Below are 57671 nucleotides of genomic sequence, written 5' to 3'. Positions count from 1 at the left end.
GCGACCGCGCCGTTGGGAATGAACGGGGTCTGAGCGTTGCGGGTAAAAACGGAACCGTTAGCGACCAGAAGCATGAATGCTCCCTTCAACATCAGGGGCGGGGTTTGACACCTCTGACATGGCGGAGTGCGAAGCGCCGGCCTACACCGGAAACGGGCCCTCTCCCGTCAACGCTTCACCAAAGGGACAAACCCTTTGAAGTGCGGCTTGGCGCCGCATGACGTCGGCGGACGAGGCGATGCGCCCGCCGACGAATAGCACCGAATTGGTTACTTCTTACTCTCGGGCAAGACCAGATCCACGGCAGCGTCCTTGGCAGCATCGATGTGCTGAGCCACGACCGGCGTCTGCGGAAGGATCAGGTTAAGGACAATGGCCATAATGGCGGTGGGGGTTACGGCATTGGAGCCGATGACGGTGGATACCCAGGCGGGCATACCCTCGCCGGCAAGGCAACCGCTGGCCATCCAGATACCCAGGCCAAAGACGACGGAGGTACCGACGATGGTGGTAGTGCGCTGCGTGAGGCCCTCGCGGGTGAACATGCGCACGCCGTTCATGGTGATGGTGCCAAAGACGCCGACGGTCGCGCCGCCGATGACGGGCTGCGGGATAGCGGAAAGGACGGCAGAGAGCTGCGGGAACAGACCGGCGATGGCAAAGACGGCCGCGATGATCACAAAGACCCACTTGTTGACGACCTTGTTGGAGCAGATGATGCCCACGTTCTGGCCAAGGGCGCTGGTGGGAAGACCGCCCAGCAGGCCGCCGACCATAGAGGTGAGGCCCTGGGACACGATAGCGCCGGAGAGCTCGCGCTCGGTGGGCATACGGTCGATGGAGCCCAGGCAGGCGGCGGAGACGTCGCCGATAACCTGGATGGCAACCATGGGGAACACGACGGCGAGGGTAATGCAGACCTCGGGATCAAACTCAAGCGCGTAGGGCATGAGCTTGGGAAGGGCGAAGACCTGAGCGGTGGCGACGCTGGAGAAGTCGATCATGCCAAAGGGGATCGAAACGATCATGCCAACGATCATGCCAAAGAACACGGATCCCAGCTTGAGCGTGCCCTTGCCAAAGTTGGCGAGCACAAAGACCACGGCGAAGGTGATAAGAGCGACGCACCAGGCCTGCGGAGTGCCCCACAGCGGCGTACCCATACCGCCGGCCATATACTTGACGGCCGTGGGATACAGCGAAACGCCGATGGAGAAGATGACCGTACCGGTCACGACGGGCGGGAACAGCCACTTGATCTTGCTGTAGGCCAGACCAAAGAGGACCGCGACGGCGCCGCCGACGATCTCGCCGCCCAGCAGCGCACCAAAGCTAAAGCCCGAGGCACCCATGGCCTGCAGAGCCGGCAGGAACGCGAACGAAACGCCCATGACGATGGGCAGGCCGCCGCCGATGCGACGGAAGGGAGCGAAGGCCTGAAGGGCCGTATCGATCGCCGAAAGAATGAGCGCGACCTGGATGATGTCGGTGCTCTGCTGGCTATTAAAGCCGTAGACGCCGGCCATGATGACCGCCGGGGTAATGATGCCGGCAAACGATGCCAGTACGTGCTGAAGGGCACACGGGATCATTTCCTTAACGGGAGGCATGCCTTCGCGAGTGAACAGGGCTTCAGTGCCGTTCGTAACCGTCTCCTGGGTCATTTGACCACCAATCCTCGAAGTAGTTGTTTTCGCATCTAACGCTCTATTGTGACGCAGCGCGGGGTTGAGGTTGTGCCTTCGTTGCATATCGTATTAAAGATGATTCTCATTCTCAATAATAATTTTTTGTTATCAGACTATTCTTCGGCTGAAATAACTCGTTTCCGCAGGTCAGGAATGTGTCTGGTCTAAATAACATCTTACTTTTCTTTTGGTCGACCGTTTACCGCCAAAATCATACCGTTCGTCTGCATTACGCAATGTACCTGCGGATATACGAGATGATGAGCAGCGTGTTACCATGAGAAAAAATTGTTATGAACATTTCCGATTTCACCCAAAGGAGTTGCCCGTGAACGAGACCGTACGCCGCTTTTTGCCGATGGTCGATTTCCTGGAGCAGATACTCGGCAAGAACAGCGAAATCGTGCTGCACGATTTCTCGGATCCCGACCACGCCATCGTCGATATTCGCAACGGCATTGTGAGCGGCCGTAAGGTCGGCGGTCCCGCCACCGATCTGGCACTCAAGATCATGCACGACGCCAAGTATCGCGACCTGCCGTTTATTACGGGCTACGAGGGGCGCGGTGCCGGCGGCAAGACGTTGGAGTCAGCGACGTACTTTATCCGCGAGAATGACGAGATCGTCGGTATGCTCTGCGTCAACACCGATCTCTCGACCGTGCGCTCCATCAACGCCATGGCGCAGCAGCTCATGGCATGCTTCGACGCGGCGCCGACGCGCACGGAGCCCGCCCCTATCGAGGTCGAAAGCCTTTCGGAGTCCACACAGGAGCTCATCGACCGCAGCATTGCCGAGTTGCTGAGCGCGCGCGGGCTGGATGTAGCGTCGCTTGGTCAGAGCGACCGCGTGGACGTCATTCGCCACCTCAACGGCAACGGGGTGTTCATGCTCAAGGGCGCCGTGGCCTGCGCCGCCACCTCGCTGGGCATCTCGGAGCCCAGCGTCTACCGCTACCTGCAAAAAGTCCGCAAGGAGGGCTAAACGTGATCCCTTGGGGACGAAGGGAAACGGATCATTTTTGTCGCATCGCTTGACAAAAGACCCTGCAGCTCGCACGCGCTGCAGGGTCTTTTTGCATGTCATGTTTAGTTGTTACCAACACCTTAGAGAGCGGCGACAACCTCGATCTCGACCAGACCGCCAGCCGGAAGGGCGGCAACCTGGAAAGCGCTGCGCGCGGGGAACGGAGCCTCGAACTTGGAGGCGTAAATCTCGTTCACGGCGGCAAAGTCGGCGATGTCGGCCAGGTAGACCGTGGTCTTGACGACATCGGCAAACGTGGCGCCGGCAGCGGTCAGCAGAGCCTCGACGTTGGCGAGGGACTGCTTGGCCTGGGCCTCGACACCCTCGGGCAGCTTGCCGGTCGCGGGATCGATGCCCAGCTGGCCGGACAGAAACACCATGTTGCCAGTCTGGATACCGGGGGAATACGGGCCGATGGCTGCGGGTGCGTTATCGGAAGACACGACGGTCTTGCTCATGTTTTTCTCCTTACAAGTAAAAGGGAACGGGAGCGCGGCGTTCACACCGGGAGGCACAGTTCGGTCTGAACACCGCGCTTGATTGGGATAGTACTCAAGGTTTCCGCGCGATGCAAGATTATTATCACGTTGCGAGAATATTTTATCGCCCAACGGTTTCCCCGGACCGCTGAACGGTTCTCATGTGAAGCAGCTAGTCCAAGCTGCTGAAGACTTTATCCCGCTTAGAGCACGGGCATCGCCTGCCGCGACGGCACCACTATACTTTTGAGTATCTGAGCATTTTGAAAGGCAGGATATGACCGCAACCGCCAGTCGAACCACCAACCGCAGACCCGAACTCTTGGCCCCCGCCGGAGGCCCGGAGCCCTTTGCCGCCGCGCTCGCCGCCGGGGCAGACGCCATCTACTGCGGCATGGGCAGCTTCAACGCACGCCGCAAGGCCACCAACTTTACCGACGAGGCCTTTGAGCAGGCCTGCCGCGCCGCGCATCTGGCCGGCTCGCGCGTCTACGTCACGGTCAACATCGTCATCAAGGAATCCGAGATGAGCGATGCGCTGCAGCTCATCCATCGCTGCTCCACGCTGGGCGCCGACGCCTTCATCATCCAGGACTGGGGCCTGTTCTTTGAGGTCAAGCGCACGATGCCCGGCATCGAGACGCATATCTCGACCCAGGCGAACATCCACGACGACCGCGGAACCCTTTGGTGCCGCGAGCAGGGCGCCGACCGCGTGACCCTCTCGCGCGAGCTTTCCATCGACGAGATTGCCGCCATTCACGATGCCGCGCCCGATGTGGACCTTGAGGTCTTTAGCCATGGCGCCATCTGCTTTTGCTACTCTGGCCTGTGTCTGCTTTCGAGCTTTGCCATGGCGGGCCGCTCGGCCAACCGCGGCATGTGCGCTCAACCCTGTCGCCTGCCTTACGAGCTGATCGACGAGAACGGCCGCTCGCTCTCCCCTGCCGGTCGCGAGCGCGCGCTGTGCCCGCGCGACACCAACACTTCGCAGCTTGTTCGCCGTCTGTATGACGCCGGCGCCGCATCGCTCAAGCTCGAGGGCCGCATGAAGGCTCCCGATTACGTGTATTCCATCGTCGACGTGTATCGTCATCAGATTGACGATATGCTGGCCGATGTTTCGACCTCTAAGGACGAGGAAGCCGCCCGTCAGCGCCAGCTCAAGCGCTGCTTTAACCGCGACTTTACGCACGCCTATCAGGACGGCACCTCGGGCGACGAGATGATGAGCTATGAGCGTTCCAACAACCGCGGACAGATCGTGGGCACGGTGCTGGGCAGCCGCCCGGCCAACCGCGATGTGCGCGGCCTCAAGCCCGACGACCGCCGTCGCCGCGCCGCCATCGCCCTCATTGAGCTGTTTGAGCCCGTGGGCAAGGGCGACCTGCTGGAGCTTCGCCACGATAACGAGTTTGACCAGTTCCTGACCACCATTGCCGCCGATGATGCCGCTGCCGGCGATGTTATCGAGTGTCGCGTGCCCCGTAGCATGCCCGAGGGCTGCCGCGTCCGCGTGATTCGCAGCCAGCGTGCCATCGACGCCGCCGGCGCCGCGCTCAAGCGCGATGTGCTGCGCCGCCGCGCTGTTGATGTGTCCGTCGTGGCGCGCCTGGGCAAGCCGTTTACTGTCACACTCACCTGCTGTGACGACCCCGCGCTCACCGCCACCGCCACGGGCTTCACCGTCGAGACCGCCAAGACCCGCGCCGTCGAGGCATCCGATCTGGTTGAGCACGTCGGGCGCATGGGCTCCTCTCCCTTTGAGGCCGCGAGCTTTGACGTGGCCCTCGACGAGAGTTGCGGCATGGGCTTTTCCGCCGTGCACAAGGTGCGCGCCGCCGCCTGTAAAGCATTGGAGGAGGCCATTCTTGCGGCGTACGAGGAGCGCGCGAAAACGCTCGAGCTGCCGGCGATTGTCACCAGTGATTCCCGCCCCGCGCCCGAGCACTACCGCGACGAGCCGCAGATCTGCGCCACCGTCACCTCGCTCGAGGCCGCCGAGACAGCGCGGGCGGAGGGTGCAACGCGCATCTACATGACCACCGACGCGCTCGATGCGGCCAAGCTCTCCCCCGCCGATACGTTTGAGCAGGGCATCGTACCCGTGCTCGATGAGGTCTGCCGCGCCGTTGACCACGTCCGCGTTGACCCATGGGTTGTTGCTGGCGCCACGGTCGCTATTGGCAACATCTCTGAGCTTGCCCTGGCCGCCCAGGTTGGCGCCACGGCCGAGATTCGCTCTTGCCTGCCGGTGCACAACACGCCCTGCATGGAGGCGCTCGCCGAACGCGGAGCCGGCGCGTTTTGGCTCTCGCCCGAGATCACGCTCGACGAGATTGTCTCGCTTGACGCCGCCGCGCCCGCGGCTCTGGGCATCACCGTCTTTGGCCGCCCGCGCGTCATGACAAGCGAGCATTGCATTCTGCAGGTTGCCAACGGCTGCATCCACGATTGCGCCAACTGCCGCCTGCGTGCCCGCAAGCTCTCGCTCAAGAATATCGACGGAAAGGTCATGCCGGTGCGTACCGACATCCACGGCCGCTCACGCTTGTACGACGCCTACCCCATCGACCTCACGCCGCAAGTTCCGCAGCTGCTCGATGCCGGCGTGCGCCGTCTTATGGTCGACGGAACCTTGCTCGAGGCCGATGAGATTGGCCGTGCCGTCGCTCGCGTCCGTCGCGCTGTCGAGGCGGCTCAAGCCGGCCGCAAGCCGGCCGCCCGCCTGCGCGGCGCCACCTCGGGCTGCATGTTTGTGGGAATTAGCTAACCGAAAGGCTTACACGTGAACGAAGAACCTCAAGTCCTCTATTGCGACGCCTGGCTCATGGCCATCGACAAGCCCGCCGGCATGATCGTCCACGGCGACGGCACCGGCGAGCGCACGCTCACCGACTACGCCAGCGACCTGCTGCTGGCGATGGGCGACGGCTTTGCCGCGACCGACATGCAGCCGCTCAACCGCTTGGACCGTGACACCACCGGCGTGGTGCTGTTCTCACTCGACAAGCAGACGCAGCCCGCCTTTGACCAGATGATCATCGACCACGCGTTCGAAAAGCACTACCTGGCGCTCGCCGAGGGCAAGATCGACTGGAACGAAAAGCTCATCGACAAGCCCATCGCCCGCGACCGCCACGATAGCCGCAAGATGCGCGTCGGCGCCAGCGGCAAGCCGTCTCAAACGCGCGTGAAGGTGCTCAAGCGTCTTAAGAGCCGTCGTGGCCTGCCCACGCGCTCGTATATCGATGTCGAGTTGCTCACCGGCCGCAAGCACCAGATCCGCGTACATCTGGCCAGCGAGCGCCATCCCCTGGTGGGCGATGACCTGTACGGAACGCCGCGTCCCTGCGGCCTCATGCTCCATGCCCACAGCGTGTCCTTTACGCATCCCGTAACCGGCGAGCACATCCACATCGAAGCCCCCTGCCCCTGGGGGCCCTAAACCACCACAAAGGGCACCTTTATGGTGGTTTTGCCGCGATGGCTCTGCCGGATTCCCAAACATCTCGATCTGTAACAGCTAAAGCCCATTTTGCGGTCTATCTGTTACAGATCGAGACATTCGAATCCCCTCAAGGGAATAATCTCAATCTGTAACAGTAACTCGGCAAAATCAGTCCCAGATGCTACAGATTGAGACAAAGGGACGGCGCGGTTCGTAAGTATCTCGATCTGTAACACCTAGCCCACTTTTAACGGTCCAGTTGTTACAGACTTAGACAGAACCAGTAGACAACGAAAGCGGCAACGTCCGTGATGGACGTTGCCGCTTTTCTATTGAGAAAACTACTCGGTTTTCGTTACTAACCACCACAATGGGGACAGGCACCTTTGTGGTGGTTTTGGCCTTAGCCCGTCCCCTGCTGTTAGACCGTGATGACGTTGTCCATTGCCCGGTACTTGGCGGGCACCTCGCCCGCGGTGATGATCGTTGCATCGCGAAAGTCCGCGAACTTGACGGGCGCCACCATGCCAAATTTGCTGGCGTCCGAGATTACGAAGCGTTTGGCCGTATGACGCATCGAGATGCGCTTTACTTGGGCCTCCTCGATATCGGGCGCCGTGAAGCCCTGCTCGGCGGCGATGCCATTAGAGCCCCAAAAGCCACAGTTGAAGTTGTAGCGATCTAAGGTTGCCAAGGCATCGGGGCCAACGAGCGCCTCGGTCTCGGGTTTGAGCTCGCCGCCCAGCACCACGGTACGCATACCCCGCAAAGCAAGGCGCTGAGCATGGAGCACGGAATCGGTCACGTAGGTGACATCTTCAAGGTGGGGAAGATGCTCGATGAGCCTGAGCGTCGTCGAGCCCGAGTCGATGTATACAAAGCTCTCAGGCTCCACAAGCGCCGCCGCACGGGCGCAGATACGCTCCTTGTCATCGTTATGGAGGTCGCTGCGCTCATTAAGCGTTAGGTCGCGCGTCACGTGCGCGCGCTCAAGACTCGTCGCCCCACCGTGGACCTTGGCGATGCGATGCGCTCGGTCGAGCGTCTGCAGATCGCGCCGAATGGTAGACGCCGTCACGCCCAGGGCCTCAGCAAGCTCCGGAACGGTAACCGAGCCGGCCTGCTGCACCATCGATACAATCGCGTTGAGCCTATCTTCCGCAAGCATCGCTTACTCCTCCTCGGGGTACACGACTCCCCAGTCGGCGCGAAGCTTGGTCATAAGCTCCATAACATCAGAAGCATAATCCAGCAGCTCGCGCTTGGAGTCGTCGCCGGCAACGGCCTTCTCAAGATCGGCCATCTCGTAGCACAGTGCGTAGGCCTCGGTGCCAGCGTGGACCTCCTCGCGGTGGCCGTCGGCAGTCCACACGATGGTCGCGTGATCGGCACGCGGATACTCGTTGACCTCGATATAACACTTGTCGAAGCTAATGATCGAGCGCTTGGGCTGCTTGGAGTGGAGCGTAAGGCTCACCACGCCCAGCTGCTGTTCGGCATTACGGCAGACGATGCCGCCCGCAACATCGACGCCAGTCTCGCAGGTGTTGCCTAGAGACACGACCTCGGCGGGCTGGCTGGCCATAAAGAGACGCATGACGGACAGGGCATACACGCCAATATCGAGCATGGCACCGCCAGCAAGGTTGCGGTTGTAGAAGCGATTGGTCAGATCGCCGTACTCCTTGTAGCTGCCAAAGTTGAGCTGAGCGAGATTCATGCGGCCGAACTCACCGACATCCATGCGACGACGCAGCTCCTGATACAAAGGCATGTGGAGCACCGTGGTGGCGTCCATAAGGACCACGTTGTGCTCGGCGGCAATGGCACGGGCCTCATCGAGTTCAGCGGAATTGAGGGTAATGGCCTTCTCGCAGAGCACGTGCTTACCAGCTGCCAGCGCAGCGCGCAGATAGGTGATATGAGTGTTGTGCGGGGTGGTGATGTAGACGGCGTCGATGTTCTGATCGGTGTAGAGGTCCTCGACCGTTTCATAGACCTTCTCAATGCCATACTGCTCTGCAAAAGCCTGAGCCTTGGACAGTGTGCGGTTGGCAACGCCCGCAAGCTTGCGGCCGGCAAGAGCGAGAGACTGGGCCATCTGGTTGGCGATAACACCGCAACCGATCACTGCCCAGCGGAGCTCGGGGGCAGTAAAAATATCGTTGGGGAATGGCTTGTCCTGGACCGAGGCAAATGCCACCTTAGCGGCTGCTTCGGCGTCGAGCGGAGCCTGTTTGGAATCTGCCATGATGTGCCTCCTAAGTCATCGGAAGTCCTTCATTTCAAACAACCCTATATTCGCACAATCGCGCGCGTATTTGCTCGTGTTTGCGTGTCTATTTGCTTATCGGTCATTATTTAGCCATAGTTGGCAGATATTTGCGCGGCTATGCGCATTATCGCGCAAATCTATGCGCGATAATGCGCATGCGACAATCCTTGCGAAACATAAAGGAACGGAACACCATAGCCATAAAAGACAGAGTAGGCTGTATTACTCCACCCCTCTGGGGGGCGCAGCCATCAAAGGACTGTCCCAAACTGCCGGCATATAGGGACTTCCCTAACTGCCGGCACAAAGGGAACGTCCCCAGCTACCAGCGTTTCAACGGCACTCATTTAAGTCTATCCCCAATGAGTAGGGATAGAAAAAGGCCCGGGTGCCGTGGCATCCGGGCCTTTGCTAGCAACTTGATGTTGCGGGCAGCTTAGAACTTGTGGCCGCACTTCTTGCAGACGCGCAGCTTGTTCTTGCCGTCCTTCTCGTGACCGACGCGGGTAACCTTACCGCACTCGGGGCAGACGAGATTGACGTTGGAGGCGTCGATGGGAGCCTCCTGCGAAACGATGCCGCCCTGCTGGTTGGCAGCGTTGGGCTTGACGGCCTTCTTGACGACCGAAACGCCCTCGACAACGACCTTGTTCTCGGCGGGGAGAGCACGCAGGACAACGCCCTGCTTGCCGCGATCCTTACCAGAGAGAACCTGGACCTTATCGCCCTTCTTGATATACATATATCTCCCCTAACTACAGGGTCTCGGGAGCGAGCGAGACGATCTTCATGTACTTCTTGTCACGAAGCTCGCGAGCGACGGGCCCGAAGATACGGGTGCCGACGGGCGAACCATCGTTGTTGATGACAACGCAGGCGTTCTCATCAAAGCGAATGTAGGAGCCATCCTTGCGGCGGATCTCCTTAACGGTGCGAACGACGACGCAACGGACAACGTCCTTCTTCTTGACGTTGGCGCCAGGGGTAGCCTCCTGGACAGCACCGATGAACACATCGCCGATGCCTGCATAACGACGCTTGGAACCGCCAAGCACCTTGATGCAGCGAATCTTGCGAGCGCCGGAGTTGTCGGCGACGTTCAGCATGGTTTGCATCTGAATCATGGTAGATGTTCCTCCGAACTAAGAACCGAAGAGAGGTGCGCAGCCTTTATACGGCCCGTGGTATGCAAGCCAGGCATACGCACATCTTCGGAAACGTACAAGTCGTAAGAGCGACTGCTTATTTAGCGCGCTCGACGACCTCGATGAGGCGCCAACGCTTCATCTTGGACATAGGACGGGTCTCCATAACGCGGACGGTGTCGCCCACGCCAGCCGTGCACTCCTCGTCGTGAGCGTGCAGCTTCTTGGAGCTGGTCATCATCTTGCCGTACTTGGGGTGACGCTTGCGCTCGGTGATGGTGACAACAATGGTCTTGGCACCGGAGACGGAGGTAACGACACCCGTACGGACCTTACGCGAGTTACGCGAATCAGTCATGTTCTCTCCTTAGGTCCTACTCGGCGACAGCGGACTTCTCCGCTGCGATCTCGCGGGCGCGCTGCTCCGTGAGGACGCGAGCGATGTCCTTCTTCACGGTGTTGACGCGAGCGGTGTTGTCCAGCTGGCTGGTGGCCATCTGGAAACGAAGGTTAAAGAGCTCGGCGCGCATTTCCTTCAGCTTCTCAACGAGCTGAGCGTCCGAGAGCTCACGAATCTCTGCGGGCTTCATTAGTTCTCCTCCTTGGCGGCGGCGGCGTCCTCAGCAGCCCACTTGGCCTCGAGAGCGGCCTCCTCAGCCATCTCCTTCTCGATGCGCTGCTCAGCGTTCTTAGCAGCAACAATCTTGGTCTTGATGGGAAGCTTGTGCTGTGCAAGACGCAGAGCCTCGCGAGCGACCTCCTCGGGCACGCCCTTGACCTCGAACATGATGCGGCCGGGCTTGACGACGGCCACCCACTCCTCGGGGTTACCCTTACCAGAACCCATGCGAGTCTCGGCAGGCTTCTTGGTGATGGGCTTATCGGGGAAGATCGTGATGTAGACACGACCGCCACGCTTCATGTAGCGGGTCATGGCAATACGAGCGGCCTCGATCTGACGGTTGGTGATCCAATGGGCCTCGAGAGCCTGGATACCAAACTCGCCGAAATGCAGCTCGGTATTACCCTTGGCCTGGCCCTTCATGGAGCCACGCTGCACCTTGCGGTGAAGAATACGCTTAGGGGCAAGCACTACTGACCCCTCCTCTCGGAGTTACGACGACGAGGACGGGAAGAGCCCTCGAGTGCAGGGTTGGGAACAGGCTGGCCCGGGAGCTTCTCGCCCAGGTAGATCCAGACCTTCACGCCGCAAGCGCCCATGGTGGTGCTGGCGACAGCCGTGCCGTAGTCGATCTTGGCACGGAGGGTGTGCAGAGGCACGCGACCCTCGCGGTACCACTCACGACGGCCCATCTCGGCACCGCCGAGACGACCAGAGCACTGGATACGGATGCCCTTAGCGCCGGCCTTGCGGGCGGACTGGACAGCCTTGCGCATAGCGCGACGGAAGGCAACGCGGCCCTCGAGCTGCTCGGCGATAGACTGAGCAACGAGGTTGGCGTCGAGCTCGGGGCGCTTGATCTCGACAACGTCGACGGAGAGCTGGCCCTTGGAGACGCCAGCGACCTTCTCGAGCTCGGTGCGGAGGGTATCGATCTCGGCACCCTTCTTACCGATGACAACGCCGGGGCGAGCAGTGAGGATGATGACCTTCACCTTGTCGCCAGCGCGCTCGATCTCGACGCGGGAGACAGCTGCGCGGGAAAGACGCTTCTCGAGGTACTTGCGGATCTCGAGATCGTTACCGAGGGTCTTAGCGTAATCCTTCTCTGCGAACCAGCGGGAGCGCCAGTTCTCGGTGATGCCAAGACGGAAGCCGGTGGGGTAGACTTTCTGACCCATACAGCTTTACGCCTCCTTTCGAGGAGCAACGACGACGGTGATGTGGGAAGTACGCTTCAGAATGCGAGAAGCGGAACCCTTGGCGCGGGGACGGATGCGCTTAAGCGTCGGACCCTCGTCAACATAGGCAGCGGCGACAACCAGGTTGTCGGCACGCAGACCGTTGTTGTTCTCGGCGTTCGCAACGGCGGAACGGAGAACCTTCTCGACATCCACGGCGACGGCGCGGTCGCAGAAGTGGAGGATGTCGAAGGCCTGAGCGACAGGCTTGCGGCGGATCAGATCGACCACCAGGCGGGCCTTGCTGGGGGAAACACGCACGTACTTAGCGACGGCGCGAACCTCGGTGGCCTCAGTTTCAATAGACTTAGTTGCCATTTACGGTTAACCCCCTATTTGGCCTTGTGGCCACGGAACGTACGAGTCGGCGCGAACTCGCCGAGCTTGTGACCAACCATGGACTCGGTAACATACACGGGCACATGCTTGCGGCCGTCGTGGACGGCAATGGTGTGACCAACCATCTCGGGGAAGATGGTGGACGCGCGGGACCAGGTCTTCACGACGTCCTTCTTGCCAGCCTCGTTCATCGCGGTGATACGCGAGAGAAGGCGAGTCTCCACGAACGGGCCCTTTTTGAGACTTCTGCTCATAAGTGCTTTCTCCTAAAACTCGGTATCCGAAATTACTTCTTACGGCGACGAATGATGTGCTGGTTCGAGACCTTCTTCTTCTTGCGCGTACGAAGGCCCTTCGTCGGCTTACCCCAGGGGGTAACAGAGGGACGACCAGAGGTGTGGTTCTTGCCCTCGCCACCGCCGTGCGGGTGGTCGACAGGGTTCATGACGGTACCGCGGACGGTCGGGCGCACGTTCATGTGACGCTTACGGCCGGCCTTGCCGATGACGATGTTGGCGTGATCGGCGTTGCCGACCTCACCGACGGTGGCGCGGCAGGTAACGAGGATGCGGCGCATCTCGGAGGAAGGCATACGGACGATAGCGTACTTGCCCTCCTTACCCATCAGCTGGCAGGAGTTACCGGCGGAACGGGCGATAGCAGCGCCCTTGCCCGGCTGGAACTCGACGGCGTGGATGAGCGTACCGACGGGGATGTCGGCGAGGGGCAGAGCGTTGCCCGGCTTGATGTCGGCGTCAGAACCGGACATGATGGTCTGACCGACCTCGAGGCCCTTGGGGGCCAGGATGTAGCGCTTCTCACCGTCAGCATAGTGCAGCAGAGCGATGCGAGCGGAACGGTTCGGATCGTACTCGATCGTGGCAACCTTGGCGGGCACGCCGTCCTTGTTGCGCTTGAAGTCGATCACGCGGTAACGACGCTTCACGCCGCCGCCCTGGTGGCGGGTGGTGATGCGGCCGTTGTTGTTACGACCGGCCTTCTTGGGCAGGGGCTCGAGAAGAGACTTCTCGGGCTTGGTGCAGGTGATCTCGGAAAAGTCGGAGATCGTCTGCCAACGCCTACCAGCGGAGGTCGGCTTAAGGTGCTTTACAGCCATTACAATCCCTTTCAATAGGAATCCGTTAGCCATCGCAGACAGGGATTCGAGGTTCTGCCTCGGGTGCGATGACACCGGACGTATACACGGTTCCGGGCGTGTCCATTTTATACGCCCGAAACCTTGAGCTCTCGCCTCCCCTATTTGGGAGGCATGAGCTCACTCAACAGCAGCGAGTCTTAGGCCTGATTGCCAAAGACCTCGATGGTGTCGCCCTCGGCCAGCGTGACGATGGCCTTCTTCCAAGAACGGGTCTTGCCGGCGACATAGCGCACACGCTTGGTCTTGGGCTTGACCGTCAGGGTGTTCACGCGAACGACCTTGACGCCGAAGATCTCCTCGACAGCGTCCTTGATCTGATACTTGTTAGCATCCTTGGCGACCTCGAACGTGTACTTGTTCAGCTCCATGCCGGAGAAGGAACGCTCGGACACGATCGGACGGATGATGATCTCGTGGGCGGTCATTTATGCAAGCACCTCCCCGAAGTGAGCGGCGATGTCGGCGGGCATCAGCACAGCGTTGTTGTTGACGAGATCGTAGGTGTTGGCCTCGTCAGCGGTGATGATGAACGTCTTGGGAATGTTGCGGAACGACAGGTAGGCGTTGACGTCCTCATCGCGAACGATGATGGTCAGACGCTTGCCCTCAAGGCCGAGAGCCTTGAGCATGGCGACGGCAGCCTTGGTGGAAGGCTTCTCGAAGCCGTAGTCGTCGACGAGCACGAGCTCGCCATCGGCCAGCTTGGCGGACAGCGCGGAGCGCATAGCCAGCTTGACCTCCTTGTTGTTCATACGCTTAGCGTAGGAACGGGGCTTGGGGGCGAAGACAACGCCACCGTGACGCCACTGGGCAGCACGGATGGAACCCTGGCGGGCACGGCCGGTGCCCTTCTGACGCCAAGGCTTCTTGCCGCCACCGGAAACCTCAGAGCGGCCCTTAGCAGACTGGGTGCCCTGACGCCAAGAGGCCATCTGGCACTTGACGATGTGGTGCATAACGTGGATGTTCGGCTCGATGCCGTACACCTCAGCGGCGAGCTCGGCCTCGGCGACCTTCTTGCCCTCGCTGTTCTTTACTTCAAACTTTGCCATTTAAGTGTTCTCCTTGGTATGACGCTGGGCTAAATGGGCTGGGCCCTTAGGCCATACGGATGGCGACGAGACCATTCTTGGCACCCGGGACAGCGCCCTTGACCAAGATGAGGTTCTGCTCGGCATCGATGCGGACAACGGAAAGGTTCTTGACGGTAACGCGCTCGTTACCCATGTGACCGGCCATCTTGACGCCCTTGAGGACGCGCGCAGGATAGGCGCACTGACCGATAGAACCGGGATGACGCTGGAAGTGAGAACCATGCGTCATAGGACCGCGGCGCTGACCCCAGCGCTTGATGCGACCCTGGAAGCCCTTACCCTTGGAGGTACCGATGACGTCGACCTTCTCGACATCAGCGAAATCAGCGACGGTGACGACCTCGCCGACCTTGTGCTCCTCGCCGTTCTCGACGCGGACCTCACGAAGGAAGCGGACAGGCTCGACGCCAGCCTTGGCGAAGTGACCAGCCATGGGCTTGTTCACGTTCTTGGCCTTGATGTCGCCGAAACCGATCTGGACGGCGTCATAGCCGTCGGTTGCCTGAGTTTTAACCTGCGAGACAGCGCAGGGGCCAGCCTGGATGACCGTGACGGGAACGACGTTATCGTCCTCGTCCCAAACCTGGGTCATGCCAATCTTGCGGCCGAGAATCATGCTGATCAAGATATGATCCCAACTCTCGCGTGGTCTTGGGACAATGCGTACACCACCGAGCGTACGCCCCTAGAGGACCACTACTTACACGACGTGCTCCCCAGCCTTGTATTTCGCCCGGACTACCTGACAACCCTATTAAGCAGGCATTTTGTCCAGCCAGAATACTCCCCTGGTTTCACACAGCTGTTTAGTATACACGGCTGCGGGCGTATCCATCGAGATTCATATTTCACTCACATTGTTTACGCAGGTAAAGTGCGTGGATGGCTCCCGAGCACGGCGGAGGGCCGGAGAAATATATTAAGGTCCCTGCTCTACAGTCCTGCGCAAGACGGAGAGCACATTAAGTGCTCTCCTTTGCGTGCGGAACTCGCGATGACCTTAATATATTTCTCCGGCCCTCCGCCGTGCTCGGGAGACGACACGTTGATGTCTGCTTAACTCTGCTCGCTCAGGCTAATGACTTTGTTGGGGGTCCACTATTTGCTGGAGGGTGAACTTGCATTGCATTGGCTCGCCCTCTACTTGTGGCTCCGCCTCATCAAAATCGAAAATCATAATGGCGCAGTTGGGGAGTTTTGCTGGGAGCTCGAAGCCCTCAAGGGCTGCAGCCTTGATGAATTGGCGGCTGGCGCTGCCGTGGCTTACTGCTAGGAGGGTTTCGGTGTCCTTAGCGCCCATGAGATTGGTGAGGGTGCCTACCATGCGTTCTTGCAACGCGTGGCTTCCTTCTCCTCCGAAGGGGACCAGATCCTCGCCGGGGTCCCAGACGTCGGTGGGAAGGGCATCGTGGGGGCCTTCTTCGAAGGTGCCGTAGCTGCGCTCGATGATGCCTTCGCAGGGCTCGACTGCTGCATCCGGGCCGAGGAGTTCGGTTGCGACGAGACTTGCCGTGTCCATGGCTCGGCCTAAGGGCGAAGAGACCACTTTGTCGGGAACGACGTTGTGGGCCTTGAGCCATGCGGCTGCCATTCCCGCTTGTTTGCGGCCCAGGTCGGTCAACGGTGAATCGCAGCGGCCCTGGACCAGCTTTTTGACGTTGAACTCCGTCTGACCGTGGCGGAGTAGGTATAGGCGCTTCATGCTCTCCCCTTCTGCATCAGTTGCTTTATCAGCTCGGCCCTACTCGTGGGTATGGCCGACATAGTCTTCGTCGATCGTGATCTTGGCAATCGACTTGGGATATTCGGATTCGACATGTTTCGCCAACGCGCGCTTTAGGTCCTCGGCGTTCATCGTCAAATCCGAGGGCCGCGCGCAGTCAAAGATCACGTTGGTATGCGTGGGGCCCGGAACACAGCGTAGGTCGTGGATCGAGAGGCGGCTATCGACCTCTTGAGCCATAGCGTTGATGCGCAGACGCATGCTCGCCACCTTTGGATCGTCGGTCACGATGGGGTCGTAATGGAGCGTGACGATCATACCGTCTTCGTTCCTAAACGACTGCTCGATGTTATCGAGCGTGTCGTGACTTTCCAGCGGGCTGGCCTCGGCCGCCATCTCGGCGTGCGCACTTGCAAACTTCCTGCCCGGACCGTAATCGTGAACCATAAGGTCGTGGACGCCCAAAACGCCGGGGTAGCTCATGATTTTGTCTCGAATGTGCTTGACCAGCTTGGGATCGGGCGCCTGGCCCAAAAGCGGGCTCACCGTATCCTGGATGAGCTCAAAACCGCTCCAGCCGATATAGGCGCCAACGGCAAGGCCGACCCATGCATCTAGATTGATATGCGTCACCTGCGAAACAATCGCGCACGCCAACACGGCGCCCGTGGCTAGAACATCGTTCTTGGAATCCTGCGCGGTCGCATGCAGCGTCTCGGACTCAATGCGATCGCCGAGTTTTTGGTTGAGGGCCGCCATCCAAAGCTTTACGACCATCGAAAGCGCAAGGACTGCCACCAGGGCAAGCGAGAACTCGACAGGTTCGGGGTGGATGACGCGCTCAACCGAGGACTTGATAAGCTCAAGGCCGATCAGCAGCACGAGCGCCGCCACGACCAGACCCGAGAGATACTCGTAGCGGCCATGGCCGTAAGGATGCTCGGGGTCTGCCGGCTTGCCCGCCAGCTTAAAGCCCAAAACGCTCACGATGTTCGAACTGGCATCGGAAAGGTTGTTCATGGCGTCCGCTACGATCGAAACCGAGCCTGACACCACTCCGATAGCACCTTTCGCAGCGCAAAGTGCCACATTGGCGAGAATGCACACCATGCCCGTCAGCGTACCCACGCGCGCACGGTCACCCTGCGCACGACGAACAATCCATTCGACCATCTTTATCAGCCCCCATGGCGTTATCCATATAGATCCATTGCGTAACCGGATTGTAGTGTAGCCACTTTATCCACAAGATACAAAAAGGCCGCAGCCCACATGAGCCACGGCCTTGGACACTTTGTCACATTGCGCGATACTGACCGATCGCTCGGTATTTTTCATAGCGAAGATTGGTGAGCTCATCGGCATCGAGCGCACCCAGCTTGTCGAAAGCCGCGAACGCTGCGGACATCACGGCGTCGGCGATCTCCTCGTGCGACAACCCTTCGTCTTTAACGATGCCATCGATAATGCCCAGCGATAGCAGGTCGGGGGCCGTGAGCTTCAACGCCTCAGCGGCCTCCTCTGCGCGATCGGTGTCCTTCCACAGGATCGATGCGCAGGCCTCGGGGCTTACCACCGAATAGGCAGAGCTCGAGAGCATAAGAATGCGGTCGGCAACAGACAGCGCCAGCGCGCCGCCGGAGCCGCCCTCCCCCGTCACCACGGATACGACCGGCGTCTTAAGACCGCTCATCTCCATGAGGTTTTGGGCGATCGCCTCGCCCTGGCCGCGCTCCTCGGCACCAATGCCGCAAAACGCGCCCGAGGTATCAACCAGGCACAGCACCGGACGACCAAACTTTTCGGCTTGACGCATCAGACGCCGTGCTTTGCGGTAGCCCTCGGGATGCGCCATACCAAAGTTGCGGTGCATGCGCTCCTTGGTCGTGGTGCCGCGCTCGATGGCGATAACCGTCACGGGGCGTCCGTCTTTCCAGCCAATGCCACCCACCACGGCGGCGTCGTCACCAAAGTAACGGTCGCCGTGCAGCTCCACAAATCCATCCAGGCCCAGCGAGATCATCTCGCCTGCCGTGGCGCGATCTGCCGAGCGGGTCTGCTTGACAATCTCGAGCGCGGTTTTTGGTGCCGCCGAGCGCTTAAACAAGTGTCCCAGCTTTTTGCCGCGACGACCCATATGCACGATCTCATGCGGAGCCCCTAGGCCGGGCGCGTGCCCTTCGTGCAGCGCCAGCAGCTCGCCTACCGTGAGCGCAATCTCACCACGCGGAACAACGGCATCGCAAAAGCCGTGCTCCAGCAAAAACTCGGAACGCTGGAATCCCTTGGGCAGACGCTTGTGCATGTTCTGCTCGATCACGCGCGGGCCGGCAAATGCCGTCAGGGCATCGGGCTCGGCCAGGATAATGTCGCCCTCCATGGCAAAGCTCGCGGTTACACCTCCGGTCGTGGGATCGGTGAGCACCGTGATATACAGGCCGCCCGCCTCGCTGTGGCGCCTAACCGCCGCAGAAATCTTGGCCATCTGCATGAGCGAGGTCACGCCCTCCTGCATGCGGGCGCCGCCCGATACGGTAAAGCCAACGACCGGCAGCCCCAACTCGGCCGCGCGCTCAAAGACACGACAGATCTTCTCGCCCACCACGGAGCCCATTGAGCCCATCATAAAGTTGGCATCCATAAAGAAGAGCGCGGTATCGCAGCCGCAGATTTTGCCCCTGCCGCACACAACGGCACCGCGCTCGCCCGAACGCTCGCTCACGCTCTTAAGCTTGTCGGCATAACCGGGAAACGAGAGGAAGTCCTTCGACGCCAGATTGGCATCCCATTCCTCAAAGGTGCCCGCGTCGACCGTCATGCGCATGCGCGCGCGACCGCTCACGCGAAAGTGTTTGCCGCAACGAGGGCAGACCTCGAGGTTGTCGTGCAGGCGCGCCTCATCGATCACACGGCGGCACTCCGGGCATTTGACAAACACGTGGCGCGCGGGGAACTCGGCGCACGACTCGGTTATCGGCCCCTCAAGGACATTGACCGTCTTCGCTTTTCTATTCATCAGCATAGAGATGCCCCATCAGATCGGTGTGATACATGCCCGACAAAAACTCGTCGTTTGCCAGCACGTCGAGCTGAAGCTCGCTGTTTTCGCTCACGCCCTCAATCACGAGCTCGCCCAGGGCCGAGCGCATCTTGCGAATGGCACCGTCACGCGTGGGCGCGCACACGATGAGCTTGCCGAGCATGGAGTCGTAGTACGGCGGAACTTTCGCTCCGGTAAACATGGCGGAATCCCAGCGCACGCGCGGACCACCCGGCACACGCAACGCGGTGACCGTTCCACATGACGGTAGAAAGTCCGGCGTTTCGGCATTGATGCGGCACTCCATGGCGTGGTTGCGGACCGGTACGTCCTCCTGCTCAAAGGGCAGAGGCTGGCCGGCAGCCACGCGCAGCTGCCACTTAACCAGGTCGGTATCGGTCACAAACTCCGTAACCGGATGCTCCACCTGCAAGCGCGTGTTCATTTCCATAAAGTAGAAATTGCCGTCATCTGAGTACAAAAACTCGATGGTGCCAGCGCCCTCATAGCCAACGGCACGAGCCAGGTCGCGCGCGGCCTTGTGCATGCGCGCGCGAATATCATCGCGTCCGTCGAGGCACGGCGCGGGGCTCTCCTCGATCAGCTTTTGGTTGCGGCGCTGCACCGAGCACTCGCGCTCGCCGAGCGAAAACACATGGCCCTGCTTATCGGCCATAATCTGTACCTCAACGTGATGCGCCGGCGCAACGAACTTCTCCATGTAGCACTCGCCGTCGCCAAAAACGGCCTCACCCTCGGCACGCGCCTCGATGAACGCCTTTGCCGCATCTTCCACGCGCTCGACCTTGCGAATACCGCGACCGCCGCCGCCCGCGCGCGCCTTAATAAGCACGGGGCAGCCGATGCGCTCGGCCTCGGCCGTTGCTTCCTCGGGGCTTTTGAGCAAATCGCAGCCCGGCACGATGGGCACGCCCGCAGCAGCGGCCGTTCGGCGTGCGGCGTCCTTGTCGCCCATGCTGTCGATCACCTCGGCCGAAGGACCGACAAACGCCAGACCGAACTTGTCGCAGTCGCGCACGAAGCTCGCCTTCTCGGAGAAAAAGCCATAGCCGGGATGAATTGCCTTAGCTCCCGACTTTACGGCACAGGTGAGCACGGCATCGTCGTTGAGGTAGCTCTCGGCAAGACGCGGGCCGCCGATGCAATACGCCTCGTCGGCAAGCTGCACGTGCAGCGCGTCCGCATCGGCCGTGGAATAAACGGCGACGGTCTTGATGCCCATATCGCGGCACGCGCGGATAACACGGACCGCGACTTCGCCGCGGTTGGCGATGAGCACTTTGTCGAACATGAAGCCTTCCTTAACTTTCGTGCACGAGTGCAAAAGACATATCGGCGCGGCAGCAAACCTCACCGTTGACGCTCGCAGTACCCGTCGCAAAGCGGAACGGCCCGCGCGCACGCGTGATGGAGCACACTAGATCCACCGTGTCGCCCGGGCGCACCGGACGCTTAAAGCGCACCTTGTCCAGACTCGTGTAGAACGGCGTCGCGCCGCGCGCTTCCTCATCGCCCATCAGCAGCACGCAGCAGTTCTGGGCGAGCATCTCGCACTGAATCACGCCGGGGACGACCGGGTTTCCCGGAAAATGCCCCTGCAAAAAGTACTCGTCGCCCGTAATCGTGATCTTGCCGTGGGCCTCGTCGCCCACCAGCTCGGCTTCGTCGAGCAAAAGCATCGGCTCGCGATGCGGCAACAGTTCTTTAAGCTCTTCTTTGTTCATGGATATCACCTATCCGATCCTCATGAGGCAGCTGTCAAACTCCACGAGGTCGCCGTCGGCCACGCAGATCTCGAGCACCTCACCGTCTGCCTCGGCCGTCACCTCGTTGAGAACCTTCATGGCCTCGATGATGCAGAGGGTCTCGCCGGCCTTGACCTTGGAGCCCACGCGCACAAACGGCTCGTCGCCCGGCGCAGGGGCAGCATAGAAGACGCCCACCATGGGAGCAGTCACCTCGGTGCCCTTGGGCTCCGGCGCGGCGGCAGGTGTCTGCGTGGCGGGTTCCGGTGCGGCAGGCGCGACTGTGGGAGCTGCAACTTGAGCGGCCACGGCACCCGGCATAGGCATGGGCACGGCAACCGGCTGCGCCACACTCGCGCGCTCGAGTTCGACCGCGGTGCCATCGGGCTCCTCAACGCGTACGCGCGTGAGGCCGCGGTCCTCCATCACATCGGCTATCTCGGCAAGTCTTTTGGAATCCATGCTCTAGCTCCTCGTATATCTACGCAGCGCGATGGCGGCGTTGTGCCCGCCAAAGCCTAGGTTGGTCGAAAGCGCCCAGGTAAGGTCGGCGCGAACCGCGCGATTGGGCGTGTAATCAAGATCGCAGGCGGAATCGGGCGTGTGGTAGTTAATGGTCGGCGGCACCACGCCCTGCTCGAGTGCCATGGCGCAGGCCATGACCTCAATGGCCCCCGTGGCACCGATCATGTGCCCCGTCATCGACTTGGTCGACGAGACATGTGCGGCGCGCGCCGCGTCCTCGCCGAGCGCTCGCTTAATGCCCGCCGTCTCGGACGAATCATTAAGCTTGGTCGAGGTGCCGTGGGCATTGATGTAGAGGCCCTCGGAAGGCTTGACGTCGCCCTCGGCCACCGCCAGCGATATCGCGCGGGCAATGCCGGCAGCCTCGGGATCGGGACTCGTGATGTGATAAGCATCATCGGTGTTGCCGTAGCCCACGACCTCGGCATAAATGTGCGCACCGCGCGCCTGCGCATGTTCCATGCTCTCGAGTACCAGCACGCAAGCGCCCTCGCCCATCACAAAGCCGTCGCGGTCTGCATCGAACGGGCGGCAAGCCGTCGCGGGATCGGGGTTGGTGGTCAATGCGCGGCAGGACGTAAAGCCTGCAACGGCATCGGGGATAATGGCCGCCTCGGCGCCGCCCGCGAGGATCGCGTCGGCATAGCCGTGCTTGATGGCGCGGAACGCCTCGCCCACCGCATGGGCCGAGGTCGCGCAAGCAGTCACGACTGGCAGGGTCGGTCCCTTTGCCTTGTGGCGGATCGCGATATTGCCCGAAGCCATGTTGGGGATCATCATCGCAATCATATAGGGCGATGCGCGGCGAGGTCCACGATCGGCGATCGTGTGGACGTTGTCGACGAGCGTCGTCATGCCGCCCACGCCCGAGCCCACGTAGACGCCCAGACGCTCACGATCGATGGCGCCTTCGACATCAAAGCCCGCATCGTGCATTGCCTCGTCCGAAGCCGCCATCGCAAACTGAACGCAGGGGTCGAGATGCTTGGCGTCACGCTTGCCAAAGTACTCGTTGCCGTCAAAGCCCTTGACTTCGGCCGCCACCTTGACGGTAAACGCATCGGTATCGAAGTGCGTGATCGGGCCGATGCCGCACGTGCCGGCACACATGGCCGCCCAGGTGGCAAGCGCGGTGTTGCCGAGCGGCGATACGGCACCGATGCCGGTGATTGCAACTCTCTGTTCCATCATGGTCTCCTCATCCAAGCCGTTCTTCGGCCCTGGTTTCTACATCGCCATTCCGCCGTCGACGCGCACGACCTCGCCCGTAATGTAAGCAGCCGCATCGCTCGCTAAAAAGCGCACCACGCCGGCCACTTCCTCGGGACGTGCCATGCGCTTAAGGGGAATCTGTTCCTCGGTTGCCGTACGCACCTTCTCCGAGAGCTTTGCCGTCATATCTGTCTCGACAAACCCGGGGGCGACCGCGTTCGCTCGTACGCCACGAGGCGCAAGCTCGCGCGCCACCGCCTTGGTAAGCCCTATCACGCCCGCCTTGGAAGCAGCGTAGTTGGCTTGCCCGGCATTGCCCATCAGGCCCACGACCGAGCTCATGTTGACGACGCAACCGCCGCGCTGGCGCATAAAGGTCTTGGTGAGCGCGCGCGTCATATTGAATGTTCCCTTGAGATTGACATCGAGCACGCGATCGAATGCGTCATCGCCCATGCGCATGAGCAGGCCATCGCGGGTGATGCCGGCGTTGTTGACGAGCGCCCAAATGGAACCAAAGTCGTTGAGGACCGCTTCCACGCACGCGTTGACAGCAGCGGGATCGGCCACGTCGCATTGATATGCGCGTGCCGTGGCGCCAACCGCCTCACAGGCTTCGCACGTCTTGCGCGCCGCATCGACGCTGCCGGCATAGACGACGGCGATATCAAAGCCGTCCTCCGCCAGACCGACAGCGCAGGCGCGGCCGATACCCCGCGAGCCGCCCGTGACCAGTGCCACACGACGTGAGTCGTTGCGCTCGAGCGCGCCGTTGTTCAAGTTGCCCATGTCATTCCTTTCGGGTTACAGCCCTGTGGACTATGCGAGCTCGTCGGCAATAGCTGCGACCTGCTCGGCCGTTTCGCACGAATACACGCGAACGTCGCTCAGCGTACGCTTGGCCAGGCCCGACAGTGTTTTGCCAGGGCCGACCTCAATAAACGTGTCGATGCCCTGATTCTGCAGAGCATGCAGCGTGTCGACCCAACGAACGGCATGACTCACCTGATTGGCCAAGACATCCGATGCCGCTCGCGGGTCCGCCGGATAGGGCGCCGCCGTCATGTTTGCCATGACCGGAATCAGCAGCGGTGACGGCGCGTGGCCGGCTTGGATATACGTCGCCAGCCCCTCAGTCGCCTCGGCCATATAGGGGCTATGAAATGCGCCCGACACCGCGACTTTCATAGCGCGGCCGCCAGCCTCTTTTACTAGGACGTCGAGCTCCTGCAGCGCCTCGGGCGCTCCGGCAACAACCGTCTGCTGCGGACTGTTGTAGTTGACCGGCCAGCAGTCCTCGCCGGCCTGTTTTGCCAGGTTCTCGACTTGCGCCGCATCGAGCTTGATGACGGCGCGCATGCCGCCCGGATGGCGCTCGGCAGCCGCGGCCATCAGCGCCGCGCGCTCGCACACGAGCTCAAAGCCCGCTCGCGTATCGAACGCCCCCGCAAAGGTGAGCGCGGCGACCTCGCCAAGCGAAAAACCCGCACAGGCGGCAGGTACCACGCCGCGCTCACGCAGGGCGACAGCCGCTGCCAGATCGTGAACGAACACGCACGGCTGCGTGTTCTCGGTCTGCGAGAGTTCCTCCTTGGAGGCGCTTCGGCACTGCTCACTGGTCCCCGGGCGCACCTCGTCGGCAATGGCGAACACCTCGGCGGCGGCCGGCGATGCCTCGATCAGGTCGACGCCCATCGCGGGGTGCTGGGCGCCCTGGCCGGCAAACAGAAACGCTACGCCACCCATGCGCACGCACCCTTCAGGACGTGCTCGGCGCCATCGACCAGGTCGTCAACGATTTCACGTGCACTTTGGCGCTCGTTGACCATGCCGGCAATCTGTCCGCACAAATACGAACCCTCTTCGTAATTACCGTCCTTTGCGGCTTTACGAAGCGCGCCCGTGCCCATGGCCCCGAGCTCCTCGGGGCTTGCGCCCGCCGCCTCGTTCATGGCATACGCGTTGGTGAAGGGGCTCTTGAGGGCGCGAACCGGATGTCCCGTCGAGCGACCGGTCGCACGCGTCGAGGTGTCGTTGGCCTTCAGGACCATCTCCTTGTACTGCTCCGATACGGTGCACTCATCTGCGATCAGAAAGCGCGTACCCACCTGCACGCCGGCGGCGCCCAGCATAAAGGCGGCCGCCACGCCGCGGCCATCGGCGATACCGCCAGCCGCAACCACGGGAATATCGACCGCATCGACAACCTGTGGCACCAGTGCCATCGTCGAGGTCTCGCCAATATGGCCGCCTGATTCGGTACCCTCGGCAACCACGGCAGTGGCTCCACGACGCGCCACGAGACGCGCCAGCGCCACCGAGGCAACGACCGGGATGACCTTGATGCCCGCCTCGTTCCACGCCTTCATGTACTTGGTGGGATTGCCGGCACCCGTCACGACGACCGGCACCCGCTCGTCAATCACGACCCGCGCGACCTCGTCGGCAAACGGGCTCATGAGCATGACGTTGACGCCAAAGGGCTTATCCGTCCTGGCGCGCAGCTCATGAATCTGGTCGCGCAGCCAGTTGGCGTCGGCGTTCATGGCCGCGATTATCCCTAAGCCGCCCGCCTCGGACACTGCGGACGCCAGCGAGGCGTCGGCGATCCAGGCCATACCGCCCTGGAACACGGGCTTTTCGATGCCGAGCAGATCGCAGAGAGGAGTCTTGAGCATCTCTACTTCTCCAATGCCGCCTCGACCGTATCGGCGAACTCGCCGACCGTCTTGGGGTTCTCCTCGGTATCGAGCTGGATGCCAAACTCGTCCTCAACGGCGACGAGGATCTCGACGGTGCCCAGACTGTCGAGACCAATCTCCTCGAGCGTGGACTCGGGCTTCATCTCGACGTCGTCAAGACCGGCGGTCTCGCGGATAACATCGCAAACGCGCTCGAAGGTCTTCTGATCTGCCATGGTAGTTCTCCTTTGTTTGTGCCCTAGGGGCGTTTTTATTTCCTATGTGCGACTACTTCCAACGAAGTAGATAGCCACCTATATCCAGACCGGCGCCAAATCCAACGAGGGCGATGGTGTCGCCCGTGTGAAGTGCGCCGGCGTTTGCCAGTCGATCGAGAGCAAGCGGAATACAGGCGCTCGAGATGTTGCCGGTTTCACGCAACGTTCGGACCACACGGTCGTCCGGCACGCCTAAGCGCTTGACCGCCTGGCTCAAGATTCGTTCGTTAGCCTGATGGAATACAAAGTGGTCGATGTCCTCGACCGCGATGCTCGCGTCGCAAACGAGCTTGTTGACCGTGTCGCAGATGGCATTGACGCCAAACTTGAAGACGCGACGGCCGTTCATGGAAAGCACGCTTTCGCGGTCCTGCGCCGTCTTATACGGCGAGGAGCCCGCCAATCCGGGGACGCGCAGTGTTTCGACGTCAGGCGACGTCGAAAGCTCAACGGCGAGGGGATTCTCTCCCCCAGCCTCTATGACCGCAGCACCCGCGCCATCGCCAAAGAGCACGCAGGTGGCACGGTCGGTCCAGTCGAGCGCGCGCGTCATCTGCTCGGCAGCAACAATAAGCACGCGCCTGGCACGACCGCGGGCGATATAGCCCTCGGCGACATCGAGCGCAAATACGAAGCCGGCACAAGCCGCCGAAACGTCGAAAGCAGGACATGTGGCACCCAGGCGCTCAGCAATGGCGCACGCTTCGGCAGGAACGAGATGATCGCCCGTCGTCGTCGAACAGACGATAAGATCCAGCTGGCTCGCATCGATTCCGGACGTCTGGAGCGCTTGCTCGCTCGCCGCCACGGCAAGGTCGTCGAGTGACTCGGTGGTGCATACATGGCGGCTCTTGATACCTGTGCGGGTAAAAATCCACTCATCCGAGGTATCGAGGAACTCGGACAGCTCATCATTGGAAACACTGCGCTTAGGAAGCGCCGAGCCTGTTCCAAGAATCGTGAAACCCATCACTAACCTCCTTTGAGTTGTTGACGTGTTTACATCGACCAAGAGAGGATAGCGCATTTCAGTCGTTGTTAACGTGTTAACATTAAATTGTCCAAATGCGACAAAGGCTTCACATTGTGTCTCTCTCGACACCATTGCGTTATTCACTTATTCATTAAGGAGGTAGCAGCCGTTATGGATGCCAAATTAACGATAGTCGACGTAACCGGATCGACCAACGATGACCTGCTCGAAGCAGGAAAACAGGGAGCGCCGCACGGCACAGGACTTGCCGCCCGGGCTCAGACAGCAGGACGCGGCCGGCGCGGCCATAAGTGGGATTCAACCGCCGGCAACCTATTGCTTTCGATTGTCCTGCGTCCATGCGTTAATCCTGCGAAGTACTCTGGTCTTGCTGCCGTCAGCGGCCTAGCGATGCTCGAGGCGCTCGAAAAACAGGGTCTTGCAAACGAGATTGGCCTCAAATGGCCCAACGACCTGGTCGCGCGTGGACGCAAACTCGGCGGCATTCTGGTCGAGGCCGCACGCGATAACGAAGGCAAACCTTTCGCCGTCTGTGGCATTGGTGTCAATGTGAACTATGCGCCCCAAGAGGTGCCCGATGGCGGCCTGCCGGCAATCGGTCTCTCGGACCTTAACGAGAACGTTCCTGCTGTCGACATGCTCCTCGATGAGGTCTATCACGCAGTTATAGACGCTGTAGATGCCTGGGCAGAACGCCTCAACGCCATGGAAGAAGACGCTGGTCCGATCGCGCCCGTCCACGATGATTATGTCGCTCATCTCAATTGGATTGGGGAGCACGTTATCGCCCGTTCCCCTGCCGGTGACGAGCTGGCACGTGGCATCTTTCAAACGGTCGATGCCTTTGGTCGCGCGTGTATCGAAACGGAAGACGGCTTGCGTTCCTTCCATTTTGAGGAGGCGTCATTGCGCCCATTGAGCGAATAGAGCGCCGCAGCCACCTACTCGGCAGCATTACCCGGCAGTCCAAACCATCATTCAAAACAAAAGAGCCCCGCTACCGTAACGGCAGCGGGGCTCTGTAAGCTATGAGCGATATCGCTTAGAGCTTGATGTCGATGTCGACGCCAGCGGGGAGGTCGAGACGCATGAGCGAATCAACGGTGCCCGAGGTGGGGTCGAGGATGTCGATGAGGCGCTTGTGGGTGCGCATCTCGAACTGCTCACGGGAGTCCTTGTTCACGTGCGGCGAGCGGATAACCGTGTACAGGTTGCGCTCGGTGGGCAGGGGGACAGGACCGGAAACGCGAGCGCCGGTCTTCTGAGCGGTCTCGACGATGAGCTTCGCGGACTGATCGACGACCTCGTGATCATAGCCCTTGAGGCGAATGCGGATCTTCTGGGTAGCCAACTTAAACCTCCAAAGAGTGCGAGAGATGTTCTCGCGGATTACGTAACAGGGAGCAGAACTTAGGCGTTCTTGCTCATGACCTCGTCCACGATGGACTTGGGCGCCGGCTCATAAGAGTCGAACTGCATCGTGTAGGATGCACGGCCCTGGGTCTGGGAGCGAAGGTCGGTAGCGTAACCGAACATCTCGCCCAGCGGCACCTTGGCACGGATGAGCTTGCTGTTCTTGCGATCCTCCATGCCCTCGATCTTGCCGCGGCGACCGGAGAGGTTGCCCATGACGTCGCCCATGTACTGCTCGGGGGTCTCGACCTCGACAGCCATGATCGGCTCGAGGAGCTGCGGGTCGGACTTCTTGAGAGCGTCCTTGATAGCCATGGAACCGGCGATCTTAAAGGCGGCCTCGGAGGAGTCAACCTCGTGGTAAGAACCGTCGAACAGGGTGACCTTAACGTCGAGGACCGGGAAGCCGGCGATAACACCGGTGTTCAGGGCCTCCTGGATGCCCTTGTCGATGGACGGGATGTACTCCTTGGGCACGACGCCGCCGACGATAGCGTTGACGAACTCGTAGCCGAAGCCCTCCTCCATCTTCTCGAGCTTGATGACGGCGTGGCCGTACTGACCGCGACCACCGGACTGACGGACGAACTTGCCCTCAGCCTTCTCGACGTCGTGACCAGCGGTCTCGCGGTAGGCAACCTGGGGCTTACCAACGTTAGCGTCAACCTTGAACTCGCGGAGCAGACGGTCGACGATGATCTCGAGGTGCAGCTCGCCCATGCCGGCGATGATGGTCTGGCCGGTCTCGTGGTTGGTGGACACCGTAAAGGTCGGGTCCTCCTCGGCGAGCTTGGTCAGAGCCAGGGACATCTTGTCCTGCTCGGCCTTGGTCTTGGGCTCAATGGCAACGTCGATAACGGGCTTAGCGAACTCGATCTTCTCGAGGACAATCTCCTTGCCCTCGGTGCACAGGGTGTCACCGGTGGTGGAGTTCTTGAAGCCGACGCAAGCGACGATGTCGCCGGCAGCAGCGTCGTCACGGTCGATACGCTCGGCGGCGTTCATCTCGAGGATGCGGCCGAGGCGCTCGCGCTGACCGTTGGAAGCGTTGATGACGTAGGAGCCGGACTCGGCACGACCGGAGTAAACGCGGACGTAGGTAAGCTTACCGACGAACGGGTCGGTCATGATCTTGAAGACCAGGCCGGAGAAGGGCTCGTCGAAGTCAGGATGACGCTCGATCTCCTCGCCGGTGTCCGGATCGGTACCGGTGACGGCCTTGACGTCGAGCGGGCTGGGCAGGTAGTCGACGACAGCGTCGAGCAGCTCCTGAACGCCCTTGTTCTTGTAGGCGGAACCCACGAAAACGAGGTTGAGCTCGTTGGCCAGGACGCCCTTGCGCAGAGCAGCCTTGAGCTCCTCGACGGTGAAGTCCTCCTCCATGAGGATCTTCTCCATGAGCTCGTCATCAAAGCTGGCAGCAGCGTCAAGGAGCTCCTCGCGCTTGGTAGCAGCGATGTCAGCGAACTCAGCCGGGATCTCGTCCATCGGCTCGGGGTAGGTCATGCCCTTCTCGTCGGCCTTGAAGTCCCATGCAGTCATGGTGACCAGGTCGATGACGCCCCAGAAGTTGTCCTCGGCGCCCATCGGGACCTGAGCGGCCACGGCGTTAGCGTCGAGACGGTCCTTCATGGTCTCGATAGCGTTGAAGAAGTCAGCGCCCACGCGGTCATACTTGTTGATGAAGGCGATGCGGGGGACGTTGAAGGTGGAAGCCTGACGCCAAACGGTCTCAGACTGGGGCTGAACGCCGGCGACGGCGTCGAAGACGGCGACAGCGCCATCGAGGACGCGCAGGCAGCGCTCGACCTCGGCGGTGAAGTCAACGTGGCCCGGGGTGTCGATGATCTGGATGCGATAGTCGGTACCGTCTTTCTTCCAGAAGCACGTGGTAGCAGCGGAGGTAATGGTTACGCCGCGCTCCTGCTCCTGAACCATCCAGTCCATGGTGGCAGCGCCCTCATGGACCTCACCAATCTTGTGGGTCTTACCGGTGTAGTAAAGAATACGCTCGGTCGTGGTGGTCTTACCAGCATCGATGTGAGCCATGATGCCGATGTTACGGGTATCGGAAAGCTTGTACTTAGGCTTAGCCATGTTAGTTCCTTACCTTAACTTACCAACGATAGTGAGAGAACGCGCGGTTGGCCTCGGCCATCTTGAAGACGTCCTCACGCTTCTTGACGGAAGCGCCCAGGCCGTTGGAGGCGTCGAGGATCTCGTTGGCGAGACGCTCGGCCATGGTCTTCTCCTTGCGAGCGCGGGAGAAGTTGACGATCCAGCGGATGCCCAGAGCGGTGGAACGACGGGAGTTGACCTCCATCGGGACCTGATAGGTAGCGCCACCGACACGCTTGGGCTTAACCTCGAGCGTGGGCTTGACGTTGTCCATAGCCTTCTTGAAGGTAGCGAGAGCGTCGCCACCCTCAGACTTCTCGGCAACGATCTCGAAAGCGGTGTAAACGATGCGCTCAGCGGTGGCCTTCTTGCCGTCAAGAAGGACCTTGTTGATGAGCTGAGTCACCAGGCGGTTGTTGTAAACGGCGTCAGGCTGAACCTCACGACGATTAGCTGCTGCACGACGCGGCATGTGAAATCTCCTTAAGTGTCTACCGTGCGGCGCCTAGGCGGCACACGGCGAAAGTATCAAAACGTTATCTGGCTTATTTAGCCTTGGGGCGCTTAGCACCGTACTTGGAACGGGCCTGCATGCGGTTCTGGACCGGAGCAGCGTCGTAGGCGCCACGGATGACGTGATAACGGACACCAGGGAGGTCACGGACACGACCGCCGCGGACGAGCACGATGGAGTGCTCCTGCAGGTTGTGGCCCTCACCCGGGATGTAAGCAGTAACTTCGATGCCGTTGACGAGGCGAACACGGGCAACCTTACGAAGAGCCGAGTTCGGCTTCTTGGGGCTCGTGGTGAAGACGCGGGTGCACACGCCGCGCTTCTGGGAGTTGTGCTGCAGAGCAGCGTTCTTGGACTTCTTGGGCACGGAACGACGGCCCTGGCGAACCAGCTGGTTAATAGTAGGCAAAGCGTACTCCTTCTCGAATGATTCCAGCTTTCTGTAAAGTGCAACGGCTTGAATCGAGGGGTCAGCATCCCCCTACGAAACACGCAGTTCGATAGGATACGTGCCGTTAGCTGTGCCGTCAACAGACCACGCCGCCGGGCGTATCCCAAAATAGCCATATTTCCGCAAAGCCTCCATAAAAGGAATCCCCGCCTGTGCGCAAGTGCCCATTCCAGCCGTCCATGTAACGCAAAAATGGCCGCTTCCTCTAGCAGGAAGCGGCCTAGACCTTACGAATAGACGATGGTAAAGGGTACTTCTGTTTCGGTCTCTCCTGTTGATGTGCACCTCGTTCCTTCAAGGGTTACCGATACAACCTGATCGACATTGATGAGCCTTGTCGGAACCCAGATGTTCTCTCCGCTATTGCGTGCCATCGAAACATAGAAGTTGTACGCCCCTGCGTCGTCATCTTCGATAATCTGCTCCGATCCATCCTTGTAGCTGACGGTCAGTTTATGATCAACTGCTTCATAGCCCAGATCATCGATGTGCGTCTGGATGGAAAACGGACTGATCTCGAGAGGCGAGTCATCGGAGCGGAGTTCTTTTGTATCGACGTGCGCTCCGACGTTAAACTCTGGCGTCGATACCTCGATCACCTTCGCATCCTCACCTTTGCCCTCCGTCCAACTGATATTCCAGGTGACCGCATGTCGTAAATCTCGATCGCGATTCCAAGATGCAAAGTACATCGTGCCGTTAATGACCGTGTCGCTTGATGTGTCTTTATCAATGGTGCAGCGTGTATCAGCCCATTCCTCGCCGAAGTTCATGCTGGGCGTACTGACGCCCCCTTCTTCTTCACCATAGAGAACAAGTTCGCCAAGCTCTGCCGCCGGCTTGTAGTAGTTAACGCCATTCGGATTGGACAAAGTAAAAGTCACAGCACCGCAACCGTTCTCGTCGATTGCCATCTCATGAATGTCGAGCGTATAGCCGTTGCCCTCGACGGACAGATTGACCTTCTGGACTGCACCCTCCAGGCTTTGGGGCGCGATACCATCACCAAACTCTCTGGTGTAGGTATATTTCGTCCCCGACGAGCCGCCATTTGTCCAGGTAACGGACTCTCCGTTGCCATGGTTTCCCCAGGCAGAGGCAAAATAACTGGAATTGACGACGGCGTAGGCGACCCCTCCGGTCGCCAGCACTCCGGCAAGACATCCGATCACGGCAACATACAGAGGCTTCGCGTGGCCCTTTCGATGAAGCGGCTCACCCGCAGCAGCATCAATAACACGGTCGGCAAGATCGCTATCGGCTTGGATGGACTCGAAGGCCTGCTTGATTTGATTGGATTTCACGGTCGCCCTCCTCTAGGATGAATTTGAGCTTCGATCGACCACGAGCTAAACGCGTTCGAACGGTCGCGGCTGGCACATGCAGCAACTCGGCAATCTCTGAAGTCGAGAAGCCCAGATAGTAATAGAGCACGATGGGAACACGGAATCGCTCCGGAAGTCGCATAACGTCTGACAGGACCGCCTTGGTCTCCTCCTGCGCCGTCGAAAGCGAATCGGCCAGATTCTCAATATCCTCCACGCGCCTCCACGGCTTTCGAAAGAGCGATTTGCATTCATTGATCGTGACCCGGATAAGCCATCGACGAAGATGCTCCCAGTTTTCAAATTGCGCGTCGCTTTTGAGCAACTTAAGAAAGACGTCTTGAGCGACATCGTCGGCGTCAGCGCGATCACGCAGATACGTCAATGCGATCCGAAACACGACATCCCGGTGGTCTTCGACCGCCTGTCTAAAAGCTTGTTCTTCCATAATCACCTCCCGGTGACATTAATGGTTCTCGATGAGGCCCTCACCATAGATACGCTCTTGTCGGGCGAAATGTTTCAAATTCAAGCATGAAAAGCCGACCAAAATAAACCTGTCCCTTATTGGCAGGTTTTCTTCAACGAAAAAGACCCGCTCCCCTGTTGGGAAGCGGGTCTTTGGAAGGGCGGTTAACGTACTAGGAAATTATTCCTCGTCGTTGTCCTTGGCCTCTTCGGCGTCGTCGGTGTCTACGAGCTGGTTGAGCAGCTCGTCGAGGGACGCCATGTCCTCGTTGATCGCACCGTTGGCGGGAGCCTTCTTGTCGTCGATCGGGGCGCCCAGGAGCTCCTCGTCGGCGTCGGCGTGATGCGTCGGCGTGGCGGAGGTGCCCAGCAGGATGTCGTCCGGACCGTCGGGGCTAAAGACCATCTGCAGCAGCTGCGAGAGGTCTTCCTCGTCGGCAACGTCGTCGTTGTTCTCGAGGATGTAGAGCAGGTCGTGGGCCTCCAGACCGTCACGGAGCTCCTCGATCGCCTTGGCACCGATACCATCGATGCGCAGCAGATCCTCCTCGGACTTGCCGACCAGGTCGCCGACCGTCTCGATGCCGACCTCGCTGAACTTGTTGGTCCAGCGCTGCGACACGCCCAGGTCGTCGAACAGGTACAGGCGAGCCTTCTCGGCGGAGATGGTGCGGCCGTTGCGGGTGAACGAACCGTCAGCACCACCGAACTCGTCGTAGCCGGCCCAGTCGAGCTGCTGCGGGAGCTGCTCGTCCAGGTCCTTGAGCTCCACAGGAGCCCACTCGGGCAGCGACTTGGCGTTGGGCGAAGCCGGGCCGTCGATGTCGACATAGCCGTCGGCCGTGCGATACGTCAGCTTGGCGTTGGCGTACGGCTTGAGGCCGGTACCAGCCGGGATCTTCTTACCGACGATAACGTTGGACTTAAGGTCGAGCAGGTGGTCGACCTTGCCCTCGATAGCAGCCTCGGTAAGGACGCCGGCGGTACGGATGAACGAAGCGCTCGACAGCCAGGAGTCGATGTTGGACGCGACCTTGAGCGTACCCAGGATGACGGGCTCGGCCACGGGAGCCTGACCGCCCAGACGGGCAACGCGCTCGACCTCGTCGGCGAACTCGTAGCGGTCGACGTACTGACCAAGCAGGTACTTGGAGTCGCCGGGGTTGGTGATCTGAACGCGACGCAGCATCTGACGTGCGAGCACCTCGATGTGCTTGTCGTTCAGGTCGACGCCCTGGCTGGTGTAGACGTCCTTGACGCTCTCGACGAAGGTGTGCATCGTCGACTCGATGTCGGTCAGCTTGCGCAGGTTGCGGAAGTTGACGAAGCCCTTGGTGATCTGGTCGCCGGCGCGAACCTCGCAGCCGTCCTCGATCTCGGGCATGAAGCGCACCGAAGCGGGGACGCGACGCTCGTCGAGGACGCGGGTGTGATCCTCGGAGTCGGTGAGCGTCAGCACGTACTCGGACTTCTCGGGCTTAATCGAGAGGTGGCCGGAGTACGGAGCCAGCTCGGCCTCGCGACCCAGAATCTTCTCGTTGACGTTGCCGACGATATCGAACATACGGCTGACCGTAGGCAGACCCTGCGTAATATCGTCGACGCCAGCGACGCCGCCGGAGTGAATGGTACGCATCGTAAGCTGCGTACCGGGCTCGCCGATGGACTGGGCGGCAATAATGCCGACGGCAGTACCGATGGCGACCGGACGACGGGTGGAAAGATCCCAGCCGTAGCACTTCTGGCACACGCCGTACTTGGAGCGGCAGGTGAGCAGTGCGCGAAGCTTGACCTTCTTGAGGCCGGCATCGACCATCTTCTGGATGTCGGCGACCTTCTCGATGTAGCCGTCCTGCTCAAAGAGCACGGTGCCATCGGGGGCCACGACGTCCTCGATGAAGCAACGGCCGACGAGGTCGGTGTTGAGGTCGGTGGTGCCGGGGATGATGAGGTTGTAGGTGACGCCCTCGTGCGTACCGCAGTCCTCCTCGCGGACGATGACGTCCTGGGCCACGTCGACCAGACGACGGGTCAGGTAACCAGAGTCCGAGGTGTGGGATGCGGTATCGACCAGGCCCTTACGGGCGCCGTAGGTCGAAATGAAGTACTCGAGCGGCAGCAGGCCCTCGCGGAAGTTCGCCTTAATGGGAAGGTCGATCGTCTCGCCGGACATGTCTGCCATCAGGCCACGCATGCCGCCGAGCTGACGCAGCTGGGTCTTAGAACCACGGGCGCCGGAGTCGGCCATCATGTACAGCGGGTTCTCCTCGTCGAACATGTCGAGCATGAGCGCTGCAACCTTATCGGTACAAGCGGTCCACTCGTTAACGACTTCGATGTGGCGCTCCGTCTCGTTGATGAAGCCCTCCTCGAAGTACTCGTTGATCTGGTCGACGTTGGCCTGGGCGCGGTCGAGCAGCTCCTGCTTCTCGGCAGGGATGAGAGCGTCCCACACCGAGATAGTGAGGCCGGCGCGGGTAGCGTAGTGGAAGCCGGAGTACTTGATGGCGTCGAGAATCGGGCCGACCTTGGCCTCGGGGTAACGATCGCAGCAGTCTGCAACCAGCTTGGCCACGTCGCCCTTGACCATCTTGTAGTTCATGAACTCGTAGTCTTCGGGCAGGCACTGGCGGTTGAAGATAATGCGGCCGATAGAGGTCTCGAAGCGCGCGGTCTTGTTGCCGGTGACGTCGTAGTCGACAAACTCGTTCTTGCCGTTCTTGACGCGGAAGATACGGGTGCCGTCCTCGTTGATGACATTGGCGTCGGCAGCGGACACGCGGACCTGAATCTTGGCCTGCATGTCGACCTCGGAGCGGCAGTCATAGGCGTGCAGCGCGTCGTCGAAGCTGGCGAACACGTGGTTCTCGCCCGGCAGACCGTCGCGGACCTGGGTCAGGTAGTAGACACCAATAATCATGTCCTGCGAGGGGATGTTGACCGGCTTGCCGGATGCCGGCGAGCGCAGGTTGTTCGCAGAGAGCATGAGCACGCGAGCCTCGGCCTGAGCCTGGCTGGACAGCGGCACGTGGACAGACATCTGGTCGCCGTCGAAGTCGGCGTTGAAGGGCGAGCAGACCAGCGGGTGCAGGTGGATAGCCTTGCCCTCGACCAGCACCGGCTCAAAGGCCTGGATGGACAGACGGTGCAGGGTCGGTGCGCGGTTGAGCAACACGACGCGGCCGTCGATGACCTCTTCGAGGATGTCCCACACAAAGGTGGCACCGCGGTCGATAGCGCGCTTGGCGCCCTTGATGTTCTCGACCTTGCCGAGCTCGACCAGGCGCTTCATGACGAAGGGCTTGAAGAGCTCCAGCGCCATGGTCTTGGGCAGACCGCACTGGTGCAGCAGCAGCTTGGGGTCGGTAACGATTACCGAACGGCCGGAGTAGTCGACACGCTTGCCCAGCAGGTTCTGACGGAAACGACCCTGCTTGCCCTTGAGGGCCTCGGCGAGCGACTTGAGCGGGCGACCGCCACGGCCAGAGACCGGGCGACCACGACGGCCGTTGTCGAACAGGGCGTCCACGGACTCCTGGAGCATGCGCTTCTCGTTGTTCACGATGATCGCAGGGGCGTCCAGGTCGAGCAGGCGCTTGAGTCGGTTGTTACGGTTGATCACGCGACGGTACAGGTCGTTGAGGTCGGACGCGGCGAAGCGGCCGCCGTCGAGCTGGACCATCGGGCGCAGATCGGGCGGAATGACCGGGATGACGTCCAGGATCATGTTCGCGGGGCTGTTGCCGCCCTTCAGGAAGGCGTCAACGACCTCAAGGCGCTTGACGGCCTTCTCGCGCTTCTGCTTCTGGGAATCCTCGTCGGCGATGATGGCCTTGAGCTTCTCGGCCTCGGAGGGGAGGTCGATGGCAGCGAGCAGGTCGCGGACGGCCTCAGCACCCATGCCACCCTTGAAGTACATGGAGTAGTAACGGGTCATCTCGCGGAACAGCGGCTCATCGGAGATGAGGTCGCGCTCGGTGAGCTTCATGAAGGCGTTGAAGGCATCCGTGCGGAGCTGCTTCTCATCCTTGCACTCTTCCTCGATGTCGACGATGCCGGAGGCGATCTCCTCGGGAGTCAGCGGCTCCTCGTCGGAGAACTCGTCAAAGTTCTCGGGGTCGCCCTGCTCCTTGAGGGACTCGATCTGGCGGGCGCACTCGGCATCGATCTCTTCCAGATCGGCGGCGAGCTCCTCGCGCAGGTCGTCGGCGTCGGCCTCGCGGGCCTCATAGTCAACCTCGGTGATGATGTAGCTGGCAAAGTACAGAACCTTCTCGAGGTCCTTGGACTTGATGTCGAGCATACGGCTCATCGGGAAGCTCGTGGGGCTCTTGAAGTACCAGATGTGGGACACGGGAGCGGCGAGCTCGATGTGGCCCATGCGGTCGCGACGCACCTTGGCCGAGGTGACCTCGACGCCGCAGCGCTCGCAGACGATGCCCTTAAAGCGGATGCCCTTGTACTTGCCGCAGGAGCACTCCCAGTCCTTGGCGGGACCGAAGATCTTCTCGCAGAACAGGCCGTCCTTCTCGGGCTTGAGGGTACGGTAATTGATGGTCTCCGGCTTCTTGACCTCACCGTGCGACCAGGAGCGGATCTGGTCGGCGGAGGCAAGGGAGATCTTTACCGAGTCAAAATCAGTAGCTTCGAAATCTGCCACAGTCAACTACTCCTTATCAGTGGTCGTGGCGGCGACAGCCTCGGGTGCCTCGGCGGTCTCGGCATCCTCGGCCTCGACGTCGGTGTCAACGCCGGCGAGCGCAGCCAGGTCGTCGAGAGCAGAGGTCTCCTCGGCGGTCACAGGGGCGGAGGCGTCCTCGTCGGCATCGTGCATGGGCTCGATGTCCAGCGCGAGGGAGCGGATCTCCTTGACGAGAACCTTGAAGGACTCGGGGATACCCGGGACAGGAACGTTCTCGCCCTTGACGATGGACTCGTAGGTCTTGACGCGGCCCACGGTATCGTCGGACTTGACGGTCAGGATCTCCTGCAGGACGTTGGAAGCACCGTAAGCGTACAGTGCCCAAACTTCCATCTCGCCGAAGCGCTGGCCGCCGAACTGGGCCTTGCCGCCCAGAGGCTGCTGGGTAACCAGGCTGTAAGGGCCGGTCGAACGGGCGTGGATCTTGTCGTCGACCATGTGGCCGAGCTTGAGGATGTAGGACGTACCCACGGTAATGGGCTCGCGGAACTCCTCGCCGGTGCGGCCGTCGAACAGACGGGTCTTGCCGCGCTCGTCAAGCTGGGTGACGAACTCGGGGCGCATGTGATCGCCAAAGGCAGCGGTGGCCTTGTTGAGCATGTTCTTGTTGGCACGACGAATGACCTCGGCGATCTCGTCCTCCTTGGCGCCGTCGAAGACGGGCGTAGCGGTGAAGAACGGACCGGGGACGTACTTGTCGGAGTCGGCCTGCTCGGTATCCCAACCGCAGGCAGCAGCCCAGCCAAGGTGGCACTCGAGCAGCTGGCCGACGTTCATACGCGAAGGAACGCCCAGCGGGTTGAGGATAACGTCGATCGGGGTACCGTCAGCCATGTAGGGCATGTCCTCGACCGGCAGAACGTTACAGATAACACCCTTGTTGCCGTGGCGGCCGGCGATCTTATCGCCCTGCTGGATCTTACGACGCTGGGCGACGTAGACGCGCACCTGCTCGTTGACGCCGGGGGCCAGGTCGTCGCCGTTCTCGCGGCTAAAGCGGACGACATCGATGACGCGGCCGTAAGCGCCGTGAGGCATCTTAAGGGAGGTATCGCGGACGTCGTGGGCCTTGGCACCGAAGATGGCGCGCAGCAGGCGCTCCTCGGCGGTCAGAGCGCTCTCGCCCTTAGGCGTGACCTTGCCGACCAGGATGTCGCCAGGGCCGACCTCGGCGCCGATGCGGATGATGCCGTCCTCGTCGAGGTTGGCAAGCATGTCCTCGGAGAGGTTCGGGATCTCGCGGGTAATCTCCTCGGGACCGAGCTTGGTGTCGCGGGCGTCGATCTCGTGACGGGTGATGTTGATGGTCGTCAGCAGGTCCTCGGCCACCAGGCGCTCGGACACGACGATACCGTCCTCGTAGTTGAAGCCTTCCCACGGCATGTAGGCCACGGTGAGGTTCTGACCCAGTGCGAGCTCGCCATGATCGGTCGAAGGACCGTCAGCCAGGGGCTCGCCCTGCTCAACGGTGTCACCGACGCGCACGAGCGGACGGTGGTTGATGCAGGTGGACTGGTTGGAGCGCTGGTACTTGGCCAGGTGATACTCGTCCATGCCGCCGGCATGCTTGACGATGATCTTGGCAGCGTCGGCAAAGATGACCTCGCCGGCGTTCTTGGCCAGGGTGACCTCGCCGGAGTCCAGAGCGGCGCGACGCTCCATGCCGGTACCGACATAGGGAGCGGCGGGGTGAACCAGCGGCACGGCCTGACGCTGCATGTTAGCGCCCATCAGCGTACGCTTGGCGTCGTCGTGCTCGAGGAACGGAATCAGCGTGGCTGCAACGGAGAGCATCTGACGCGGCGAGACGTCCATGTAGTCGACGTCCTCGACGGGCACGTCGGCGGGAGCGCCGAAGGAGCCGTCGAAGTCGCGGGTACGGGCGATCACGGTGTGCGGACGAACGATCTTGCCCTCGGCATCGGTCGTGATGAACTCGTTGGTCTTGGGATCGAGCGGCGTGTTGGCCGGCGCGATGACGTGCTTCTCTTCCTCGTCAGCGGTCATCCAGTCGATCTGGTCGGTGGCAACGCCGTTCTCGACGCGACGGAACGGGGCCTCGATGAAGCCATACTCGTTGACGCGGGCGTAGAGAGCGAGCGAGCCGATCAGGCCGATGTTGGGGCCTTCGGGGGTCTCGATCGGACACATGCGGCTGTAGTGCGAGTTGTGAACGTCGCGGACGGCCGTCGGCACGTTGGTGCGGCGGCTGGAGCCGGACTTGTGGCCGGCAAGACCACCAGGGCCGAGTGCGGACAGACGGCGCTTGTGGGTCAGACCGGTCAGGGGGTTCGCCTGGTCCATGAACTGCGAGAGCTGCGAGGAACCGAAGAACTCCTTGATGGAGGCCACGATCGGGCGGATGTTGATGAGCGACTGCGGGGTGATCTCATCGATGTCCTGGGAGCTCATGCGCTCACGGACGACGCGCTCCATACGGCTCATGCCGATACGGAACTGGTTGGCGACAAGCTCGCCGACGGTGCGGATGCGGCGGTTGCCAAAGTGGTCGATGTCGTCGACCTTGAAGCCCTGCTCGCCGGCAGCGAGGGACAGCAGGTAGCGCAGCGTCGCGACGATATCCTCGTCGGTGAGCACCGTGACCTCTTCCTCGGTGGTGAGGTTGAGCTTTTTGTTGACCTTGTAGCGACCGACGCGGGCCAGATCGTAGCGCTGCGGGTTGAAGAGCAGGCCCTCGAGCAGGCTGCGGGAAGCGTCCACGGTGGGAGGCTCGCCCGGGCGCAGACGGCGGTAGATCTCGATGAGGGCATCCTCGCGGGTAAGGGCGGTGTCGCGCTCCAGGGTGCGCTTGATCACATCGGAGTTGCCGAGCAGCTCGATGATGTCGTCGTTGGTGACGGCGATGCCAAGGGCGCGCAGGAACATCGTGGCGCTCTGCTTGCGCTTACGGTCGATGGAGACCATGAGCTGGTCGCGCTTGTCGACCTCGAACTCAAGCCAGGCACCGCGGGACGGGATGATCTGGGCCTTGTAGATCTGCTTGCCCGAATCCATCTCGGAGCTGTAGTACACGCCCGGGGAGCGGACGAGCTGCGAGACGACGATACGCTCGGTACCGTTGATGATGAAGGTGCCCTGATCGGTCATCATGGGGAAGTCGCCCATAAAGACGAGCTGCTCCTTGATCTCGCCGGTCTCCTTGTTGGTGAGACGGACGTCGGTCAGAAGCGGAGCCTGATAGGTCATATCCTTCTCGCGGCACTCCTCGACGGTGTGCGCGGGGTCGCCGAACTGATGCTCGCCGAAGGTAACCTCGAGAACATGGTTCTGGCTCTGGATGGGGCTGGATTCCTTGAACGCCTCACGAAGACCCTCGTCCTTAAAACGCTCAAAGGATTCCCTTTGAACAGAGATAAGGTTGGGGAGCTCCATGGCCTCCGGGATTTTCCCGAAGCTGACGCGCTTGCGCTCAGTGGCAGTGTATGCGTAGGTCACCAGGTTTTTCCTCCTTCACGGAAATGCTCGGTGGGTTGGCGAGGCATAGCTTCGCCAGTTATCGCAACCTAATAGTTTATCAGGTACCGACCGTTGGGCAAGAAAAGCCTTGACGCGATTGAGTTTTTGGAGTAGCAAAGTTTTTCGACAGAAAACACGCAGGTAGATGTATGTGTATCGAACATCTGTTCATATATTTTCTGTGAACAGAGCTGCTGGCGCACGCCGTTGAATGGCGAAATGGAAGCGAGGGCACAGCCCAAATAAAAAACGGGTGCAGACCGAAGTCCGCACCCGTTTGCCTACCGCACCGGACATCTACGCGAGAAATCAGGGCGCATGCGTCTGAGCGGTAGACGAAAATGAAATTCAGCCGTTAGGCAGTTGCTGAGCGTTGCGAGCCCTCGAGGCGCTTCTCGTATTCCTTGAGCATCACTCGTGACCTGTTCTCAAGCATCTCGGAGAGCTGGTGAAACGTGTTGTCAAACGCCACGATTTGATAGCCATCGTCGACAAAAGAGCCCTTGAGGTAGTTCTTGTCGACGAATCCGTTCCACCCATCGAAGCGCTCGAGCCATTTCGGAACCTCCGGAAAGCAGCGCTTCGTCCCCCCCCTCGTCATGACAGAAATCTCTCGATTTTGAGTGCAGGCATAGTATTGCTTGAATTGTTTGAGAACTTTGTCGTACCTTTCGCCCAATTGCGAGAGCAGTGATTGGTGCTCTCCCGGAACGGGCATGAAATTGCCGATGGTTGCAACCGCATGGGCGAAATCGTTCAGATCATTTATTTCGTCATCGTATTCGAGCTCGGATGCCTCGACGCGCAACGAATCCCAATCGATTTTTCCGCTTTTGATATACGACTGGTTCTCGGTCTTGCATCTCCAGAGCGCCGCGTTTGCAGAAACCAAGGTTTCCGCGGAATCAACGATGTCTCTCGAATACTCATCAACAGGCCACAGGACTTCATACATATCCTGAACGGGCTTGAAGCTATATCTCTTGACACCCGTCTTGCAGCAGTCAAGCTCAAAATGATCACCCGAAAGCTTGTAGCACGCGAGACGCTCCAAGGCCGTTGAGGTTTCGCTCGTGTAATTCAAGATGGAGCAACCGATCAAGATGGAGTAATCGACCAGCGTCCTCAGGTCGGTGAATTTTACCTCTCCGTTATCTTCTCTGAAGTACACATCTACGGAACACCTCCCGCTCGCGTTGCCTTTGTATAGCTCCACCGGTTTCGACATTTCAGCTCGCTCTCTCCCGCTTAAGGCATCATTCGACACACGATCTAAGCTCCGCGTCTAGCAGTTAATAGTATAGACCACCCGTCTGCCCCCCTAGAGCTTCCAGCCGTTGGCCTCCGCTGTTTTAAGCAGTTGCTCTCGCTCTTCGATACGGTCGATCGCATAGCGAAGGTAAGCGTCCAGAAACCCCGGAACATAGAAATGATGGAACCTGTCGTCAAAGTCAGTAACCCCTTTGATGTGATGGAACTCAATCTCTCCGCCTTCAAAGAAGCATTCGAGACAGCTCCTCTTCGCCCAGGACTCAAGGTCTCCAAGGGCATACTTCCCCTGTTCGGCACCCAGCATCAAATCTGCCAGGGTCGGAGGCATCTGGTCGCAGCATCCGCCCCAATCCGAGGCGAAACGGGTTTTTCTCCCGAGACCGTCCCCGTTCCAACAGTCAACAAGGGGGTAAAGCCCTCGGTGCTGCATCCAGCCTTCTGGCAGGATCCACATATTTGCTCGAGTGTATGCAAGCCCCAGAAACATGTGGAGGAGAGGATATTCCTCTTGCGGCAGGAGCCCTTCCAGCATCTCAGCAGTAAGTTTGCCCCGATAGATATCATTCTTATACCAGCGCTCGCCGCGTAGACTCAATAGCTCCCGTATGATCATCCAGGGGCTGAACATGATATCCGCGCGCCCTTTTTCATCAGATCCGAGATGCTCCTTCAGATAAAGGTAATCGATCTCGTACCCGGGATGCTGCCAATAACGGATCCAGTTGCTCAGTGGTCGATTGGGTTGGTACTCCTTCCCCAAGTACGCAGCCATCAAGTTGGTCGATGGCATCGAAATCACATCTACCATGTTTTCTCCTCCTCACACAACCGGGGTCCGGGGCGAATCGAACCGCCTCGGACCCCATCATCGCTCTAGCCTGTGCCGACTACGCCCTTAACTGTCACTCCATAGGACGCTGTCAAATCAACCTTTCCGACATTCACGTTCTTGTATCCCACCTGGGTGGGTACCGTGACAACATAGACACGTTCGCTCGGGTGGCCTTGCCGTCACTCCAAGTGCCGCCCGTGCTGTCGAGCTGGGCGGCAACGTGGATGTCGGCCTGCTTCTTCAACGTATCGTCCTTGGCAGTCTCAGACTGCACCTCGGACGGGGTGGCGGGGTAAGCCACCGCATCGCAACTATTTAACGGTGAGATGCCAATCGAATGTGGCTGTGCCCGCTGGGGTCTTGCCGTCCTCGGCGAGTACGGAAGTCCAGATAGTTCGAGCCGCGTACTCGCCCGAATCAAGTTTCTTCGAAAGTTCTATATGCCGAAGCTCGGCACCAGCGCGGAGGTAGGCACCCTCGGAGTTAAAAATCACCTCAGAGGACTCGAAGGAGCCATTATTGTTGAGGTCTACCGCTATGGCGGGCGCTGACAGGATGGGGTTAGACCCTTCTTTCCCGTCCACGGTACAGGTGGCGGGGAGCAAGAGCGTCATATCCTGCCGTGTCTGCCCCGCCCTCCACACGGTGTCAGGGGTTGCCGAATAGCTCACATAGGAGGTCGTCAGGACGGGCTTGGAGGTAGCGCCAGATATTGAGGTCTGCCCTTGGAGGAACGCGACAGGGCTGGAACCAGAGCCGCAGAGAGAGAGCGAAAGGCACAGGAGCAGCGCGGCAAGGAGCAGCGGCAACAGGAGCAGCCAGCGGCGAAAATGCAATACAGCCGCAAACTTAATATTGCCTGTCTCAAACTCCCGAACCTGCACTACCGCCCCTTCCCTAACAAACAGGGAGCGTACAAAATGGCGGCGAGAAGGGTCACGGTGCCTAAGCTCGTGGGAGTAAGACCCGCGAAGCGCAACATCACAATTACGCGCGAAAAGGCGGCGTAGAGCGCGGGTACCCTCCTTTGCTGTAGAGAAGGAATAGAGTTCGTATTCAGGGCGCTTACCATCGGCGGGCTTACGGGCTGGAATACGGCGGGAAGTCCCATCGCGAACATTTTGGGGACTAACCCTCAAACGCTCATAAGTATCGCGGGCACCCTTATACTCGTCAGGCCAACTTATCTCTGGGTCGACAACGAAATGAAGCCACATTAGAAAATGCCTTCCGCAAGGGTGCCGTCAGCGTCTACCGACCCATTCGGGAACAAATCATCGAAGATGCTGGGGTCGATGCCCGGGTCGATACCATCGTTTCGGGGGTCGGAACGATAGGGAAACATGAGGTTATATGGGTCATAGGCGGCGGGGGCATCGGCGGGGACGGCATCGCCTGCGACTATGAGAACTTCCTTGAAACCCTCGTGCGCCAAGATATAGGAGCGGTGGACATCCTGTAGCAGCGGCAGGCATCTACGGGCTAGATTGACGGTAAGATGAGTCTTGATAGAGGACATTTCAGTACTTCCTTCCTTTCTAAAGGCACATATAAGGTTCGGACGAGGGCGAAACGACCCAAGGCCGCGTTTACGACACCGCTCCTCCTTTCGAGGGCACCCTGTTGGAACGGCGCGACCCCAGCTGGGGCAGGGACGGCTTCAATCAGATGGGACTGGGACTTGGTCGTAGACATTTCTGTACTTCCTTCCAAAAGGTGCGGAACCGTACCTATGGACCCCATAAAGTAAACGCAATCGCTGGGCTACCCGAGCAATAGCGGCATATAGGTTGCCGAGAGGTAGCCCAAAAGGAAAGCCTCCCGACAATTGCAGCAGGTCAGGGGCTTAGGAGAAATGAATAGCAGCTAGCACCACTGGTTCTTTTTCATTCGCGCCATCAGATACCTCACATCGGCGCGCGCTCTTCCAGGTTCTCGAACATCCATCCGTATGCCTTTGTGTACTTCAAATCGAAAACGCTGTCGTCCAACTCTTCCTCAGAGCAGAGGCGCTCCTCGAGAAACCGATTGAAGCTTTTCTTGCTAAACTCGCTCCCCATCGTTCGGCGGCAATACGCCTTCAGCCCCCTTAAAACATTAAAGTCCTCGGATGCCTTATAAAACGTCAGGTCGATCTTGGCGTCATAGAGCGGAAAACCATCTTTATCGGTCATCTTCGTCCAGTTGTCGGTCCAAAATGCGGGGTCGTCAATAGAACTTGGATACACCGCATAGGCTCCATCGTATTGCTTGATACCAAAACGCGTGATGAACACATCGTGGCCACACGCGTCTTCGAGCTCAGCCACGACGTTGACCTTAAATGCCCGGTAAAACGTTTGCAGCGAAGCTGGATTGATGCGCTTGTAATCTTCGAAAAAGCTATCGAAAATCAGCCTGAGTTTCTTGTAGGCCGTTTTGTCGGAGCCCTGAAAATGCTGGGAGCCATCGCTGTTTCCCGTGAAGCCGATTACACTACTGCCCCCACCGTATCCATCGGGAGAACAGTAATAGACACCGTTGACGATGCTGTCGAGATGTCCGGAGCCAAAGCAGCCTTCGATTTCGTTGTACTTTTTCGCCGGAATAGAAACGCGCACATCCATAAGCGACTCCTCTTTCTGTCCACAAAATCGTTATCAATCCGAGCTCGTGCGAACGACATCAGGCGCGGCCCATTCGGCTCCCCTTGCTGTACTCTCTGCGGTTTTCAAGGTACGACGGTCCCCTTAGCCCAAACCCTTTCCCCGTGAACGTCGTCTGACACATCCGTCTCGCCTGAGACTCGCTCGCCTTGCTCGGCACATTTGGCATAATAGGGATTTGTATGCACAAGATTTTGTGCATAGTTTCAAATCTTCAGCAGGAGTTGAGCATGTATTCAAAACTTCTCACGCCTTTGCTCATTGTCGAAATCTTGCGGAGGCGCACAAGCGAAGATAGCCCGATGTGCCAGAGCGATATCCAAAAAGAGCTTGAACGGACGTACGGGCTTTCGCTAAGCAGAAATACGATTAGTAGTCACATCGCCACGCTCCTGGAGCACTATCCAGACAATCTGGGATACCATGAGCGTATACGAGTGCAGCCCGACGGCAGCAAGCAGACAACGATTACGCGTCTGTATTGGATACACGATTTCAGCGAAGCCGAGATCAGATTTCTCGGAGATGGAGCTATGTCGGCACCGCTTCCGCAGGTGCAGAAACGCGAGCTGCTCGACAAACTTGCATCCCTTAATCCCCAGTCGGGGGTCAGCACTCTCAAGAACGTGGTCTCGGCTGACGCCCGCAAGGAACGAACGGTTGTCAATCGGCTGCTCACCAATATCGGCATACTCGACCAGGCCATCACTCAAAAGAAGCGCATAAGGTTTCTATGGGGCAGATACGCTCCAGAGGGAAAAACACTTGTCCTGAGAAAAACGGAGCACATGAGCGAGGTCGACCCCAGGCAAATCGTAACGAACGGTGGAAGGTACTACTTATTGGCAACGTACCCCAACAATGCCAAACAAATCTACCATTTTAGAATCGATGTGCTGTTTGATATCGAGCTGGTCGATATCAAGGTGAATAGGTCGCTAACAAAGCAGGATCTCACCGACTACCAGCAAAAACACTTTATGATGTTTCAAGGCGACACACCGGTAACCATTCGCGTACGCAACACCGCCCGCGCGCTTCTGCGCGTCTTTGACGCCTTTGGGGTACATGCGCGCGTCATCGCGTGCAACAGCGAGTTTATTGATCTTCAGGTCGAGGCGAACCTCAACGCCATACGATATTGGATCAGGCAAAACTCAGAGAACATCGAGGCGCTCGCCCCGGAAGAGCTGCGCAAGGAGCTTGCAAAAGACGCTCAATCGATGCTTGCCCAGTACAGCAGAAATATCCCCTGATAACAACAAACCACCGCGGTGTAGAAAACCACGGTGGTTTGTTGATCTTAGCTATTTGAACAGGCCTATCCCAAGCGTTGCCTTACTTGCGCATCAAACCGCCGCGCTCGTCGATGGCATCCCAGAAGGCGTCTGCAAAGCGAGGATCGTTTGCGGCCATGAGGGCGTTAGTGGCCATCCAGCCAGACGGGGTACCGGTATCGTAGCCCGACAGCGGATCGATGACGACAGCGTACATGGCCTCGCGATCGAGCGAACGTGCCATGGCGTCGGTCAGCTGGATCTCGCCGCCCTTACCGGCCTGCTGGTCGGCCAGCAGGTCCATGACCAGCGGGCTCAGCAGGTAGCGACCGACGATGTACAGGTTGGACGGAGCCGCCTCGGGAGCGGGCTTCTCGACCAGACCGCCGATGCGCCAGACAGCGCCCGGCTCGGCATCGGCAGCATTCTCGAAGCCCTCGAGAGAGCCCACGCGATCGCCGGCGATCACGCCGTAGCGGCTGACCTCCTCGGGAGCGCACGCGGCAACGGCGATAACAGAAGCGCCACCATGCTCCTTAGAGACGGCAAGCATCTTGTCGCAGATGTCACGGTTGGGCACAACGTAATCGCCCAGAAGAACCAGGAAGTTCTCCCCTGCCACAGCGTCGGCGGCAGAGCGAATGGCGTGGCCAAGGCCCTTGGGCTCGTACTGATAACGGAAGTCGACCGGCATACCACCCGCATGGGCGACGGCGTCGGCATAAGCATCCTTGCCGCGCTCGCGAAGCAGGTTCTCGAGCGAGCGATCGGGCTGGAAATAGCTCAGCAGCTCAGGCTTGCCGGGAGAGGTGACGATAATGGCATCGTCGACCTCCTCGGGGTCGAGTGCCTCCTCAACGACGTACTGGATGACCGGCTTGTCGAGCACCGGCAGCATCTCTTTGGGCGTGCACTTGGTGCCAGGCAGAAAACGCGTGCCAAGACCGGCGGCGGGGATGATTGCCTTCATAGTATTCAGGGATCCTTTCGCAGGCGCAAATAGCGCCCGTGCATGCGGCTCACCGGCCGCAGACCAAATTGCGATACCGGATTATTTTACCGCTGTTAATTAACGTTAATGCAGGCAAGCACCATTCTTCAGCAGGTCAACGCAAATTATTGCTTGAATGATGCAATTTTATCGCCCAACGGTAGCGACCCCAAAGCACCGCAAACGACAGCAATTTGCATGCCGAGCCAGCAAAATAGAGTGGTCATAACAAAAAAGACGGGGCTCGCAATGCGAACCCCGTCTGCAAAGAAATCTGGCGAGAAAGCCTGATTACTTGAGGGTGACAGCAGCGCCAGCAGCCTCGAGCTTCTCCTTGGCAGCCTCGGCGTCCTCCTTCTTGGCACCCTCGAGAACAGCCTTGGGAGCGCCCTCGACGACCTCCTTGGCCTCCTTCAGGCCAAGGTTGGTGAGCTCACGGACGGCCTTGATGACCTGGATCTTGTTGTCGCCGAAGCCCTCGAGCACGACGTCAAACTCGGTCTTCTCCTCGGCCTCAGCAGCGCCAGCAGCGGGAGCGGCGACAACAGCGGCAGGAGCAGCGGCGGAAACGCCGAAGGTGTCCTCGATAGCCTTGACGAGCTCGGAAGCCTCGAGAAGGGTCATTTCCTTAAGAGCATCGATGATCTCATCGGTGGTAAGCTTAGCCATTTCTAAGTCCTTTCGGTTTCCGTGTCTGTGCACGGAGATCAGTTAAAACATGGCGCGAATGCGCCTGGGGTGCGGCGTTGCCGCCGCGGGTGAAAGCAGCGACTAGGCTGCCTTCTGCTCGGAGACCTGCTGGATCGAACGAGCGAGACCAGAGGAAACGCCGTTGACGCAGACAGCGATGTCGCGAGCGAAACCGGAGATGAGACCGGCGATCTGGCCGAGAAGCTGATCCTTGGTGGGCAGCTCGGCGATAGCCTTAACATCATCAGCGGAAACGGCCTTGCCGTCGGAGATACCGCCCTTGATCTCAAGGACGCCCTTGGACTTAGCAGAGAAGTCCTTAAGGGCCTTAGCGGCCTCGACCGGCTCGGTCTCGTAGAACACATAAGCGACGGGGCCGGCGAGAATCTCGTCGAGCTCGGGCTGCTCCTGGTTCTTGAGAGCGATCTTGACCAGGTTGTTCTTGTAGACCTTCATCTCGGCGCCGCACTCGCGAAGCTGATGACGCAGCTCCTGAGCCTGCTTAACCGTCAGACCGTTGTAGTTGACGACAAACAGACCGGCGTTCTCGGCGATACGGGCCTCGATCTCTGCAACCTTGTCGATTTTGTACTGCTGGGGCATGAATTACACCTCCTCGAATTCTTTCCGGGCACGGTCCGCCACAAGGACGTGACGGGGGCATGTCCAAAAAGAAAGCCCCCGCGCTGCATGAGCGACGGGGGCGAGAAGACATATCTACTCGACCACCTCGGCTGGCGGGAAGTCCCATTAAGCTCGCGGGCGATGCCCGTTTGCACCGGCTGTCTCTGGCAGCGGATTCGTGCGTGAACCGAAAGTATTATGGCGGGGACCCCGGCGTCGGTCAACGGAAAACCGGGCTGCACACAATTCCACCATCCGGCACGCTCCGCCGAAGGCCAGGCGCAAGGTTTTCGCTCGGTCAAGTCCTGGCTCGCACGAAGAGCACATTAAGTGCTCTTCGGCTCGTGCGGAATCTACGAAAACCTTGCGCCTGGCCTTCGGCGGCGCGGCCTGCGGTGACTTTGGGCAGCCCGGGTTTTCGTTGGCTGACGCCCCCGCTCATAATGCTTGGGTCGGTGGGCTGATGTGCTGCATCCCTGAGGACTACAAAGTCGAAATGAAGGTGGACAGGCGGCGAAGGCCTTCGTCCAGATCTTGGTCGGAGACGCAGTAGCTTAGGCGGATGTGGCCTTCGGTGCCGAAACAGTCGCCTGGGACTAGGGCTACGTTTGCCTCTTTGATGGCTTTGATGCAGAAGTCTTCGCTTGTTAGGCCGAATTGTTTGATGCTGGGGAAGGCGTAGAAGGCACCTGCCGGTTCCACTACGTCGAGGCCCATGGCGTCTAAGGCTGCGAGCACGCGTTCGCGGCGGGCTCGGTAGACTTCGAGCATCGGCGACGGGTCCACGGTAAGCGCCACGCGGGCGGCGTCCATCTCGAAGGAGACGGCGCTCGATACTAGGTATTGGTGGGCCTTTGCAATCTCGGCGATGACGGGGGCTGCCGCTGCGAGCCAGCCCAAGCGCCAGCCGGTCATGGCCCAGGGCTTGGAGAAGCTCTCGATGACCACCGTCTGTTCGCGTAGCTCCGGGTGGCGCTGGGCAAATCGCTCGTAGCCGTCCACGTAGACCAGACGGTTGTACACGTCGTCGCAGACTACGTAGATACCCGCCTGCTCCGCTACGCGCGCCACGGTGTCGAGCGACGCCGTGTTGAGGATGCAACCCGTAGGATTGTTGGGCGAGCAGATGACGATGGCCTTGGTCGCCGGCGTAACGCAAGCGCGCAGCGCCTCCTCATCAATCTGAAATTGCGCGGGCTCCGTATCCAAGAAGACCGCTTTGGCGTGGTTGGCCACAACGATGCTCTCGTACAGGCCAAAGGCCGGCGTGGGGATAATGACCTCGTCGCCGGGGTTGAGCATGGCCATGAATGTTGCCGACAGTGCCTCGGTCGCGCCGTCGGTCAGGATGACCTCATCGGCGGAAAACGCCAGGCCCGCGTCATCCATATATTTGGACAGTGCATCACGCAGGGCGGGGCGACCGTTGTTGGGCGGATAGTGCGTGTCACCGCGGTCCAGCGCGGCGGTCACCTCGGCGCTAATCACATCGGGCGTGGGAAAATCGGGCTCGCCGAGCGCAAGCGCGATGCACCCCGGGTGCTGGGCGGCGAGCGCGTTGATCCGGCGGATACCGGAGGGCTTGAGCGTGGCAAGCGAGGTATTCATGGGCAGTCGCATGGCGTTCCTTTCGTAAGGGTTGCACTAGGATAGCGCGGCGGGGCGCCGCCAGACGGTGTAACCTAAACGGAAACGAGCCGGAAAGGAGATGGCATGGAGACGACCGCGCGTAGCGACGTACCAAAAACACTGCAAACCATTGCGTATATCAGCATTCCCAATAGCGCCGATCTTGAGTTTTTGCTTTGGGACCTGCAGGATGCCATCGCCGCCTATGCACAGCTTTCCGGCACTGCACTCCCCCGCCCAGTCGACTTGAAGGCAAATGACGCCGGCAGCGTTGCCGATGGCATCGTGCTGGCCATTGAAGATATGGCTGACGATGAGACGTTGACAGCCATCGAGCAGGCGCTTGAGCGCTTTGGCAGTACGGGAACGCGTGTCTACGCCGTGATTAGAGCCGCACAACAGGGCGCTGAGCAGGCGCGTGGGACCGCCGTTCGCTTGCACAAGGCATGCGAGCGCCATGACCAATTGTGGTGTGGCGGCGTTGCCATCTGCGCCGGCAGCGGCATCGCAGCGCTTCGCCATTCCCCACGCATGGGCCTCTTACGCCGACCATTTTCGGAAGCGATGGATAAGCTTGTGGGCGCTGTGCGCATGGGCTGCTCCGTCGAGCATGCACAGCGACTTGGCGGCGGCAATGCCGCCAACGTCGACGCCGACGGCATGGTTTGCGCCGAGCCAGCCGTGCCCGCGCCGGTCTGGCGAGGCGTTCTGAAACACCTCGGCGCCCACACTCAATCAATAATCTAAATTAATGAGCTGCCCAGTCAACGGCTTCACTCCAACGCTCGACAAGCCGCTCCAAACGCCACGCCGCGTTGGCAGGACTTGTCGAGGGCAGGACGATGGCGGGCAGCCCCGTCCGATCTTGCAAGTAGCGTTTGTAGAGTCGCCCTGCCGTGCCGCCGTTACAGACAACGGCCTCGATCGGCGCGGCATCGGTAATGCACTCGATATGTGCCGGCACAACGTTGCGAATGCTCGCGTCGCTCGAGCCCTTAATGTCGCAGCTCTCAATCACATCCCACAGGGCCACGCCACCGTTCAACAGCATGGATCGCTTGGCGGCAATGGAGGCATCGAGCGTCGCGGGCTCACCGCTTGCCAAAGGATCGCCCTCGTTGGGCGGCACAGGCATACCGAGGCACGTGGCCATCACACGCCAAAAGCGATTCTGAGGGTTGCCGTAATAAAAGGCATTGGCACGCGAGAGCACCGAGGGAAACGACCCCAGCACCAAAACGCGCGAGCGCTCGTCAAACACGGGTTCAAACCCATGCTCAATATGTTGATAGCCCTCGTCGGCAGCAGCCATGGCCTAGGCCCTCAACAGATAACGCACCTCGTAGGGTGCAAGCTCAAGGGTACCCGTCAGCTCGACCGTGGGTGCATCGTCGGCAAGCAAATCGACAAAGGAGCCGTTGAGCTCGCCGGCGCCAAAGGTGTAAGGCTCGTCCACGGCGTTCACCGCCACGAGCACCGTCGCGCCGTCACAGGCGCGCTCGAACAGCAGCTGCTTGTTCTGGATCACCACGTTGCGATAGGCACCGTAGTTGAGAGCACGGGCAGCCGCGTCGTCGGCCGAGCGAAGGTGCGCAAGCCGCGTGATGAACGCCGTCAGCTCGTTGGGCGCAGGCTCATCGAGCGCAGGGCGCAGCGCCCAGTCGCCATCGGGGCCGCCCTTTTCGCCAGCAATTCCCCACTCGCTGCCATAGTAGACGCACGGGATGCCTGGCATGCCAAAGAGCATGCCGTAGGCAGGACGTAGACAGGACTTGTCGGTGAGGATGCTCGCCAGGCGCGGTACATCGTGGTTGTCGACAAACGACAGCAGATGTTTGCCGCGGTAGATGCACCACGGATCGCCGCCAAACTGGCGGTGCAGCGAATGGGCGATCTCGAACATATTGACCGAGTTAAAGCTGGAGTACAGGCCCTTGTAGCACTCGTAGTTGGTGCAGGAGTCGAGCATCTCGTCGTTGACGATCTGGTTGTAGTCGCCGTGGAGCGTCTCGCCGATCAGCACAAAGTCGGGCTTGAGCTCACGGGCAAAGGCGTGCAGGCGGCGCATAAAGTCGCGGTCGAGCATATAGGCAACGTCCAGGCGCAGGCCGTCGACGCCAAAGACGTCGGCCCAACGGCGCACAGACTCGAGCAGGTAATCGACCACAGCGGGATTTTGCAGGTTGAGCTTCACAAGCTCAAAATGGCCTTCCCAGCCCTCGTACCAAAAGCCGTCGCCATAGCAGGAATCTCCGTCAAAGCTAATATGGAACCAGTCCTTGTAGGGCGAGTCCCACTTGCGCTCCTGCACATCGCGGAAGGCCCAAAAGCCGCGACCGACGTGGTTGAAGACGGCATCAAGCACCACGCGGATGCCATGGGCGTGCAGCGTGTCGCATACGGCGGCAAAGTCGGCGTCCCCACCCAGGCGACGGTCGATATGGCGCAGGCTGCGCGTGTCGTAGCCATGGCTATCAGACTCGAGCGGCGGGTTAATCAGCACAGCGCCAATACCGAGTTTTTGCAGGTAGTCGGCCCATTGGGCGATCTTCATGATGGGCGCATCGGGGTTGGGCGCAGCGTTGGCAGCCTGGGCGAGCTCATCCTCGGCAACGGGCGCGGCGTTTTCGCGCGGAGCTCCGCAAAAGCCCAGCGGATAGATCTGATAGAACGTCGTCTCGTATGCCCACATAGCAACCTCCCGGCAAGCTCAACACAACGACATCCATTGTATGCCCAGCAGGGTAGCTATTTTGGGACGGGGCTCTTTTAGCTACCCCAGCTCCTTTCTAAGTTGCGGTGAAATACGGACTGTTTGCCGGGTTTATTGGGCTCAGCAGTCCGTATTTCACCGCAACTGATGAGGGGACGTGATTAGGCGACAGGCTTTGCGCGGTGTATGGCCGGGAATAGCACCGTGATAGCGAGAATGACACCCACGACGGCAATCGCCCCGCCCGCACAACCGATCCAGGCGATGCCGGGACCCGACACCACGGCGCCGCCGACCGCGGTGCCCGTGCCGATACCGAGGTTAAACAGGCCCGAGAAGATCGACATGGCGACGGCCGACGAGTCTGCCGGCGTGTACTTGATGAGCTCGGCCTGGAACGCCACGTTAAAGGCCGTGGAGCAGCAGCCCCATAGCGCGCAGACGGCAAGCACTGCTACGAGCGACGATGCGACCGGACCCACGAGCAGCAGAGCCACCGGCACGCCGGAGAGCGTGATAGCCAAGAACGGGAAGCGATGCCCATCGAACAGGCGGCCAAACAGCCAGCTTCCGAGCAGACCAGAGCAGCCAAACGCCGTCAGCGTCATGGTAATAGCGCTTGCGTCGACGTGCGCGACCTGCGCCAGGAACGGCTCGATATAGCTGTAACCCGCATAATAGCCGGTCGCCATAAAGACCGTGACCGCGTAGAGCGCAATCAGGAACGGGTTCTTGAGCAGCTCGGGCAGCTGTTTGACGGTAAAGCGCTCGCCCGCCGGCATGGCCGGGAACACCGCGGCCTGGTAGACAACCGCGACAGCCGAGAGGGCCCCGACCACGGCGAATGTCATGCGCCAGCCCACGGCCAGTCCGATGGCGCGGCCGATCGGCAGGCCAAAGATCTGCGCGATGGACGAGCCCGTGGCGATCATGCTAATGGCGAGCGCCCCGTGGCGACTGTCGACCAGGCGCGAGGCCATAATCGAGGCGACCGACCAGAACACGGCATGTGCGCAAGCGACCACCAGGCGCGCACAGACCAGGATGGGATATGTCGGTGCCACAGCGGACAGGAACTGACCCAGAGAAAACACGGCGAGCACGCCGAGCAGCATACGCTTGAACTCAAAGCGCGAGGCAAACACCATGAGTGGCAGCGACAGCAGCATGACGCCCCAAGCATAGACCGAGATCATGATGCCTGCCTGGGCCTCGGTGAGCGAGAACGACGCGGCGATATCAGTCAGAAGGCCGATGGGCATGAACTCCGACGTGTTGAACACGAACGCACAGCAGGCGAGCCCGATAAGCGGGAGCCACTGCTTGAGCGAGATGCCATCTTGTCTTGCCTGAGTCATGTAGGAACCCTCTCCGATTGTCTTGAGCGATGGGCGATTATATAGCAACGGCCCCGCATCCGTCAGCAACAGATGCGGGGCCGTAATCAACTCAATACACAGAGGTTGCGCCATCAATAAATAACTAAGCCAGCCCCAGCAATATGCCCGCCGAATGCACGACAAACGCCGCAATCCAGGCGACCGTCACTTGAAACGCGAACACGGCCACGGCATAGCGCGCGCCCAGTTCACTCTTGACGGCGCCGATTGCCGCTACGCAGGGCGGGTACAGCAGCGTAAAGACCAGGAACACGTAAGCGGTAAACGGCGAAAACATGCTCGACAGTGCCGCGGGCGACGTTGCACCCAAAAGCACCGTGAGGGTCGAAATGACGCTCTCCTTGGCGATAAGTCCGGTGACGAGCGCCGTCGAGGCGCGCCAGTCGCCGAAGCCGAGCGGCGCCAGCAGCGGAGCGATAATGCTGCCCAGACCGGCAAGCAGACTCTGCGACTGATCGGCGACCACATTAAAGCGGATGTCGAACGTCTGAAGGAACCAAATGACCACCGTAGCGGCAAAGATAATGGTGAAGGCCTTGGTGATGAAGTCCTTGGCCTTATCCCATGCCAGCATCACCGTCGTCTTGATGCTCGGCAGGCGGTAGTTGGGAAGCTCCATGATAAACGGCACCGGGTCGCCCTTAAATGCCGTGCGGTTGAGTACCAAAGCCGCGATGCAACCGACCGCAATGCCAATCAGATAGAGCGAGACCATGGCGGGAACCGTCGCCTGCGGGAAAAACGCCCCGCACAGCAGACCGTAGACCGGCAACTTGGCCGAACAGCTCATGAACGGCGTGAGCATGACCGTCATCTTGCGGTCGTGCTCGGATGGGAGCGTACGGGTCGACATGATAGCCGGCACGGTGCAGCCAAAACCGACGAGCATAGGCACGAAGCTGCGGCCCGACAGGCCAAAGCGACGCAGCACTTTATCCATGACAAAGGCCACGCGCGCCATGTAGCCCGAGTCTTCCAGAATGGAGAGGAACAAAAAGAGCACGACGATAATCGGCAGGAAGGTCAGCACGCTGCCCACGCCCGTAAGCACGCCGTCGACAGCCAGCGAGCGCACCACATCGTTGGTTCCGAACGCCTTGAGGCCCGCATCAGCCGAGGCGATGATGGCAGCGATGCCGTCCTCCATAAGTCCCCGCAACGCCGCGCCGATCACGCCAAACGTCAGCCAAAAGACGAGGCCCATGATCACCAGGAACGCCGGAATGGCCGTGTAGCGACCCGTCAGGATGCGGTCGATCTTGACGGAACGCACGTGCTCGCGGCTCTCGTGCGGCTTGACGACGCAGCGCCCACACACGTCGCCGATAAAGCCGAAGCGCATGTCGGCCAGCGCAGATAGACGGTCGGTGCCGGCCTCGCCTTCCATCTGGGTAATGATGTGCTCGATGGCGTCAAGCTCGTTACGGTCCAGGTGAAGCGCCTCGGTTACCAGCTCGTCGCCCTCAACCAGCTTGGTCGCCGCAAAACGCACGGGAATGTGCGCCGTCGCGGCATGGTCCTCGATAAGGTTGGCGATGCCGTGAATGCAGCGATGCAGCGCGCCGCCGTCTGGGCCATCGGGCGCGCAGAAGTCCAGGCGGCCGGGGCGCTCACGGAACCGTGCCACGTGCAAGGCGTGATCCACCAGCTCGCCGATACCCTCGTTACGGGCAGCGCTAATGGGGACAACCGGCACGCCCAACAGGCTCTCGAGAAGGTTGACGTCCACGGCGCCGCCGTTGGCCGTCACCTCGTCCATCATGTTGAGCGCGATGACCATGGGGCGGTCGAGCTCCATAAGCTGCAGCGTCAGGTACAGGTTACGCTCGATGTTGGTGGCGTCGATGATATCGATGATGGCGTCGGGATTTTCGTCCAAGATGAATTGGCGGCTGACGATCTCTTCGCCCGTGTACGGCGACAGCGAATAGATGCCAGGCAGGTCGGTAACGCTCGCCTCGGGGTGGTTACGAATAGTGCCGTCCTTGCGGTCGACCGTCACGCCGGGAAAGTTACCAACGTGCTGGTTGGAGCCTGTCAGCTGGTTGAACAACGTGGTCTTACCGCAGTTTTGGTTGCCGGCGAGGGCGAAATGCAGCGGCGCACCCTCGGGCACGGCCGTTTTTGCCGCACGGGGCGAATACGTCCCCTCGCCGAGTGCCGGGTGCTCCGTCGTGCCGATTGCGGCGTTAGTGCGCGGACCCGTGTCTGTGTCGTGAACACCCACGAGCTCGATGCGAGCGGCATCGTCCTTGCGCAGCGTCAACTCGTAGCCACGCAGGCGAATCTCGAGCGGGTCGCCCATAGGAGCGTACTTCATCATGGTGACTTCGGTGCCCGGCGTTAGGCCCATGTCCAAAATATGCTGTCGGAGTGCCTGATCGTCCGATG

Annotated in this window: 55 protein-coding genes and 1 pseudogene (2 of these 56 running past the window's edge); 6 read left to right on the top strand and 50 right to left on the bottom strand. The window is 60.2% G+C overall.

Features of this window, described 5'->3' with window-relative positions; translation table 11 throughout:
• Together ssnA and ACESSC_RS00570 are read right to left on the bottom strand one after the other, a co-directional pair.
• Positions 1 to 74, bottom strand: the beginning of a protein-coding gene (gene ssnA / locus ACESSC_RS00575; RefSeq protein ID WP_373160819.1) for a putative aminohydrolase SsnA. 1282 nt of this gene lie to the left of the window's left edge; the window shows 74 of its 1356 coding nt (coding positions 1-74); it begins with the start codon at positions 72 to 74; its stop codon lies off the left edge, out of view.
• Between the two features lie 195 nt (positions 75 to 269).
• The gene (locus ACESSC_RS00570) at positions 270 to 1664 is read right to left on the bottom strand and encodes a uracil-xanthine permease family protein (protein WP_373160818.1); all 1395 of its coding nucleotides are present in this window, start codon (positions 1662 to 1664) and stop codon (positions 270 to 272) included.
• Between the two features lie 352 nt (positions 1665 to 2016).
• On the opposite strand from ACESSC_RS00570, the gene ACESSC_RS00565 reads away from it, so the two are divergent.
• Positions 2017 to 2673, top strand: coding sequence for a helix-turn-helix transcriptional regulator (locus tag ACESSC_RS00565; protein WP_233506701.1), 657 nt, complete (start codon positions 2017 to 2019; stop codon positions 2671 to 2673).
• A 122-nt stretch (positions 2674 to 2795) separates the two neighbouring features.
• Here the strand turns inward: ACESSC_RS00565 and ACESSC_RS00560 are convergent, their stop codons facing one another.
• The gene (locus tag ACESSC_RS00560) at positions 2796 to 3173 is read right to left on the bottom strand and encodes a RidA family protein (RefSeq protein WP_089572469.1); all 378 of its coding nucleotides are present in this window, start codon (positions 3171 to 3173) and stop codon (positions 2796 to 2798) included.
• Between the two features lie 298 nt (positions 3174 to 3471).
• Here ACESSC_RS00560 and ACESSC_RS00555 point away from each other — a divergent pair, with 298 nt between their 5' ends.
• Entirely contained in the window at positions 3472 to 5967 is a 2496-nt protein-coding gene (locus ACESSC_RS00555) for a U32 family peptidase (RefSeq protein ID WP_373160816.1), read from the top strand.
• Positions 5968 to 5982: 15 nt separating this feature from the next.
• A complete protein-coding gene (locus tag ACESSC_RS00550; RefSeq protein WP_233514540.1) occupies positions 5983 to 6642 on the top strand; it encodes an RluA family pseudouridine synthase in 660 nt (219 codons plus the stop codon).
• Between the two features lie 424 nt (positions 6643 to 7066).
• Here the strand turns inward: ACESSC_RS00550 and ACESSC_RS00545 are convergent, their stop codons facing one another.
• The 26 genes and pseudogenes from ACESSC_RS00545 to ACESSC_RS00420 all read right to left on the bottom strand — a co-directional run bounded on the left by ACESSC_RS00545 (position 7067) and on the right by ACESSC_RS00420 (position 26715).
• Positions 7067 to 7813 (bottom strand): DeoR/GlpR family DNA-binding transcription regulator, encoded by a 747-nt coding sequence (locus tag ACESSC_RS00545; protein WP_117775841.1) that lies wholly within the window; start codon positions 7811 to 7813, stop codon positions 7067 to 7069.
• 3 nt (positions 7814 to 7816) lie between these two features.
• Complete coding sequence (locus ACESSC_RS00540; RefSeq protein ID WP_082435463.1) at positions 7817 to 8896, bottom strand: Gfo/Idh/MocA family protein; 1080 nt, start codon at positions 8894 to 8896, stop codon at positions 7817 to 7819.
• 460 nt (positions 8897 to 9356) lie between these two features.
• Entirely contained in the window at positions 9357 to 9662 is a 306-nt protein-coding gene (gene rplX / locus ACESSC_RS00535) for a 50S ribosomal protein L24 (RefSeq protein WP_006235043.1), read from the bottom strand.
• 13 nt (positions 9663 to 9675) lie between these two features.
• Entirely contained in the window at positions 9676 to 10044 is a 369-nt protein-coding gene (gene rplN / locus ACESSC_RS00530; protein ID WP_006235041.1) for a 50S ribosomal protein L14, read from the bottom strand.
• A gap of 118 nt (positions 10045 to 10162) precedes the next feature.
• On the bottom strand, positions 10163 to 10423 hold the full coding sequence (gene rpsQ, locus ACESSC_RS00525; protein ID WP_006235040.1) for a 30S ribosomal protein S17: 261 nt from the start codon (positions 10421 to 10423) through the stop codon (positions 10163 to 10165).
• 16 nt (positions 10424 to 10439) lie between these two features.
• Positions 10440 to 10655 carry a 50S ribosomal protein L29 gene (gene rpmC, locus ACESSC_RS00520; protein WP_006235039.1) on the bottom strand — a complete coding sequence of 72 codons (216 nt, stop codon included), beginning with the start codon at positions 10653 to 10655 and terminating at the stop codon, positions 10440 to 10442.
• Positions 10656 to 10741: 86 nt separating this feature from the next.
• Positions 10742 to 11158, bottom strand: a pseudogene (gene rplP, locus ACESSC_RS00515) (50S ribosomal protein L16); the annotation flags it as partial.
• Positions 11158 to 11868, bottom strand: a complete 711-nt coding sequence (gene rpsC / locus ACESSC_RS00510) for a 30S ribosomal protein S3 (RefSeq protein WP_006235037.1) — start codon at positions 11866 to 11868, stop codon at positions 11158 to 11160. The pseudogene rplP and the gene rpsC, both read right to left, overlap by 1 nt.
• Before the next feature lie 6 nt (positions 11869 to 11874).
• Positions 11875 to 12246, bottom strand: a complete 372-nt coding sequence (gene rplV, locus ACESSC_RS00505) for a 50S ribosomal protein L22 (RefSeq protein ID WP_006235036.1) — start codon at positions 12244 to 12246, stop codon at positions 11875 to 11877.
• Positions 12247 to 12260: 14 nt separating this feature from the next.
• Entirely contained in the window at positions 12261 to 12521 is a 261-nt protein-coding gene (rpsS, locus tag ACESSC_RS00500; protein WP_006235035.1) for a 30S ribosomal protein S19, read from the bottom strand.
• Between the two features lie 32 nt (positions 12522 to 12553).
• Complete coding sequence (rplB, locus tag ACESSC_RS00495; RefSeq protein WP_055250219.1) at positions 12554 to 13384, bottom strand: 50S ribosomal protein L2; 831 nt, start codon at positions 13382 to 13384, stop codon at positions 12554 to 12556.
• A 179-nt stretch (positions 13385 to 13563) separates the two neighbouring features.
• Positions 13564 to 13851 carry a 50S ribosomal protein L23 gene (gene rplW / locus ACESSC_RS00490; RefSeq protein WP_022094197.1) on the bottom strand — a complete coding sequence of 96 codons (288 nt, stop codon included), beginning with the start codon at positions 13849 to 13851 and terminating at the stop codon, positions 13564 to 13566.
• Positions 13852 to 14478 (bottom strand): 50S ribosomal protein L4, encoded by a 627-nt coding sequence (gene rplD, locus ACESSC_RS00485; RefSeq protein ID WP_006235032.1) that lies wholly within the window; start codon positions 14476 to 14478, stop codon positions 13852 to 13854.
• A 46-nt stretch (positions 14479 to 14524) separates the two neighbouring features.
• Positions 14525 to 15145 (bottom strand): 50S ribosomal protein L3, encoded by a 621-nt coding sequence (gene rplC, locus ACESSC_RS00480; RefSeq protein ID WP_035137484.1) that lies wholly within the window; start codon positions 15143 to 15145, stop codon positions 14525 to 14527.
• Between the two features lie 450 nt (positions 15146 to 15595).
• Positions 15596 to 16222 (bottom strand): histidine phosphatase family protein, encoded by a 627-nt coding sequence (locus tag ACESSC_RS00475; protein WP_373160811.1) that lies wholly within the window; start codon positions 16220 to 16222, stop codon positions 15596 to 15598.
• Positions 16223 to 16261: 39 nt separating this feature from the next.
• Positions 16262 to 17416 carry a cation diffusion facilitator family transporter gene (locus tag ACESSC_RS00470; protein WP_373160809.1) on the bottom strand — a complete coding sequence of 385 codons (1155 nt, stop codon included), beginning with the start codon at positions 17414 to 17416 and terminating at the stop codon, positions 16262 to 16264.
• Positions 17417 to 17540: 124 nt separating this feature from the next.
• The gene (gene accD, locus ACESSC_RS00465; RefSeq protein ID WP_373160807.1) at positions 17541 to 19259 is read right to left on the bottom strand and encodes an acetyl-CoA carboxylase, carboxyltransferase subunit beta; all 1719 of its coding nucleotides are present in this window, start codon (positions 19257 to 19259) and stop codon (positions 17541 to 17543) included.
• Positions 19252 to 20595, bottom strand: a complete 1344-nt coding sequence (locus ACESSC_RS00460; protein ID WP_117647602.1) for an acetyl-CoA carboxylase biotin carboxylase subunit — start codon at positions 20593 to 20595, stop codon at positions 19252 to 19254. The genes accD and ACESSC_RS00460 overlap by 8 nt, the downstream gene beginning before the upstream one ends.
• A gap of 10 nt (positions 20596 to 20605) precedes the next feature.
• On the bottom strand, positions 20606 to 21028 hold the full coding sequence (gene fabZ / locus ACESSC_RS00455) for a 3-hydroxyacyl-ACP dehydratase FabZ (protein WP_342995752.1): 423 nt from the start codon (positions 21026 to 21028) through the stop codon (positions 20606 to 20608).
• A gap of 9 nt (positions 21029 to 21037) precedes the next feature.
• Positions 21038 to 21511 carry an acetyl-CoA carboxylase biotin carboxyl carrier protein gene (gene accB / locus ACESSC_RS00450; RefSeq protein WP_373160805.1) on the bottom strand — a complete coding sequence of 158 codons (474 nt, stop codon included), beginning with the start codon at positions 21509 to 21511 and terminating at the stop codon, positions 21038 to 21040.
• Between the two features lie 3 nt (positions 21512 to 21514).
• A complete protein-coding gene (gene fabF, locus ACESSC_RS00445) occupies positions 21515 to 22765 on the bottom strand; it encodes a beta-ketoacyl-ACP synthase II (protein WP_233544650.1) in 1251 nt (416 codons plus the stop codon).
• Between the two features lie 36 nt (positions 22766 to 22801).
• Positions 22802 to 23575, bottom strand: a complete 774-nt coding sequence (gene fabG / locus ACESSC_RS00440; RefSeq protein WP_089572490.1) for a 3-oxoacyl-[acyl-carrier-protein] reductase — start codon at positions 23573 to 23575, stop codon at positions 22802 to 22804.
• A 30-nt stretch (positions 23576 to 23605) separates the two neighbouring features.
• On the bottom strand, positions 23606 to 24532 hold the full coding sequence (locus tag ACESSC_RS00435) for an ACP S-malonyltransferase (RefSeq protein WP_117655035.1): 927 nt from the start codon (positions 24530 to 24532) through the stop codon (positions 23606 to 23608).
• Positions 24520 to 25464: an enoyl-[acyl-carrier-protein] reductase FabK gene (gene fabK / locus ACESSC_RS00430; RefSeq protein WP_373160803.1), complete on the bottom strand. Its 945-nt coding sequence runs from the start codon at positions 25462 to 25464 to the stop codon at positions 24520 to 24522. The genes ACESSC_RS00435 and fabK overlap by 13 nt, the downstream gene beginning before the upstream one ends.
• Positions 25465 to 25466: 2 nt before the next feature.
• Positions 25467 to 25703, bottom strand: a complete 237-nt coding sequence (locus tag ACESSC_RS00425) for an acyl carrier protein (RefSeq protein ID WP_006235019.1) — start codon at positions 25701 to 25703, stop codon at positions 25467 to 25469.
• A 52-nt stretch (positions 25704 to 25755) separates the two neighbouring features.
• Positions 25756 to 26715, bottom strand: coding sequence for a 3-oxoacyl-ACP synthase III family protein (locus ACESSC_RS00420; protein ID WP_373160801.1), 960 nt, complete (start codon positions 26713 to 26715; stop codon positions 25756 to 25758).
• Positions 26716 to 26889: 174 nt separating this feature from the next.
• On the opposite strand from ACESSC_RS00420, the gene ACESSC_RS00415 reads away from it, so the two are divergent.
• Entirely contained in the window at positions 26890 to 27666 is a 777-nt protein-coding gene (locus ACESSC_RS00415; protein ID WP_373160799.1) for a biotin--[acetyl-CoA-carboxylase] ligase, read from the top strand.
• A 115-nt stretch (positions 27667 to 27781) separates the two neighbouring features.
• Here the strand turns inward: ACESSC_RS00415 and rpsJ are convergent, their stop codons facing one another.
• The 13 genes from rpsJ to ACESSC_RS00350 form a co-directional block, all read right to left on the bottom strand.
• Entirely contained in the window at positions 27782 to 28090 is a 309-nt protein-coding gene (rpsJ, locus tag ACESSC_RS00410; protein ID WP_022094184.1) for a 30S ribosomal protein S10, read from the bottom strand.
• 59 nt (positions 28091 to 28149) lie between these two features.
• Positions 28150 to 30249, bottom strand: a complete 2100-nt coding sequence (gene fusA / locus ACESSC_RS00405) for an elongation factor G (RefSeq protein WP_373160797.1) — start codon at positions 30247 to 30249, stop codon at positions 28150 to 28152.
• Positions 30250 to 30268: 19 nt separating this feature from the next.
• The gene (gene rpsG, locus ACESSC_RS00400; protein WP_006235013.1) at positions 30269 to 30742 is read right to left on the bottom strand and encodes a 30S ribosomal protein S7; all 474 of its coding nucleotides are present in this window, start codon (positions 30740 to 30742) and stop codon (positions 30269 to 30271) included.
• Positions 30743 to 30815: 73 nt separating this feature from the next.
• Entirely contained in the window at positions 30816 to 31193 is a 378-nt protein-coding gene (gene rpsL / locus ACESSC_RS00395; RefSeq protein WP_006235012.1) for a 30S ribosomal protein S12, read from the bottom strand.
• 269 nt (positions 31194 to 31462) lie between these two features.
• Positions 31463 to 32539 carry a DUF4179 domain-containing protein gene (locus ACESSC_RS00390; RefSeq protein ID WP_373160795.1) on the bottom strand — a complete coding sequence of 359 codons (1077 nt, stop codon included), beginning with the start codon at positions 32537 to 32539 and terminating at the stop codon, positions 31463 to 31465.
• The gene (locus tag ACESSC_RS00385) at positions 32490 to 33008 is read right to left on the bottom strand and encodes an RNA polymerase sigma factor (RefSeq protein ID WP_233508924.1); all 519 of its coding nucleotides are present in this window, start codon (positions 33006 to 33008) and stop codon (positions 32490 to 32492) included. Before ACESSC_RS00385 ends, ACESSC_RS00390 begins: the two co-directional genes overlap by 50 nt.
• A gap of 201 nt (positions 33009 to 33209) precedes the next feature.
• Complete coding sequence (locus tag ACESSC_RS00380) at positions 33210 to 37688, bottom strand: DNA-directed RNA polymerase subunit beta' (RefSeq protein ID WP_373160793.1); 4479 nt, start codon at positions 37686 to 37688, stop codon at positions 33210 to 33212.
• 6 nt (positions 37689 to 37694) lie between these two features.
• Positions 37695 to 41186 (bottom strand): DNA-directed RNA polymerase subunit beta, encoded by a 3492-nt coding sequence (gene rpoB / locus ACESSC_RS00375; RefSeq protein ID WP_255412935.1) that lies wholly within the window; start codon positions 41184 to 41186, stop codon positions 37695 to 37697.
• Positions 41187 to 41562: 376 nt separating this feature from the next.
• On the bottom strand, positions 41563 to 42435 hold the full coding sequence (locus ACESSC_RS00370) for a hypothetical protein (protein WP_373160791.1): 873 nt from the start codon (positions 42433 to 42435) through the stop codon (positions 41563 to 41565).
• A 93-nt stretch (positions 42436 to 42528) separates the two neighbouring features.
• On the bottom strand, positions 42529 to 43287 hold the full coding sequence (locus ACESSC_RS00365; protein WP_373160789.1) for a hypothetical protein: 759 nt from the start codon (positions 43285 to 43287) through the stop codon (positions 42529 to 42531).
• Between the two features lie 335 nt (positions 43288 to 43622).
• On the bottom strand, positions 43623 to 44195 hold the full coding sequence (locus ACESSC_RS00360; RefSeq protein ID WP_117646085.1) for a hypothetical protein: 573 nt from the start codon (positions 44193 to 44195) through the stop codon (positions 43623 to 43625).
• Between the two features lie 332 nt (positions 44196 to 44527).
• Entirely contained in the window at positions 44528 to 44830 is a 303-nt protein-coding gene (locus tag ACESSC_RS00355) for a hypothetical protein (RefSeq protein ID WP_117646083.1), read from the bottom strand.
• Between the two features lie 388 nt (positions 44831 to 45218).
• Positions 45219 to 45917 carry a hypothetical protein gene (locus ACESSC_RS00350; RefSeq protein WP_117646082.1) on the bottom strand — a complete coding sequence of 233 codons (699 nt, stop codon included), beginning with the start codon at positions 45915 to 45917 and terminating at the stop codon, positions 45219 to 45221.
• A gap of 221 nt (positions 45918 to 46138) precedes the next feature.
• On the opposite strand from ACESSC_RS00350, the gene ACESSC_RS00345 reads away from it, so the two are divergent.
• Complete coding sequence (locus ACESSC_RS00345) at positions 46139 to 47212, top strand: helix-turn-helix transcriptional regulator (protein ID WP_373160787.1); 1074 nt, start codon at positions 46139 to 46141, stop codon at positions 47210 to 47212.
• Between the two features lie 82 nt (positions 47213 to 47294).
• Here ACESSC_RS00345 and ACESSC_RS00340 read toward each other — a convergent pair whose 3' ends face one another.
• From ACESSC_RS00340 to ACESSC_RS00325, 4 genes are all read right to left on the bottom strand, one after another.
• Positions 47295 to 48203, bottom strand: a complete 909-nt coding sequence (locus tag ACESSC_RS00340; RefSeq protein ID WP_373160785.1) for a UTP--glucose-1-phosphate uridylyltransferase — start codon at positions 48201 to 48203, stop codon at positions 47295 to 47297.
• A 312-nt stretch (positions 48204 to 48515) separates the two neighbouring features.
• Entirely contained in the window at positions 48516 to 48893 is a 378-nt protein-coding gene (gene rplL / locus ACESSC_RS00335) for a 50S ribosomal protein L7/L12 (protein ID WP_006235005.1), read from the bottom strand.
• Positions 48894 to 48995: 102 nt separating this feature from the next.
• A complete protein-coding gene (gene rplJ, locus ACESSC_RS00330; RefSeq protein WP_373160783.1) occupies positions 48996 to 49517 on the bottom strand; it encodes a 50S ribosomal protein L10 in 522 nt (173 codons plus the stop codon).
• Between the two features lie 504 nt (positions 49518 to 50021).
• Positions 50022 to 51158: a pyridoxal phosphate-dependent aminotransferase gene (locus tag ACESSC_RS00325; protein ID WP_373160781.1), complete on the bottom strand. Its 1137-nt coding sequence runs from the start codon at positions 51156 to 51158 to the stop codon at positions 50022 to 50024.
• Between the two features lie 93 nt (positions 51159 to 51251).
• On the opposite strand from ACESSC_RS00325, the gene ACESSC_RS00320 reads away from it, so the two are divergent.
• Entirely contained in the window at positions 51252 to 51914 is a 663-nt protein-coding gene (locus ACESSC_RS00320) for a hypothetical protein (protein WP_117765076.1), read from the top strand.
• A gap of 1 nt (position 51915) precedes the next feature.
• On the opposite strand, the gene ACESSC_RS00315 is transcribed toward ACESSC_RS00320, so the two are convergent.
• The 4 genes from ACESSC_RS00315 to feoB all read right to left on the bottom strand — a co-directional run.
• Entirely contained in the window at positions 51916 to 52479 is a 564-nt protein-coding gene (locus ACESSC_RS00315; RefSeq protein WP_373160779.1) for a uracil-DNA glycosylase family protein, read from the bottom strand.
• 3 nt (positions 52480 to 52482) lie between these two features.
• Positions 52483 to 53859, bottom strand: a complete 1377-nt coding sequence (locus tag ACESSC_RS00310; RefSeq protein WP_373160778.1) for an alpha-amylase family glycosyl hydrolase — start codon at positions 53857 to 53859, stop codon at positions 52483 to 52485.
• Positions 53860 to 54041: 182 nt separating this feature from the next.
• Complete coding sequence (locus ACESSC_RS00305; protein ID WP_373160776.1) at positions 54042 to 55238, bottom strand: MFS transporter; 1197 nt, start codon at positions 55236 to 55238, stop codon at positions 54042 to 54044.
• A 124-nt stretch (positions 55239 to 55362) separates the two neighbouring features.
• Positions 55363 to 57671, bottom strand: partial view of a ferrous iron transport protein B gene (gene feoB, locus ACESSC_RS00300; protein ID WP_373160774.1) — the 3' portion only. It continues 52 nt past the right edge of the window; only the last 2309 of its 2361 coding nucleotides appear in the window; its start codon lies beyond the right edge, outside the window — the gene reads right to left on this strand; its stop codon occupies positions 55363 to 55365.

It is taken from the genome of Collinsella aerofaciens (assembly GCF_964243765.1).
In the GTDB taxonomy this organism is placed as follows: Bacteria; Actinomycetota; Coriobacteriia; order Coriobacteriales; family Coriobacteriaceae; genus Collinsella; species Collinsella aerofaciens_BU.
Note: the sequence above shows the minus strand (reverse complement) of the source record. Positions and strands in the feature narration are given on the sequence as shown.

Bases quoted from the DNA above. Each gene is read 5' to 3' on its own strand.
- ACESSC_RS00540 (WP_082435463.1), bottom strand. From the start codon at position 8,896: ATGGCAGATTCCAAACAGGCTCCGCTCGACGCCGAAGCAGCCGCTAAG.
- ACESSC_RS00345 (WP_373160787.1), top strand. From the start codon at position 46,139: ATGCACAAGATTTTGTGCATAGTTTCAAATCTTCAGCAGGAGTTGAGC.
- ACESSC_RS00415 (WP_373160799.1), top strand. From the start codon at position 26,890: ATGGATGCCAAATTAACGATAGTCGACGTAACCGGATCGACCAACGAT.
- ACESSC_RS00425 (WP_006235019.1), bottom strand. From the start codon at position 25,703: ATGGCAGATCAGAAGACCTTCGAGCGCGTTTGCGATGTTATCCGCGAG.
- fabZ (WP_342995752.1), bottom strand. From the start codon at position 21,028: ATGAACAAAGAAGAGCTTAAAGAACTGTTGCCGCATCGCGAGCCGATG.
- rpsG (WP_006235013.1), bottom strand. From the start codon at position 30,742: ATGCCGCGTCGTGCAGCAGCTAATCGTCGTGAGGTTCAGCCTGACGCC.
- ACESSC_RS00315 (WP_373160779.1), bottom strand. From the start codon at position 52,479: ATGGCTGCTGCCGACGAGGGCTATCAACATATTGAGCATGGGTTTGAA.
- ACESSC_RS00435 (WP_117655035.1), bottom strand. From the start codon at position 24,532: ATGGGTGGCGTAGCGTTTCTGTTTGCCGGCCAGGGCGCCCAGCACCCC.
- ACESSC_RS00365 (WP_373160789.1), bottom strand. From the start codon at position 43,287: ATGGTAGATGTGATTTCGATGCCATCGACCAACTTGATGGCTGCGTAC.
- rpmC (WP_006235039.1), bottom strand. From the start codon at position 10,655: ATGAAGCCCGCAGAGATTCGTGAGCTCTCGGACGCTCAGCTCGTTGAG.
- rplW (WP_022094197.1), bottom strand. From the start codon at position 13,851: ATGACCGCCCACGAGATCATCATCCGTCCGATCGTGTCCGAGCGTTCC.
- accD (WP_373160807.1), bottom strand. From the start codon at position 19,259: ATGAATAGAAAAGCGAAGACGGTCAATGTCCTTGAGGGGCCGATAACC.
- ACESSC_RS00460 (WP_117647602.1), bottom strand. From the start codon at position 20,595: ATGTTCGACAAAGTGCTCATCGCCAACCGCGGCGAAGTCGCGGTCCGT.
- ACESSC_RS00350 (WP_117646082.1), bottom strand. From the start codon at position 45,917: ATGGATGTGCGCGTTTCTATTCCGGCGAAAAAGTACAACGAAATCGAA.
- ACESSC_RS00470 (WP_373160809.1), bottom strand. From the start codon at position 17,416: ATGGTCGAATGGATTGTTCGTCGTGCGCAGGGTGACCGTGCGCGCGTG.
- ACESSC_RS00370 (WP_373160791.1), bottom strand. From the start codon at position 42,435: ATGTCGAAACCGGTGGAGCTATACAAAGGCAACGCGAGCGGGAGGTGT.
- ACESSC_RS00475 (WP_373160811.1), bottom strand. From the start codon at position 16,222: ATGAAGCGCCTATACCTACTCCGCCACGGTCAGACGGAGTTCAACGTC.
- rplV (WP_006235036.1), bottom strand. From the start codon at position 12,246: ATGGCAACTAAGTCTATTGAAACTGAGGCCACCGAGGTTCGCGCCGTC.
- rplX (WP_006235043.1), bottom strand. From the start codon at position 9,662: ATGTATATCAAGAAGGGCGATAAGGTCCAGGTTCTCTCTGGTAAGGAT.
- rpsQ (WP_006235040.1), bottom strand. From the start codon at position 10,423: ATGACTGATTCGCGTAACTCGCGTAAGGTCCGTACGGGTGTCGTTACC.
- ACESSC_RS00305 (WP_373160776.1), bottom strand. From the start codon at position 55,238: ATGACTCAGGCAAGACAAGATGGCATCTCGCTCAAGCAGTGGCTCCCG.
- rpsC (WP_006235037.1), bottom strand. From the start codon at position 11,868: ATGGGTCAGAAAGTCTACCCCACCGGCTTCCGTCTTGGCATCACCGAG.
- fusA (WP_373160797.1), bottom strand. From the start codon at position 30,249: ATGGCTAAGCCTAAGTACAAGCTTTCCGATACCCGTAACATCGGCATC.
- ACESSC_RS00310 (WP_373160778.1), bottom strand. From the start codon at position 53,859: ATGTGGGCATACGAGACGACGTTCTATCAGATCTATCCGCTGGGCTTT.
- fabF (WP_233544650.1), bottom strand. From the start codon at position 22,765: ATGATGGAACAGAGAGTTGCAATCACCGGCATCGGTGCCGTATCGCCG.
- ACESSC_RS00555 (WP_373160816.1), top strand. From the start codon at position 3,472: ATGACCGCAACCGCCAGTCGAACCACCAACCGCAGACCCGAACTCTTG.
- accB (WP_373160805.1), bottom strand. From the start codon at position 21,511: ATGGATTCCAAAAGACTTGCCGAGATAGCCGATGTGATGGAGGACCGC.
- ACESSC_RS00560 (WP_089572469.1), bottom strand. From the start codon at position 3,173: ATGAGCAAGACCGTCGTGTCTTCCGATAACGCACCCGCAGCCATCGGC.
- ACESSC_RS00355 (WP_117646083.1), bottom strand. From the start codon at position 44,830: ATGTCCTCTATCAAGACTCATCTTACCGTCAATCTAGCCCGTAGATGC.
- ACESSC_RS00385 (WP_233508924.1), bottom strand. From the start codon at position 33,008: ATGGAAGAACAAGCTTTTAGACAGGCGGTCGAAGACCACCGGGATGTC.
- rplD (WP_006235032.1), bottom strand. From the start codon at position 14,478: ATGGCAAAGTTTGAAGTAAAGAACAGCGAGGGCAAGAAGGTCGCCGAG.
- ACESSC_RS00545 (WP_117775841.1), bottom strand. From the start codon at position 7,813: ATGCTTGCGGAAGATAGGCTCAACGCGATTGTATCGATGGTGCAGCAG.
- ACESSC_RS00420 (WP_373160801.1), bottom strand. From the start codon at position 26,715: ATGGGTTTCACGATTCTTGGAACAGGCTCGGCGCTTCCTAAGCGCAGT.
- fabG (WP_089572490.1), bottom strand. From the start codon at position 23,575: ATGGGCAACTTGAACAACGGCGCGCTCGAGCGCAACGACTCACGTCGT.
- rplL (WP_006235005.1), bottom strand. From the start codon at position 48,893: ATGGCTAAGCTTACCACCGATGAGATCATCGATGCTCTTAAGGAAATG.
- rplN (WP_006235041.1), bottom strand. From the start codon at position 10,044: ATGATTCAGATGCAAACCATGCTGAACGTCGCCGACAACTCCGGCGCT.
- ACESSC_RS00570 (WP_373160818.1), bottom strand. From the start codon at position 1,664: ATGACCCAGGAGACGGTTACGAACGGCACTGAAGCCCTGTTCACTCGC.
- rplJ (WP_373160783.1), bottom strand. From the start codon at position 49,517: ATGCCCCAGCAGTACAAAATCGACAAGGTTGCAGAGATCGAGGCCCGT.
- ACESSC_RS00325 (WP_373160781.1), bottom strand. From the start codon at position 51,158: ATGCGACTGCCCATGAATACCTCGCTTGCCACGCTCAAGCCCTCCGGT.
- ACESSC_RS00340 (WP_373160785.1), bottom strand. From the start codon at position 48,203: ATGAAGGCAATCATCCCCGCCGCCGGTCTTGGCACGCGTTTTCTGCCT.
- ACESSC_RS00320 (WP_117765076.1), top strand. From the start codon at position 51,252: ATGGAGACGACCGCGCGTAGCGACGTACCAAAAACACTGCAAACCATT.
- rplB (WP_055250219.1), bottom strand. From the start codon at position 13,384: ATGGCTGTAAAGCACCTTAAGCCGACCTCCGCTGGTAGGCGTTGGCAG.
- fabK (WP_373160803.1), bottom strand. From the start codon at position 25,464: ATGCTCAAGACTCCTCTCTGCGATCTGCTCGGCATCGAAAAGCCCGTG.
- rpsS (WP_006235035.1), bottom strand. From the start codon at position 12,521: ATGAGCAGAAGTCTCAAAAAGGGCCCGTTCGTGGAGACTCGCCTTCTC.